This is a genomic window from Clostridioides sp. ZZV15-6383, from assembly GCF_020657735.1.
Classification (GTDB): domain Bacteria; phylum Bacillota; class Clostridia; order Peptostreptococcales; family Peptostreptococcaceae; genus Clostridioides; species Clostridioides difficile_D.
On the sequence record NZ_JAGWCV010000028.1, the window covers coordinates 1 to 49,342 of the forward strand.

At 29.5% G+C, this 49,342-nt stretch carries 35 protein-coding genes and 1 riboswitch; of the genes, 26 read left to right on the top strand and 9 right to left on the bottom strand.

The features are described 5' to 3' along the window. From KGF42_RS20480 to KGF42_RS11435, 3 genes are all read right to left on the bottom strand, one after another. Window positions 1–94: IS3 family transposase (locus tag KGF42_RS20480; RefSeq protein ID WP_227826363.1), on the bottom strand; the 94-nt coding region annotated here is incomplete at its 3' end. A gap of 116 nt (window positions 95–210) precedes the next feature. Next, window positions 211–735: a helix-turn-helix domain-containing protein gene (locus tag KGF42_RS11430; RefSeq protein WP_227826347.1), complete on the bottom strand. Its 525-nt coding sequence runs from the start codon at window positions 733–735 to the stop codon at window positions 211–213. Window positions 736–915: 180 nt separating this feature from the next. Continuing rightward, on the bottom strand, window positions 916–2,028 hold the full coding sequence (locus tag KGF42_RS11435) for an alanine racemase (RefSeq protein ID WP_227821994.1): 1,113 nt from the start codon (window positions 2,026–2,028) through the stop codon (window positions 916–918). A gap of 316 nt (window positions 2,029–2,344) precedes the next feature. Here KGF42_RS11435 and KGF42_RS11440 point away from each other — a divergent pair, with 316 nt between their 5' ends. The 3 genes from KGF42_RS11440 (at window position 2,345) to KGF42_RS11450 (ending at window position 6,652) form a co-directional block, all read left to right on the top strand. Beyond that, entirely contained in the window at window positions 2,345–2,884 is a 540-nt protein-coding gene (locus tag KGF42_RS11440; RefSeq protein WP_227821995.1) for a dihydrofolate reductase family protein, read from the top strand. Window positions 2,885–3,134: 250 nt separating this feature from the next. Next, a complete protein-coding gene (locus tag KGF42_RS11445) occupies window positions 3,135–4,862 on the top strand; it encodes an ABC transporter ATP-binding protein (protein ID WP_227821996.1) in 1,728 nt (575 codons plus the stop codon). Then, window positions 4,862–6,652 carry an ABC transporter ATP-binding protein gene (locus tag KGF42_RS11450; RefSeq protein ID WP_227821997.1) on the top strand — a complete coding sequence of 597 codons (1,791 nt, stop codon included), beginning with the start codon at window positions 4,862–4,864 and terminating at the stop codon, window positions 6,650–6,652. The genes KGF42_RS11445 and KGF42_RS11450 overlap by 1 nt, the downstream gene beginning before the upstream one ends. 165 nt (window positions 6,653–6,817) lie before the next feature. Here the strand turns inward: KGF42_RS11450 and KGF42_RS11455 are convergent, their stop codons facing one another. The 5 genes from KGF42_RS11455 to KGF42_RS11475 form a co-directional block, all read right to left on the bottom strand. Then, entirely contained in the window at window positions 6,818–7,126 is a 309-nt protein-coding gene (locus KGF42_RS11455; RefSeq protein WP_054274787.1) for a hypothetical protein, read from the bottom strand. 261 nt (window positions 7,127–7,387) lie between these two features. Continuing rightward, the gene (locus KGF42_RS11460) at window positions 7,388–7,936 is read right to left on the bottom strand and encodes a hypothetical protein (protein WP_227821998.1); all 549 of its coding nucleotides are present in this window, start codon (window positions 7,934–7,936) and stop codon (window positions 7,388–7,390) included. Window positions 7,937–8,190: 254 nt separating this feature from the next. Next, on the bottom strand, window positions 8,191–8,472 hold the full coding sequence (locus tag KGF42_RS11465; RefSeq protein ID WP_227826364.1) for an FCD domain-containing protein: 282 nt from the start codon (window positions 8,470–8,472) through the stop codon (window positions 8,191–8,193). 72 nt (window positions 8,473–8,544) lie between these two features. Further along, a complete protein-coding gene (locus KGF42_RS11470; protein WP_227826348.1) occupies window positions 8,545–9,399 on the bottom strand; it encodes a putative ABC transporter permease in 855 nt (284 codons plus the stop codon). Window positions 9,400–9,666: 267 nt separating this feature from the next. Beyond that, entirely contained in the window at window positions 9,667–9,990 is a 324-nt protein-coding gene (locus KGF42_RS11475) for a DUF1540 domain-containing protein (RefSeq protein ID WP_054274781.1), read from the bottom strand. 202 nt (window positions 9,991–10,192) lie between these two features. Between KGF42_RS11475 and KGF42_RS11480 the strand changes: the two genes are divergently transcribed. The 21 genes from KGF42_RS11480 to KGF42_RS11580 all read left to right on the top strand — a co-directional run bounded on the left by KGF42_RS11480 (window position 10,193) and on the right by KGF42_RS11580 (window position 44,048). After that, the gene (locus KGF42_RS11480; RefSeq protein ID WP_227826349.1) at window positions 10,193–10,822 is read left to right on the top strand and encodes a hypothetical protein; all 630 of its coding nucleotides are present in this window, start codon (window positions 10,193–10,195) and stop codon (window positions 10,820–10,822) included. A 315-nt stretch (window positions 10,823–11,137) separates the two neighbouring features. Further along, window positions 11,138–11,647: a crossover junction endodeoxyribonuclease RuvC gene (gene ruvC / locus KGF42_RS11485; protein ID WP_107594742.1), complete on the top strand. Its 510-nt coding sequence runs from the start codon at window positions 11,138–11,140 to the stop codon at window positions 11,645–11,647. After that, window positions 11,640–12,242, top strand: coding sequence for a Holliday junction branch migration protein RuvA (gene ruvA, locus KGF42_RS11490; protein WP_227826350.1), 603 nt, complete (start codon window positions 11,640–11,642; stop codon window positions 12,240–12,242). The genes ruvC and ruvA overlap by 8 nt, the downstream gene beginning before the upstream one ends. Before the next feature lie 91 nt (window positions 12,243–12,333). Beyond that, on the top strand, window positions 12,334–13,353 hold the full coding sequence (ruvB, locus tag KGF42_RS11495) for a Holliday junction branch migration DNA helicase RuvB (RefSeq protein WP_054274778.1): 1,020 nt from the start codon (window positions 12,334–12,336) through the stop codon (window positions 13,351–13,353). Window positions 13,354–13,661: 308 nt separating this feature from the next. Further along, the gene (gene queA / locus KGF42_RS11500; RefSeq protein ID WP_054274777.1) at window positions 13,662–14,687 is read left to right on the top strand and encodes a tRNA preQ1(34) S-adenosylmethionine ribosyltransferase-isomerase QueA; all 1,026 of its coding nucleotides are present in this window, start codon (window positions 13,662–13,664) and stop codon (window positions 14,685–14,687) included. Between the two features lie 11 nt (window positions 14,688–14,698). Next, window positions 14,699–15,184 carry a phosphate-starvation-inducible PsiE family protein gene (locus KGF42_RS11505; RefSeq protein WP_054274776.1) on the top strand — a complete coding sequence of 162 codons (486 nt, stop codon included), beginning with the start codon at window positions 14,699–14,701 and terminating at the stop codon, window positions 15,182–15,184. 74 nt (window positions 15,185–15,258) lie between these two features. After that, window positions 15,259–16,380, top strand: coding sequence for a tRNA guanosine(34) transglycosylase Tgt (gene tgt / locus KGF42_RS11510; protein WP_054274775.1), 1,122 nt, complete (start codon window positions 15,259–15,261; stop codon window positions 16,378–16,380). Window positions 16,381–16,513: 133 nt separating this feature from the next. Further along, window positions 16,514–16,807 carry a preprotein translocase subunit YajC gene (gene yajC / locus KGF42_RS11515; protein WP_054274774.1) on the top strand — a complete coding sequence of 98 codons (294 nt, stop codon included), beginning with the start codon at window positions 16,514–16,516 and terminating at the stop codon, window positions 16,805–16,807. 57 nt (window positions 16,808–16,864) lie between these two features. Next, the gene (locus KGF42_RS11520) at window positions 16,865–17,227 is read left to right on the top strand and encodes a TIGR04086 family membrane protein (protein ID WP_003422821.1); all 363 of its coding nucleotides are present in this window, start codon (window positions 16,865–16,867) and stop codon (window positions 17,225–17,227) included. Between the two features lie 65 nt (window positions 17,228–17,292). Then, a complete protein-coding gene (gene scfA, locus KGF42_RS11525) occupies window positions 17,293–17,436 on the top strand; it encodes a six-cysteine ranthipeptide SCIFF (RefSeq protein WP_009891067.1) in 144 nt (47 codons plus the stop codon). 299 nt (window positions 17,437–17,735) lie between these two features. Beyond that, window positions 17,736–19,631: a cell wall-binding protein Cwp8 gene (locus tag KGF42_RS11530; RefSeq protein ID WP_227826351.1), complete on the top strand. Its 1,896-nt coding sequence runs from the start codon at window positions 17,736–17,738 to the stop codon at window positions 19,629–19,631. 463 nt (window positions 19,632–20,094) lie between these two features. Beyond that, entirely contained in the window at window positions 20,095–21,498 is a 1,404-nt protein-coding gene (locus KGF42_RS11535) for a cell wall-binding protein Cwp9 (protein WP_227826352.1), read from the top strand. Window positions 21,499–21,670: 172 nt separating this feature from the next. Then, window positions 21,671–21,756: riboswitch (cyclic di-GMP riboswitch) on the top strand. Between the two features lie 122 nt (window positions 21,757–21,878). Beyond that, window positions 21,879–27,848 (top strand): M60 family metallopeptidase, encoded by a 5,970-nt coding sequence (locus KGF42_RS11540; RefSeq protein ID WP_227826353.1) that lies wholly within the window; start codon window positions 21,879–21,881, stop codon window positions 27,846–27,848. 210 nt (window positions 27,849–28,058) lie between these two features. Beyond that, a complete protein-coding gene (locus KGF42_RS11545; RefSeq protein ID WP_227826354.1) occupies window positions 28,059–29,924 on the top strand; it encodes a cell wall-binding protein Cwp10 in 1,866 nt (621 codons plus the stop codon). A 361-nt stretch (window positions 29,925–30,285) separates the two neighbouring features. Continuing rightward, complete coding sequence (locus KGF42_RS11550) at window positions 30,286–31,887, top strand: cell wall-binding protein Cwp11 (protein WP_227826365.1); 1,602 nt, start codon at window positions 30,286–30,288, stop codon at window positions 31,885–31,887. Between the two features lie 217 nt (window positions 31,888–32,104). Next, window positions 32,105–33,703, top strand: coding sequence for a cell wall-binding repeat-containing protein (locus tag KGF42_RS11555; RefSeq protein WP_227826355.1), 1,599 nt, complete (start codon window positions 32,105–32,107; stop codon window positions 33,701–33,703). A gap of 289 nt (window positions 33,704–33,992) precedes the next feature. After that, window positions 33,993–36,191, top strand: coding sequence for an S-layer protein SlpA (gene slpA / locus KGF42_RS11560; RefSeq protein ID WP_227826356.1), 2,199 nt, complete (start codon window positions 33,993–33,995; stop codon window positions 36,189–36,191). A gap of 246 nt (window positions 36,192–36,437) precedes the next feature. Next, the gene (gene secA / locus KGF42_RS11565) at window positions 36,438–38,780 is read left to right on the top strand and encodes a preprotein translocase subunit SecA (protein WP_227826357.1); all 2,343 of its coding nucleotides are present in this window, start codon (window positions 36,438–36,440) and stop codon (window positions 38,778–38,780) included. A 415-nt stretch (window positions 38,781–39,195) separates the two neighbouring features. Beyond that, on the top strand, window positions 39,196–41,067 hold the full coding sequence (locus KGF42_RS11570) for a cell wall-binding repeat-containing protein (protein ID WP_227826358.1): 1,872 nt from the start codon (window positions 39,196–39,198) through the stop codon (window positions 41,065–41,067). A gap of 102 nt (window positions 41,068–41,169) precedes the next feature. Further along, a complete protein-coding gene (locus tag KGF42_RS11575; protein ID WP_227826359.1) occupies window positions 41,170–41,883 on the top strand; it encodes a PIG-L family deacetylase in 714 nt (237 codons plus the stop codon). 32 nt (window positions 41,884–41,915) lie between these two features. Beyond that, window positions 41,916–44,048 (top strand): cell wall-binding repeat-containing protein, encoded by a 2,133-nt coding sequence (locus KGF42_RS11580; RefSeq protein WP_285891577.1) that lies wholly within the window; start codon window positions 41,916–41,918, stop codon window positions 44,046–44,048. Between the two features lie 52 nt (window positions 44,049–44,100). Here the strand turns inward: KGF42_RS11580 and KGF42_RS11585 are convergent, their stop codons facing one another. After that, window positions 44,101–44,496: a GtrA family protein gene (locus KGF42_RS11585; protein ID WP_227826360.1), complete on the bottom strand. Its 396-nt coding sequence runs from the start codon at window positions 44,494–44,496 to the stop codon at window positions 44,101–44,103. A 227-nt stretch (window positions 44,497–44,723) separates the two neighbouring features. Here KGF42_RS11585 and KGF42_RS11590 point away from each other — a divergent pair, with 227 nt between their 5' ends. Continuing rightward, window positions 44,724–47,135 carry a cell wall-binding cysteine protease Cwp84 gene (locus tag KGF42_RS11590; protein WP_227826361.1) on the top strand — a complete coding sequence of 804 codons (2,412 nt, stop codon included), beginning with the start codon at window positions 44,724–44,726 and terminating at the stop codon, window positions 47,133–47,135. Window positions 47,136–47,437: 302 nt separating this feature from the next. Continuing rightward, on the top strand, window positions 47,438–49,015 hold the full coding sequence (locus KGF42_RS11595; protein ID WP_227826362.1) for a cell wall-binding protein Cwp5: 1,578 nt from the start codon (window positions 47,438–47,440) through the stop codon (window positions 49,013–49,015). Window positions 49,016–49,342: the final 327 nt, after the last annotated feature.

The following is a 49,342-nucleotide window of genomic DNA, read 5'->3' on the forward strand; positions in this document are numbered from 1 at the left end:
TAACGATACCACTATTTTTTAATGTAGCTGTAATTCGGCGATAGCCATATCTACCATTATGATCTTGAAAAATAGACATGATTTTTTCTTCGATATCTTTATCTGGATTTTCACTATGAAATCTCTTCTACCAATACATATATGTTGATTTAGGAAATTTAGTAGCTTCAAGAAGAATAGATAGTTTAAATTCCTTACGAAGATCATAAATTACTTTTGCTTCGTATTGATTTTTAACCTTTCGGGAACATTCATCCCTGAAGCACGCAGCTTTTTTAGAAATGCAAGCTCCGCTTTTAAAAGTTGATTTTCATATTCTAATTCTTGTTCTCTTGTTAATTTATTTTTTTCTTCTTTAGTTTTTTTGCTTTTATTCATTGATAGTCTTCCTTTCGTTTTAGACAAGGCATCGACACCACCATACAAAAGTTTTTGTTTCCATGTTGCTATAAGTGTACTATTGTTCATTCCAAAATGGTTAGCGACTTCTTGTGCACTAGATTTAGTTGTTATCATATAGTTTATAACATCTAGCTTGAACTGTATAGTATATAAAGTATTTTTATTTTTTATTTTTAGACCATCCTCTCCTAATGTATTATATGCATTAACCCATCTTTCAACCTGAGAATGGTTAGCAATTTCATATTGTTTTGCGATTGAAACATATTCTCCTTCTCTATTTAAATAGGATTTAACTACTTTTAATTTGAAATTAAAATCGTATTTAGCCATATAAAAACACCCCAATCATTAGAGTTTTGGTCCAACAATTGGGGTGCAGTACATTATCTATTTTGAGACAGCCCCTTCTGTTAAATTTATATTTCTAGAATTTATGTTTTTTATTTATACAACATTAACATTAATTTTGGGAAAAATATACTTTCTGCCAACATCAAAATAAATGTGTTTCTAAAGCACGATTTGTTTTGAATTTTCACGTATATCTACTTCTATGACTTTTTCTATTGTATCGCCTCTAAAACCTAATAAATTACTCGTCAAGTTTGCAGTGGAACAAGAATGATTAGGTATAATTCTTATTCTATCACCAATTTTTATATCAGTTTCATCATTTACTTTAATTTTTCCAACTTCTTCTGAAAGTGAATCAATAGTAAGTTCTGGATGTCCACAAACTCTACCATAGCCAATAATACTACTATTTCCATGTGCACCTTTATCAAGTCCAAGGCATTTACTTCCACAATCAATTAAATAGTATCCACTGCTATTTTTTGAGATTACAGTGCACACAACTGTAAGAGCACACATATCTTCAGTAGCACAACCTAGACCTATCTGTATAGCATCATAGTATACATAGTTTCCAGGTCTTACAGCAGTTATTGTTTTAGAAGCAGCTTCAGCCTCAACTGTTGGAGTACTACCAGAAGCTACTATTTCTATATTGAATCCATTATCAGTTAGAACTTTGTATGCTTTTTCCATAGAAGAATCTTCTTGAATACAAACATCTGGAACTCCTTCATGGGAACTACAACCATACACTTGACCTGGATGTGAACTTATACCAACAATTTTGATATTTTCCAGTTTTGAAATTTCAGTAGCAAGTTCAACTACTTTTTCTGGCTCAACTCCAAAACGATGTAAGCCACAATCAACAATAATAAGCAATTTACATTCAATTTTAGCTTTAGCAAAAGCTTCACTGTAAGCTTTTGCACATTCTATATTGTCTGTAGCACAGATTAAATTTATTTTTGATGCCATAACCACAATTCTATTTATGTTTACCTCTCCCATGTAAGGATAAGCCAACATAATATCTTCAAAGCCTGCTTTTATCAAAGATTCAGCTTCATCAAGTGTTCCAACTAGAAATCCGTCAGCACCTGCATTTTTTTGAAGTCTTGCGATATATGTACTCTTATGTGTCTTGAGCATAGGCCAAAGTTGTTTATTATTCTTTGTACAAATTTGTTGAACTGTATCGATATTCTTTTCTAACTGGTCTAAATCTAACAAAAAACTTGGAGTAGCAATTTCTGAAATTTTCATGTCATTTACCACCTTTCAACAAAAGTAAAATTAGTTATAAGTATTAAAGTTATTATATTAATAATATCAACTCTATAATATTAATAGCTTATAATTATATTATAAAACCAGTGTGGATTGAGAGCAATGTTTATTTAGATTAATTAGAATTTTCAATAAATTACTGTGATTTTAAATTATTTCTACAATATATTTTTAATTTCATACGAATTTTATTTTAATTAGTTTAAGGATGTATTAATAGGGTATCATTGAATGAGTAAAAAAGTGATGTTTAAATAGAATAATCAGACTATAAATATTGGAGATAGTAAACATGAGAAAAGTAGTACTTTACATTTCAATGAGTTTAGATGGTTATATAGCCGAGGAAAATGGTAGTGTAAGTTTTTTAGATGAAATATCTTCAGATTTTAAAAATGAACAGGAAGAAGATTATAATACTTTTTATGATACAGTTGATACTATTATTATGGGAAACTCTACATATACACAGGTTGTAAATGAATTAAGCCCAAATGAATGGTACTACAAAGGTAAGGAGTGTTATGTATACTCAAATACAGTTAGCGGGATAACTGAAAATGTAAAGTATACGAATTTAGAACCTAAAAAATTAATTGAACAAATTGGAAAAGAGAAGGATAAAAAAGATATTTGGATAGTTGGGGGAGGTGATATAGTAAAATTATTTATGAAAGAGAACCTAATTGATGATTATTATATATATATATTGCCAATAATATTGGGGAGAGGAATTCCACTATTTAAGTCTAGTATAGACAAGACTAATTTGAATTTTAAGAAAACTAGTAATATTGGAGAACTTGTAAAATTGGAATACAGTAAAAAATAAAGAGAGAGTATATGACAATTTGTTGCAACGTTATGAAATAAATCATTTAAAAGGCTTTTGGATATATGAATTGACATTACTTGTCAAATATGTTAACATATAAACGACTTATCGGAGGGTGTATTAAAAAGAATATGCTGGAGAAGAGAGTGCGTTAACTCTTTTCTCCTTTTTTTATAAAATCAAGTATTTATAAATTTGGTATTATTATATAATTACACTATCTAAAAAATTAAGAAAGGAGAAAAATATGAAATTAATTTTAAGTTATTTAAAGAATTACAAGTTATTAATAGTATTAAATATACTGGCTATATTTAGTTTTGCATTAGTTGAGTTGGGTATTCCAACCATAATAGCTAAAATAATTGATAATGGTATTGCAAATCAAAATATAGCTTACATAAAACAAATGGGAATAGTGATTGTTATTATTTCTATTATAGGGGTTGTAGGTAGTATATTGTTGGGTTATTGCTCTGCAAAGGTGTCAACAAGTGTAACTAGGGATATAAGAAATGATATATTTGAAAAATCTCAAGAATTTTCACATACTGAATATAATAAGTTTGGAATTTCTTCAATGATTACAAGAACGACAAATGATGCATTTCAAATTCAGCAATTCGTGAATATACTACTAAGGACTGCTTTATTAACTCCAGTTATGTTTATCGTAAGTATAATAATGACAATTAGAACAAGTGTGGAACTTTCTGTAGTATTGGCTATATCAGTACCTTTTATAATTGTTGGAGTAGCAATAATAGCGAAAGTTTCTCAGGCAATATCTTCAAAACAACAAAAAGGACTAGATAAATTAAACCTTATATCAAGAGAAAATTTAACTGGAATAAGAGTAATTAGAGCTTTTGGAAATGATGATTATGAAACTGAAAGATTTGAAAAAACAAATATATATTATGCTAATGTTTCTAAGAAATTATTTAAGCTTATGTCAATTACTCAACCAGCGTTCTTTTTACTATTGAATATAGCTGTTTTGGCTGTATTTTGGATTTCAAGTGAGAAGATAAATATTGGAGAACTTCAAGTTGGACAGTTGGTTGCATTTTTGGAATATCTTTTCCATGCTATGTTTTCGATTATGCTTTTTTCAATGGTGTTTATTATGTATCCTAGAGCAGAGGTATCTGCAAATAGAATAAAGGAGCTTTTAAATGAAGAACCATTGATAAAAAATCCTGAAAATGGAATTAAAGAGACTGAAAATAAGGGTATCATAGAATTTGATGATGTAACTTTTACTTATCCAGATGGAGAAGCTTCTGTACTTAAGGATATTTCATTTACTGCAAAGACAGGTGAAACAGTTGCCTTTATAGGAAGTACTGGTAGTGGAAAAAGTACTCTGATTAACTTAATACCTAGATTTTATGATGTAACAGAAGGTAGTATTAGGATAAATGGAGTAGATATAAGAGACTATGATTTGAAATCTTTAAGAAAAAAGATAGGATTCATACCTCAAAAATCACTGCTTTTTACTGGTAGCATAGCAAATAATATTAGATTTGGTAAACATAAGGCAGGAGAATCAGAATTAGAATATTCCGCAAAAGTTGCACAAGCATATGAGTTTATATCAAAAAAACCTAGAAAGTTTGATGAGCTAATTAGTGAAGGTGGAGCAAATGTGTCCGGAGGTCAAAAACAAAGACTTTCTATTGCAAGGGCTATTATAAGAAGACCTGAAATATATATTTTTGATGATAGTTTTTCTGCACTTGACTTTAAAACTGATGCAATACTTCGTGCTAAATTGAAAAAAGAAACAAAAGATGCAATTGTATTGATTGTTGCACAGAGAATAAGTTCAATTATTGATGCTGATAAGATTATAGTACTCAATGAAGGACAAGTTGTTGGGATGGGAACTCATAAAGAATTATTGAAAAATTGTGAAATATACTATGAAATTGCAACATCTCAGTTGAAAAAGGAGGAGTTGGAATAATGAAAAAGTCTAAAGGTTTTAAGAGAACAATTGGTAGACTTCTTCCATTTGTAAAGAAATATAAATTTTCCTTTATTATAGCTATTATATGTATAATTTCAGCAGCTACTATGAATGCAATTGCTCCTAAGACAGAGGGATTAATAATAACACAGTTGACTAAAGACGTAATTCGTATAGCAAAAGGAGTACCAGGAGCATCTGTAAATTTTAATTATGTAATAAAAATATTGATGATTTTAGCAGGGATATATGTTGCCAATGCAATTTTTACGTATACTTCAAGTTTTCTACTTACAAATGCTATACAAAATACAATGAGAGATTTGAGAAATGAAGTAGAAAATAAAATAAGAAAACTGCCAATTAGTTATTTTGATAGCAATAGTTTTGGAGATGTATTAAGTCGTATATCAAATGATGTAGATACAATATCAAATGCTATGCAACAGAGTTTTATGCAAATTGTAAATTCAATTTTAGTCATAATTTTGGCACTTTCAATGATGTTTACAATTAACACATATATGGCTATTATAGCTCTTTTTATAATTCCGATTAGTTATTTTGTATCTAAGTTTATAGTTAAAAAATCTCAAAACAGATTTTCATTACAACAAAATGCTCTTGGAAAACTGAATGGAAAAGTACAAGAGATGTATACTGGATTTAATGAGATAAAATTATATGGAAAAGAAGAAGATTCTATAAAAGAGTTTAAAAAGGTAAATCAAGAACTTTGTGAAAATGGATTTAAAGCACAATTTATATCAAGTATGATGAATCCTATGGTTTCATTAGTAACTTATTTTGGAATTGCAGCAGTAGCAGTTGTCGGTTCTATATATGCAGTAAGTGGAGGGATAACAGTTGGAAATTTACAAGCCTTTGTACGTTACATATGGCAAATAAATCAGCCTCTTTCACAAATGACTCAGTTATCTACTGTAATACAATCTTCTTTTGCAGCAATAGAACGTGTATTTGAAATTTTAGATGAAGAAGAGGAAATACCTGATGTTGAAAATCCAGTTAAGATAGAAAATGTAAAAGGTAATGTTACATTTGAGCATGTTAATTTTGGATATGGAGAAAATTCAACTTTAATAGAAGATTTAAATGCAGAAATAAAAAGTGGTCAGATGGTAGCTATTGTTGGACCTACTGGAGCAGGTAAAACAACTTTAATAAACTTATTGATGAGGTTTTATGATGTAAAGAAAGGTGCTATTAAAATTGATGGAGTAGACATAAGGGATATGAAACGTAAAGATTTGCGTTCAATGTTTGGTATGGTACTTCAAGATACATGGCTATTTAATGGTACTATTTTTGATAATATAGAATATGGCAGATTTGGAGCTACTAAGGAAGAAATTGTACAAGCAGCGAAAGTAGCAAATGTTCATCACTTTATAACTACTCTTCCTGATGGATACAATATGTTCTTAAATGAAGAAGCATCTAATATATCTTTAGGGGAAAAACAGCTTTTAACTATAGCTAGAGCTTTTATATCAGACCCTTCAATATTGATACTTGATGAAGCTACTAGTTCTGTTGATACTAGACTAGAGCTTATGCTTCAAAAAGCAATGAGAAATCTTATGAATGGTAGAACTAGCTTTGTTATAGCACATAGACTTTCTACAATTCGTAATGCTGACTTAATTTTAGTTATGAATAATGGAAGTATTATAGAGCAAGGAAATCATGATGAACTGATGGAAAAAGGTGGATTTTATGAGAAGCTTTATAACAGTCAATTTGCAGATACCGAATCTGAATAGATAACATAAACTTTTGTATAAAATTTTGTAGCAAATTCAAATATTAATCATATAATTAAAAAGAGTATCAGTAAGTTGTTTTTTTATATATTTACTGATACTCTTTGATTTTAAGACCAAAGGTACTTATTTATAATTGGTACTTATAATTCGCAACTAGTCTTACTATATCTGATAACCAGAATTACAGTACTTTTCTTTTTTACCTTTTTGTTCTCTAACATATAACAATTCGCTTAACTTATCAATGTAATAACAATCATCGCTTATGCGAATTAAACTAGTCAGATAATATCCATCTTTGCTTCTAGGAATTTTTTTATTTATTGCTAAATCAATAGCTGTCTTTGCTGCTTCAAAATGCTTTAAATGTGTATGACCTTCTTCAAAACTCTTTCTAGTATTATAAACTACATAACCTTTTTTAACTTGAAAAACTATAAATTCTTTCTTTTCATATATTTTATTAAACATTCAATCAGCCCTTCTCAAGATAGTTTTATAGCATAACATTAGAAGCTTCTAAAAAATTTTACAAAGAACATAAATATTTTATAAATTATAAATCTAAAACTATAATTCATAAAGATAACCTTCTGATTACTTACATAATAATTCATATAGATTAAAAGTAAATTATCTTTAGGTTAAACAAAAGTAAAATAAAAGACTAGTTATAATATTTATATGAAAAAGTACAAAATATAGTATAAGAATATAGAAAATTTAAATTATTTATTTACAGTTTTTATTTCCATAAGTGTATTTACCTTCAGATACCTTGTCATCATGAAAGTATATTCTTTCACAGCTTTTATCTCCCCATAGAATGTTTTTTGTTATTTTATGAGATGTGTCTCCTGTAAATACTTCAGCCACAGTAGTATCTGTAACATCACAATAAAGAGAAGCTAATTTTTTAAACCAAGGATTTTCCTCAAATCTTAAAAGCCAAGAAGCTCCATAAGGACAATGTAACTCTTCAAATTCAGGAACCCAGCCTAAGAATGGGACATCAGTTGTGCTAATAATATTGTCTGCAATTAATTCATCTCCATTTTCATGAGCCCTTTCTCTCATAGCAATAGCTTTTTCTTCAGACCTTTCAAATAAAACTTTCTTTAATATTTCGATAGTTTTATCTTCACCAAACTCCTCAAATAACACTTTAGAAAAATAAAAATATAAGTCACCAAAATGCTTGCATGCCATACGAACTTCTTCAATAGCATAATCTTTGTCGACAGTTTCATTAGTTACAACATCTTTGTTCAAAAAAATCACTCCTTAGAATAGTATTAGTTACAATATAATTATAGAATATTTTTTATAAATTAGGAAATTAATTTGAGATAGATATATTTTTAATAAATGAAAGTATAATACTAAAATATTTTATTGTTACAAAAATCTTCTAAATTAATGTATTTAGGAGTTTCCATATGAATTAGAGTAGTTCTGTAAATGTCTTCAACACACCCATTTGCAATGTTATTAAAATATCTGTATGTCCTTTTAATGTTATTTCAAGCCTTCCCTCATGTGACAAGGAATCGAGAGCTAATTTTTTTTATTCTGTACATATAATTGTTAAACATCTTGTCAAATTCAGTATTTTGAGCATATGAAACTATTGTTGTGTGAAATAATGTATCGTATTCTGCAAATGAGTTTAAATTTTTGTCACCTAGTAAAATGTATTTTTGTTTATCTAAAAGATATTTTAGTTTACTTATAGTTTCAACTGCTCTAGTTTCTTTGTATTGACTTGTAATTAAAAAAGTGCAAAACTCTTCTATTGCGGAGCGTATTTGGAATATCTTTTAAAAAATATTCTAAACCTTAATCTTATATATTAGTGTTTTTATTATTGAATTTATGTGATTATTGGGCTATTTATCTTTTTTTATTGATTTAATATTTTCTTTGATTTTATTTAAAATATCTGTATGCTTATTAGAGCTTATATTGGGGAATGCTTTGATTATACGTCTATGAAGTAATTTGTGATTAGACAATAAAGTATTAAGTTTATTTTTAAGCTCGTCAATACGATTTTTAGCATAGCGATAGTTTTCTTTTTCCTTAAGTATTTCAAACCTATCTTCTAAAGTCTCAAGTCTATTTTCAACTAAAGATTCAATTTTGTTTTCGATAGTTTCTTGTGTAATAAGCTTGTAGTACTCTTTCTTATCTTTTAATTCCTTAATTATAAGATTGATTTGTTTTAACTTACCATTCAATTGTAAAATTGTATGTACTGTAACCACTAAATCTAAAACAAAATAAACTTCTATAGATATAGCAAGTATAAATAGTACATTTTTAGGTATAGAGTTTATAAAATCAACTACAATAGGATGTACTATAAGCATTACAATTAATGATAATACACCAAACATAAGTGAGTTTTCTAGACAAACTCTTCCATGAATATTAAATCTATGCTTAGAATAATCCCACCAAGTCATATTAAATATTTTTTCTAAAATAAAGCTCGTAAAATACTCCATTATACTAGTTATAATTATACTAAACAAAAATAGTAATGGAATATTGTGTACAAAAGGAGTCAAGGTAGCAACTATTGCTAATGCTCCAAATCCATATATAGGACAAAATGGACCATTTAAAAAACCTCTATTTACAAATTGTTTTTGTAAAACTGAACAATATGTAGTTTCACAACACCATCCTATAAAACTATAAATTACAAAATAAAGAAATTGAATATAAAATGTACTCATAAGCACCTCATTTCTAGTTAATATAATACTATATACTCGATATTTTATTTTTATGATTAATTTACTTAAAATTCAATTTACATATTGATTATACCAATTTATAGAAATTTATCAAATTCAATTACAGTTATAATATTATATATGATTACAATAATGAAGTTTTATTTAAAATAAATAAGGGTGCCAAGTATAACCAAACTAATAGTTGTAGATACTCTACACTATGTTAGTTTAATTATATTTGACACCCTTATATTTACGTTATGACTATTTACATTCGAAGCTAGAACAACATGTTTCAATGTAAAGATTTACTCTATCAGTTTCAGGAGCAACCAATATATTATCAAGTGTACATAAGCTACCATCTTTATTGTATTTACAATTTTTTACAGTACAAACTAATTCTTCACAATTTCTATGATTAACATTACTAGATAGATTGCTATAAATAGATTCATCTAAAAATGAACTACAACAAGTATGTCTGTCATTATGAGCTTTTTCACCATTTATAAAAATTTTATCTGCATAACATATATGGCTGTTGTTATGTGAACAGTTAATTACATTACAGTTTATTCTTTCCAAAGTTATTACCTCCTAAACGATTATTTATTATAAATTATGTCCATATAGTTACAAGAATATAACTTTTAAGAGAAAACTAACTTTTAGAAAATATCTATTCTTAGAGCAATTTGAAATATAAATATATTTTCTTCTAAAATTTACCTAAATTGTATAAAAACTTACAGCTTGGAGAAAATAATAGAAAAAGGAGGCGTAATCAATGTTTGAAAAGAAGAAAAAAGAATTATTTCCTTGGAAAATATCTGCCTTAATACTAGTTGGAGTATTTGTATTAAGTAGTGGAGTTTATATAGGGACAAGATTAAAAAACAATGGAGTTCAAACTGGTGAAGTTGTAAGCACTAGTGCGAATATGAATGAAAAATCAAAAGAAGCTTTTGGATTAAATAAAAATTGTGAAGTTTGGCTTCAAAGTGAAGGCGAAAATGAAACTAACTATAAGAGAACACTTACAATGGCTGGGATAGTTCCAGAGTCATTATTAGATAAGACAAAATCAGAAATAGTATCATATTTTAAAAAAGAGTATCCAACTAAAGAAATAAAAATCATGGATAAAAATGAAATCATACTTGTAGAATCTAAATATAATGATAATAAAGATGTACAGGCAATGAATGCTACTATAAAAGGTAAGTATACTATTGAAAATGATAATGGAAACATAGCATTATATAAATATGATAATAGTGGAAGTAAAACACTAGTAGAAAAAACAAAAATAAGAGTAGATTCACTTCCTAAAACAGTTCAAGATGAAATCAAAAAAGGTGTAGTTATGGATACTGAAGAAGAAGCATATTCAAGATTAGAAGATTTTGCAAGTTAATATTAAGTAAATTAATACTAGTTCAAGTTAAATACTAAGTAAGTTAATGTTAAATAATTTAATATTAATAAATTAGTATCAAGATTGTAGTCACATTTAATTCCTATAAAAATACAATAATTTATTTGTAAGAAATATAAAAGTTATATTGAAGTAAAAAGCTTGCTTTAATATAACTTTTTTATTTGATTTTATATTTTACATACACCATTTTATGATTTGTTAATATTATTTATGATATAATAATTTAGAACATAAGTTTTTATGAGAAATACATTTTGGTATTTCTTTTATTTTTAGGGGGAATTTTAAAAAATGATAATATTGGGGATTGACCCAGGTATAGCTATAGTTGGATATGGTATAATTGAATATAAAAATAGTAAATTTAAAGCAATAGATTATGGAGCAGTGACAACACCTGCACATATGAATATATCCAAGAGATTAGAACTTGTATATAAAGGAATTGATACAATAGTAAAGAACTACAATATAGATGAAGTTGGAATGGAAGAATTATTCTTTAATAAGAATGTAAAAACAGCTATAACAGTAGCACAAGCTAGAGGTGTTACTATGCTTGCGTGTGCCCATAATGGTAAGCCTGTATATGAATACACTCCACTTCAAGTAAAACAAGGTGTAGTTGGATATGGAAGAGCAGATAAGGCACAAGTTCAGCAGATGGTAACTTCATTTTTAAGTTTAAAAAAAGTTCCAAAGCCAGATGATGTTGCAGATGCTCTAGCTGTGGCTATTTGCCATGCTCATTCAAACAAACTTGAAAAAACTCTAAAGAATATAGGTGGTAAGTATGTATAGTTATATAAAAGGTACAGTAGAAGAGATTTATATAGACAGTATAGTTGTAGAAAATAATGGGGTAGGATATAAAATAAATGTATCATCCAATACAATAATGAATTTACAAGTGGGAGAAGCCACAAAAATATATACTAAATTAATTGTAAGAGAAGATGATATGAGTCTTTGTGGTTTTGTAAGTAGAGAAGAACTTAAGATGTTTGAACTACTAACATCCGTATCTAAAATAGGACCTAAGGTGGCGCTTTCAATACTATCATTTGCATCACCAGCACAGTTAGGGGCATATATTTTAAGTGAAGACATTGGAAAATTATCCAAAGCTCCTGGTGTTGGTAAAAAGACAGCAGAAAGAATTGTCTTAGAACTTAAGGATAAGGTAGACAAAAATAACATAGAGTTTGAACCAACATTATTGTCACAAAAACCTACCTTGATATCTCAAAATGAGTCTGTAGATGCACTTGTAGCTTTAGGCTATACTTTAGCAGAATCAAAAGAGGCAGTTCAAAAATGTAAAAAAGATGGTATGAATACAGAAGCTATTATAAAGAAAGCACTTACATATATAATGAGTAAATCCTTGAAATAATATCTGGATTTTAAAACAATATTTTAAGGATTTTATGTAAATTTGAAAATATATAAAGTAGATTTTCAAAAGTACGAGAGGAGGGGTATAAATGCAAGGTTTTGAAGATGAAAATAGGATAATAACTTCTACAATGAAAGTGGAAGATATAGATATAGAAAACAGTCTAAGACCAAAAACTTTAGAAGATTATTTAGGTCAAGAAAAATCCAAAGAGCAACTTAGTGTATTTATAGAGGCAGCTAAATCGAGAAATGAGCAGTTAGACCATGTGCTTTTATATGGACCACCAGGTCTTGGAAAAACTACATTAGCCAGTATAATAGCCAATGAGATGGGTGTAAATTTAAGAATTACATCAGGCCCTGCAATAGAAAGAGCTGGAGATTTGGCAGCCATACTTACGAATTTAAATGAAAATGATGTTTTATTTATAGACGAGATACACAGAATTAACAGGAGTGTTGAAGAAGTTTTGTATCCAGCAATGGAAGATTTTTGTCTAGATATAATAATAGGAAAAGGACCATCTGCAAGAAGCATAAGACTTGACCTTCCTAAATTTACACTTATAGGAGCTACTACAAGAGCTGGTATGCTTACAAATCCACTTAGAGATAGATTTGGTGTTATTTGTAAATTGGATTATTATACAGTTGATGAGCTTTCAAAAATAGTACTTAGGTCATCAAATATTTTAGATGCAGAAATACAGTCTAGTGGTGCATTAGAACTTGCAAAACGTTCAAGGGGAACTCCAAGGATAGCAAATAGATTACTAAAAAGAGTTAGAGATTTTGCACAAGTAAGAGCTGATGGAAAAATAACTGATGAGGTAGCAAAAGATGCTCTAGAACTCTTAGGAGTTGATAGTTTGGGGCTAGATTTTGTAGATGAGAAGCTTCTCATGACTATAATAGAAAAATTTAGAGGAGGACCAGTGGGTCTAGATACATTAGCAGCTTCTATTGGAGAAGATAGAAATACAATAGAAGATGTATATGAGCCATATCTGCTTCAATTAGGATTTATAAATAGAGGACCTAGAGGAAGAGTAGCCATGCCATTAGCATATGAACACTTAAAAATTCCATATACTAATGAAAAATAAAAATAGATTATATAAGTATTTATAAAATAAAATAGTCATTAAATTAAAATATTTCTGAAATGGCTAAAAATTCAAATATATCCACAAAATGGTAATTATATCTGTAGATACTGTGGATAAATACACTTAAAATTGTGTGTACTGCATCTATATATTGTGGATAAGACGTGTATATCGTGGAAAAATATCTATATATTGTGTATGTTAAAAATAGCGATTTCTTGATAGATTATGGTAATATTGTGGAAAATAAGTTGTTTTTTTGATATTATTGTAGCTGGAGAAATTTTAAGAGAGGAAGTTTAACATTGAAAACAAGTGATTTTAAATTTGATTTACCACAGGAACTTATAGCTCAAGTTCCTATAGAAGATAGAGCTAGCTCAAGACTGATGGTATTAGATAAAGAAACAGGAGAGATTGAGCATAAAGTATTTAGAGATATAATAGAATATTTAAATCCAGGGGATTGTTTAGTCTTAAATAATACTAGAGTTATACCAGCTAGACTAATAGGAGAAAAGCTTGAAACTGGAGGTAAAATTGAATTTTTATTATTAAAAAGAACAGAGGAAGATACTTGGCAAGCTCTAGTAAAACCGGGAAAAAGAGCAAAAGTAGGTACTAAATTTTCTTTTGGAAATGGAAAGCTGATTGGAGAAGTTGTAGCTTTATCAGACGAAGGTTCAAGAATTATAAAATTCCATTATGATGGAATTTTTGAAGAAATCTTGGATGAACTTGGGAATATGCCACTACCTCCATATATCACTGCTAGATTAGATGAAAAAGAAAGATACCAGACTGTTTACTCAAAGCATAACGGTTCAGCAGCAGCACCTACAGCAGGGTTACATTTTACAGAAGAGCTGTTAAGTAAAATAAAGGAAAAAGGTGTAGATATAGCCTTTATAACTTTACATGTTGGTTTAGGAACTTTTAGACCAGTAAAAGTAGATGATGTTTTAAATCATAAGATGCATTCAGAATATTATATGGTAAGCCAAGAAGCAGCTGACAAAATAAATAGAGCAAAAGAGAATGGAAATAATGTAATATGTGTTGGAACTACTAGTTGTAGAACTATAGAATCAGCTTGTAATGAAGATGGAAAGATGAAAGAAACTAGTGGATGGACGGAGATATTTATATATCCAGGTTATAAATTTAAAGTTTTAGATAAGCTTATTACTAATTTTCATTTACCAGAATCTACACTAATAATGCTAGTAAGTGCTATTTGTGGAAAGGATAATGTTTTAAATGCATATAATGAGGCAGTAAAAGAGAGATATAGATTCTTCAGTTTTGGAGATGCTATGATTATAAAGTAGGGAGGTAATTGATGCATAGTTTACAAAAACAAAAAAAGAATAACCCTATATTAAAGATTGCTTTTATATTTGAACGTGTTTTAGCAGTAGTAGTTCTAATAGCTGTATTTCTAGGAACTATAGATGTGTTAAGACTTATGTGGGGAGCATATATTGTTGATTTTCAAAATCCTGTACAGTACAGTCAGCTTAATGATTTTTTAGCACAAATATTACTTTTAGTTATAGGTGTTGAACTTGTAGTAATGCTATCACTTCATATACCAGGAGCATTTATTGAGGCATTACTTTATGCTATAGCTAGAAAAATGTTGTTGCTTCCTAAAAATGAAGGTATGATAGATGTTTTAATAGGAGTTATAGCTATTGCAGGACTGTTTGCTATAAAAAAGTTTTTGGTAACAAAAGACAAGAGTGCTCTTAATATAACGAGTATTCATGATGAAGATGCAATTAAAGAACAGCAGAATAAAGAAGATGAAGATAAATCTGTTTAAACAATATATTGGATAGACCATTATAAATATATCTTAAGAAATAATGAGAAATAAATATTATTAAGGAGAACTTTATGTACGCAGTAAGATACGAATTGATAAAAACTTGCAAGCAGAGTGGTGCAAGGTTAGGAAGATTACACACTCCACATGGAATTATTGAAACACCAATATTTATGCCAGTTGGAACTCAAGCAACTGTAAAATCTATGACACCAGAAGAATTAAAAGAGATTGGTTCACAAATAATACTTAGTAACACATACCATTTATATATGAGACCAGGTCATGAACTTATAAAAAGAGCTGGTGGTCTTCATAAGTTTATGAATTGGGATAAACCAATACTTACAGATAGTGGAGGATTCCAAGTATTTAGCTTAGGACCTTTAAGAAAGATAAAAGAAGAAGGTGTAGAATTTAGGTCACACTTAGATGGTTCAAAACATTTTCTAACTCCAGAAAAAGCTATGGAAATACAAAATGCGTTGGGTTCAGACATAATGATGGCATTTGATGAGTGTGCACCATATCCAGCAGATAGAGAATATGTAAAGAATTCTTTAGAAAGAACAACAAGATGGTTAAAAAGATGTAAAGATGCCCATAATAATACAGACAAGCAAGCTTTATTTGGTATAATACAAGGTGGGATGTATAAAGACTTAAGAGAGCAATCAGCAAAAGAAATAACAAGTATTGATTTACCAGGATATGCTATTGGTGGGCTTAGTGTTGGAGAACCAAAACCACTTATGTATGACGTGCTAGAACATACAACTCCACTTATGCCAAAAGATAAACCGAGATACCTAATGGGAGTTGGTAGCCCAGATGATTTAGTGGAAGGTGTTATAAGAGGAGTAGATATGTTTGATTGTGTCTTACCTACTCGTATAGCTAGAAATGGGACTGCAATGACTAGTCAAGGTAAAGTAGTAGTTAGAAATGCAACTTACGCTGAAGACTTTACTCCACTTGACCCTGAGTGTGATTGTTATGCTTGTAAAAACTATTCAAGAGCTTATATAAGACATCTTATAAAAGCAAATGAAATATTGGGTGCAAGATTGATAACTACTCACAATCTTCACTTTTTATTAAATTTAATGAAGCAAATAAGACAAGCGATAATGGAAGATAGATTACTTGATTTTAGAAATGAATTTTTTGCAAAATATGGATATGAAATATAGGTTTTGCACTATTAATTATAATCATTTTAATATATAATATTCAATAGTACTCAAAGATAGAGAAAGTAAATTATTATACAAATATTTATTATGATTTACAAAAGAGTATAATTTACAAAGGAGTGAAAATTTAATGCCACAGCAACAAATAATGATGAGTGTAGGTCTATGGATAGTAGTAATAGCAATCTTTTATTTCCTAATGATTAGACCTCAAAAGAAAAAAGACAAACAATTAAAAGAAATGAGAAGTAGCCTAGGTGTAGGAGATAAGGTCATTACAATAGGTGGAATAGTAGCTAATGTAGCTAAAGTTGAAGATGATGTTGTAATATTAGAATTAGGACCAAATAGAACTAAAGTTCCATTTGAAAAATGGGCTATAGGAACAGTTAAATCTAAAAAAGAAGAAATAGAAGTAGAGTAAATTAGTAATTTAAAAGCCTTTTCTCGAATATATATTAATTTGAGAGGAGGTTTTTTTATGGGAAAATCTAATTATATTTTTAAAGGTCTTGGATATGCATATATAATAACTTTGGCTGTTTTATTAGTGTATAACTTATTTTTGACATTTACAGATATTGGTGGGGATAATATAACTATGGTTTCATCATTTATAACTACTATTTCTGCAGCTATAGGAGGTTTTTATACTTCAAAACACATGAAAGAAAAAGGACTTATGTATGGGCTTTTAGTAGGACTTTTGTACATAGTATGTATTTTTTTGACTGTGTTTTTAGCACAAGAAAAGTTTGTATTTGAAGTAGGAATGATTTATAAGTTATTGCTAATATCAGCAGCAGGAGGTATTGGAGGCGTATTGGGTGTCAACTTTAAATAGAGTTTATATTAAGGTAGTTTTATGATATAATCAATAGGAAACAATTAGAAATGGAGGCGTTGAAAATGGAAAATAAACATGTAAAAACTTTATCTCAAGCTACTTTAAAGCAAAGTGCTGCAAAAGGTGGATGTGGAGAGTGTCAAACTTCTTGTCAATCAGCTTGTAAAACTTCTTGTACAGTTGCAAATCAAGAGTGTGAAAGATAGAAAATTATTGATTTAGTTGTTTGTAAGAGGGTATCTCAAAGTGATTCTTTTATCATTATGAGGTATCCTCTTTTATTTTTTGTATGATTGTCTAGTAGAAAATTACTATAAAATAGGGATTTCTATCTTTGAACATAATCATAGATAGATAAGTGGTTCAGGAAGATATTAGTAGTGTTTGTGTTAGCAAATTATGTAAACACATAAAATATATTGAAAAATAATATTATATATAATATTATTTATATGTGGGAAATACGAATATAAAAAATCAAAAACAATATTCGGAGGACATAAATATGTTGAGCAACAAAAAGAGAAGTATGGCAATAGTAATGGCAGGAGCTACAGTTATGAGTGCAGCAGCACCAATATTCGCAGATAATACTGTATCAGAAAATGTTGATAAAAATTACACAGTAAGTGCGAAAGATTCCACTAAATTAATCGAAGAGGTTAGAAAAGCATTAGAAGTTAAGTTTGAAGATACAAAAGCAGGAGCAAATGTAAATGATAGAGTTTATGATATAAAAGTAGACAATGTAAACTTAACTAATGCAACTCAATTACAAAATAAAATAAACTCATTAACAGAAGGACAAAGTTTAAAAGTTACTATTCAAGATAAAGGGCATCAAGTTTTAGGTGGAAAAGTAGTTGACTATAAAGTTGAAAACTACAAAACAGCTCAAGAAATAGTAGATGCAGTTAATGCTTACAATGCAACTTTAGCACAAGATTCTGATAGCAAGTTGACAGCAACTATAAAATCTACAAGTACAGTTGAAGTCAAAAGAGCAAAAGACTCAACAAATGTTATTACATTAAATGTAGGAGACCAACATTTAGATTTCTCAAAAGTAATAACATCAGAAGATGGTACTTTTGAAGGTTATGAAAAGAGTTATAGTGACATAGAGTCAAAAGAATTACATACAATAACAGTTAAAAATGCAGATTTACAAGACATAACAGCAGAAGAATTATTTGACGGAATTAGATTAACTACATTAGGAAGGGAACTAGTTAATAAAGTTGAAAATGGATATGCTTTAACATTTGAAAATGAAGCAATCCTTACTCAAGAACAAGAAGATAGTGATGATAAAGATAAGCCAGAAAAATCAAGCTTTGATATAGTTTTAAGTAAGGCAAATGAAAAGCCAGAAACAATAAGCGTTTCAAGTAAAAACCATAAGTTAGCTAGAGATTTACATAAAGTATTAACTGATGTAAAAGACGGAAAAGAATTAAAAGTAGAAGTTTTATCTGGTGATTCAAGATTTACGACAGCAGTAGAAGTTAGTAAAGAGAGATTCAAAGATGGAGAAGCAGAAGCTATAATTTTAGTTGGAGAAGATGCTATAGTTGATGGCTTAGCATCAGCACCGCTTGCATCTCAAAAAAATGCACCAATATTATTATCTAAAAAAGATTCATTACCATCAGAAATAGAAACTGAAATATTAAGAGTACTTGGAAGTAATCTATCTTCTAAGAAAATATATATAGTAGGTGGAGAATCTAAAATATCAAAAGAAACTGAAGAAAAACTTTCTAAATTAGGTGTAAGCAAAGTTGAGAGAGTTTCTGGAGAAGATAGATTTGAAACTTCTTTAGAAATAGCAAAACAATTAAAAGATACATTTAAGACTGCTTTTGTAGTAGGTGGAAATGGAGAAGCAGATGCTATGAGTATATCAGCTAGAGCTGCTCAATTTGGTGCTCCAATAATAGTTACAGGCAACGAATTAGATGCAAATGCTGAAAAACTATTAAAAGGAAAAGAATTAGAAATAGTAGGTGGAGAAAATTCTGTATCAAAAGAAGTTGAAGACAAATTAGTTGATATAGATTTAAATAATAAAGTTGAAAGATTGGCTGGAGAAAATAGAAAAGATACTAATGCTAAAGTAATCAATAAGTACTACGCAGGTGCAACTAAAGCATATGTTGCAAAAGATGGTTATGTAGGTGGAAATGGACAATTAGTTGATGCACTTACAGCAGCACCACTTGCAGCTAGTTCAAAAGCTCCAATAGTGTTAACTACAGAAGAACTTTCTAAATCACAAGAAGAAGTAGTTGAGTTAAGACTTAAGAATGTTACTAAGTTAGTACAAATAGGTGAAGGAATAGCTAAAAATGCTATTGAAAAAATAGCAGAAAAAATAAACTTATTTACTAAGAACTAATAAGGTATAGGAATTAATATTAAAGTTTATTTAGATAATATATAGTTATACAATCTGTCAATATGTAAGACATAGTGTATATATTAGAAAATATATACAAATAATGAAATAAAAATAATAAGGATAAGGTATCTCATTTAGAATTAGATTGAGATATCTTATTTTATTTTTTGATTATAATATTATGGAATTCATATTATAAAAAAATTATTATAAATGATACTGCTTATAATGATTAAATACCTTATTAACATATATTATTTTGAATTTATTGCTTAATTAAATAAATAAGTTATAATGTTTTGAATTTATGGAGAATAAAAACTTTAAGTATATTGTTTGAGTTGTATGGATAACTATGGTATCATATATAAAATATGGTAACAAAACTGTAACTTTTGATTCAAAACGAACAAAAATACTAATAAAAAATGTGAAAAATATATTGGGGGTAGAGAATAATATGAAGAATAGTAAAAAGATATTAGCTATAGGACTTACACTATCTTTAGTAATGCTAAATACTCCTATAGTAAATGCGTTGACATCAGTTGACCAAATAAAAGGTAATGACAGGTATGAAACAGCAGCAAAAATAGCAGACAAGCAAAACTATAATACAGCAATACTAATAAATTCAGATAATAGCTTAGCAGATGGCTTAAGTGCAAGTGGTTTAGCTGGAGCTTTAAATGCACCTATTTTAATGACAAAACAAAATCAGATTCCAAATACAACTATGGAAAGATTAAATAAAGCAAATACTGTATATATAATAGGTTCAGAATCAACAATAAGTAAAAATGTTGAGAATCAGTTACTATCCAAAAAGAAGGTTGTACAAAGAATATTTGGTGAAAATAGATTTGATACAAGCATAAAAATAGCTGAAAAAATCAAAGAAATTAAGCCAATAGATAAAGTAATTATAGCCAATGGATTTACAGGAGAAGCAGATGCTATAAGTGCATCACCAGTAGCTGCTAGAGATGGAGTGCCTATAATACTTACAGATGGAAATAGTGTAGGATTTGACATAACAGGATTAAAGAGTTATGCACTTGGTTCTAGTGAAATAATCAGTGACGAATTAGTTAAGAGCACAAACTCTATTAGATTGGGTGGAACAGATAGATTTGATACCAATAAGAGGGTTATACAAGAATTTTATAAAAATAGTAAAGAATTTTATCTAAGTAAAGGATTGCAATTAACAGACGCATTGGCAGCCTCTACAATAGCAAAAAATGCTCCTTTAGTCTTAGTTGAAAAGGGTAGTAATAAGAGCATTTTAAGTGGTGCAGACAAATTGACTGTACTAGGAGGCATAAATCAGAATGTTATCAAACAATGTATAAATCAAGCTTCACCAAATCAACAAGGGTTATATTACAATCCAAATGATAGAGAATTTAAAGAGAGAATAAAGGGTAAAGTATATGCTCTTACAAAGCAATATAGAAAAGAAAATGGAGTGAGAGCTTTATCTGTAGCAAGTAGATTAGAAGGGCTAGCGAATGACTGGTCTAATTTGATGGCAAATAAGAAGACTTTATCTCATACAATAAATGGGAAAAATTCATATTCTACTTTTTTGAAGTACTTGGATTGGAGTGAGATTAAGCCTGGATATATTGCAGTTCAAGGTGAAAATATAATTAAATATAAAATTCCAGATAAACCTGTGTATACAAATAGAGATGCAGATGATATAGGAAACTTTATTTTTAATGAGTGGAAGACAAATCCAGAAGAAGGTACTAATATGTTACATAAAGGGTATGAAATAATGGGATTTGGTATAGCTATAACAGGGGATAAGAATCTATATGCGACACATGAGTTTTATGGAAGATATAAAGAATAAGGAAAATATACAAAAAGTTATGCTTGTGAGAAAATTATATAAATAATTAAATTATAATGAAAAATAACATTTATATTAATAGATTAATATAAATGTTATTTTTTTATAATTTAATTTGAAAAAATTGTATTAAAAAGTTTAAATATAATATAAAATGGGTAAGAAAGTAGTGAAAATTAAATGGCAAAATTAGGGAAATCTAATGACGCAAAACTATAGGGATTAAAGCTTTTAAAGCCATATCAGCCAGTTGCTAAAAAGAGTAAAGTCTTTTTATTTTATAATTAAGATTCTCTTTGAGTGTCTTTTTTATTGTCTGAAACTTATAGTATTTAAATTCATGAAAAGTTAGATATTTATTAAGGGAGGATTGTTGTTTCATGAAAAAGGCAATATCTTGTGTACTAGCAGTATCGATGTGTAGTGCACCACTAAACGTTTTTGCAGAACCTATATTAGAGGGTAAGATAAGAGCAGTTGAAAAATCAGTTACAGAAAAGTTAAGGGGGAGTCTTGAAGTAGATTTAAATTTTTCACTTCCAATAAAAAATAATGAGTCAGAAAGTATGACTAATATGCAGTTACGATTAGAAGATAATCGTAACAATAGTGGAATAATAAAGCTTGGAGAAAAAGATTCAGGAACAGTAAATGTTGGGACAGATAATATAGAATATACTATAAAGAAACTATCTGCAAGTAGAAGTGAAATAAAAAATAAAGATGAAAATATATCATATTATAATATTGTATTTAATAATTTACCTGTTGGAAAATACAATGTAGAGGTATCTGGAGGTGGCTTTAATAGTAAGGAAATTAAAGACATTGATATATCAAGTTATTCACAAAGAGTTTTATTAAGCAATAGAGCAAGTGTAGATGATAAAAATCAACCTTTAAACTATGAACTATTCTTGATGGGTGATGTAAATAATGATGGAAAAGTGGATAAGAGTGATTATGAGAATGTATTAAAAAATATAAATTCAAATAAAAGTGAATATGATTTAAATAGAGATGGAAAGGTAGATATTGCTGACCTAGATTATGTTCAGAAAAATTTAGGGCAAAGTGAAGACGCAAAAAGCCTAGAGAGTATAGTATCTACTAATCCTATAGTAGATACAAGTAAAATAACATTAGAAAAAAACAGTTATACAAATATTCAGGGTACTGTAGAGGATTTATTCAGTGAAGAGAATAGTGGAGTTAAAATATCTCCAGTAAATGCAGGTGATAAGATATCAGAAGAAAAACCAGCAGTAATGGATATAGCTTTATCAGAAGCACTTGATATGGAAGTCATAAATATAAAAGCACCTGAAGGGAATGCTCCAGCAAAAGGAATAGTTGAAGTTACAGATAAAGATGGTAATGTTCAGCAGGTTCCTTATGAAAATAAAGAATATGTGGAAACTTTAAAAGAGGAACAGAAGCAAGAGGAAGTAAACAATGAACAAGAAGAAACAAATAATAAAGATGAAAATATAGAGCAGTCTGATAATAATAACTTAGACAGTAATCAAGAAGAAAAAAATGATAAAGAAGATTCAACTTCAAATACAACTGATAAAGAAAATAACGATAAAGAAAATAATGATAAAGAAAATAATGATAAAGAAAATTCATCAACAGATAAGTCTGATTCAGACAAAGATACATCAAAACAAGAAGACAATATCAGCAAAGATGATAGTTCTACAATATCTACATACGGTAGGTCAGCAGTAGAAACATATGCAGAAGTTCAAGATAGCGATATAGTAATAAATCTTGGTAAACAAGTAGCAGTAAAAAAGATAACAATAAAAATAACAGCTACAACAGCAAATGATAGAAATCTTGCAGAAATATCTAAGGTTGAGTTTTTAAATAATGTTTATAAAGAAATACCAAAGCCAGATATGAATATACCTAAAATCAATAAAATATCAACTAGTACTGCTGTTGGAAATGAAAAGGTATCTTTTTATTGGAATAATGAAGTAAATGTATCAGCATATGAGCTTATATTAGATACGATTGACAGTAGCGGAAAGGTATTATCAACTAAAAAATTACAAACTAGTAAAAATACTATAGATGTTAGAGATATACAAGCATATGGATTATATAGAGTTAGCATACAGTCTTTAAATGGAGATTGGAGTAGTGGATATAAAGATGCAACAGCAGAAAACTTGGATGGAGTTCCAGAAAATGTAGACTCAAACTATAAGCCTATACAATTTAGTCCTGATAGTATAATAGAATTTCAAGTTGTTCCAGATACAAAACCAGAACCACCAGAAGGTATAAATGTCAAAGGTAAATTTAAATCTCTTGATGTAAGTTGGAAAAATCATAAACAAGCTAAAGACTTTGATTTGTACTATAAAGAAAAAGGCTCTAATGGATCCTGGATAAAATACAATGATAAGCTTATTCGTGGGACAAGTTCAAAGATAGAAGGTCTTAAGGATAATACAACATATGAAGTTAAAATGACAGCTACTAACCACTTGGGAACTAGTGGAATGTCTAAAACATATATAGGTACAACTGAAAGTATGGATGCTCCAACAACACCTAACTATAGACTAATTAATACTACTAAGTTAGATGCAGGCTTTGGAATACCAACAAATCACATTGTAGATGTTGCTTATCCAGATGGATATGACAAAAGTGAATATAATGATAAAAATCCATTTGATAGATTCAATATAGTAGATGGAGACTTTACAACACACTGGACATTCCCAACATATAATGCAGCCGAGGGAACGAATAGAGGGCCAATAATAACTTTTGATAAAGCTTATACTATGGATACTTTTATGGCTACACCTCGCTTTGATGTTTCTGATAAGACAATTAATGATTTTGAAATACAATACTGGGACGAAAATGGGCAAGTACATAATTTAGGTGATGTACCTTTTGAAACAAAGACAGACCCTGTAAATAATAATATATATGTAATGGTCAGATTAAAGGAACCAATAAATGCTACTAAAGTACAAGTAAGTGTTTGTTCTTCTTATTCATATAAAGCGAATATATCAGAACTTAAATTCTATGAGTATGACAGTATAGAAAAAGATGTAAGAAATTTATTTGTAGATGACTTACAAGTTGAATTAAAAGAAGATGTAACTCAAGAAAAAATAACGGAATTAAAAGATAGAATTAGTACTCCTGATAAAGTGAGTGGGGAATATCATCCATATAAGACAGTTATTGATAGAGAATTAAAGCTAGCACAAGACTTGTATAACGATAGAGCTACACTTGCTGATGTAACAACTGTAAATCAAGATATAAATGTTTCAGGAAGATACAAAGATAAGAGTGGGAACTATACTGTTAAGTCTAATAATCTAGGTATGGGAAATGATTGGCAAGCATTGGGTGTAGCTGCTAGAGCTGGAGATGAAATCACAGTATATGTTGGAAGTAAAAGTGGTAGAACTCCTAAGCTGATATATACACAATACTATGGAGAGTCTGGTGCATATAAGAGTGGAGAAATAAATCTTAACACTGGTAAAAATGTAATTCAGTTAAGTAAGCTTCATAGTTTAGATGTAGAGTGTGGAGGAAGCTTGTACATAAGATACCCTTATGATACTCCAAGTGGTGGAGATATAAAGGTACGTGTAGCAGGAGCTACTAAGATACCACATCTTAACTTAAATGGAATGATAAATGATAAGAGTCCTGAAGGAGTTTCTGAATCTAAGAAAAAGATAAGAGCCTATATAGAAGAATTAACTAAATATAAGAATGATATAAATGGAGAACCATATTATCCAGGAACGAATATTGGCAATTCATATGGATATTCAGAAGCAACTGGTGTATTAAACACTACAGATATTGAAAGTGATAAAGTTACATTAAATGTTCCTGCAACAGCTGTATATCAAGGAATATCAAAAGGAAATTCTGATTTAAATACACAAGTAGATAGATTGTACAATAGTATGCTTGCATGGGAACAAATAATGGACTTAATATATTCTGAAAGAGGAGTATTTAAGACACAAGACTTAGATGGTAATGGAACTGTAGATGACAATGAATTTGACATAACTAAAAATGATATGGCTCCTAAATCTCGTATGAATATAAAATATCAAAGAATGTTTATTGGAGCATTTATGTATGCTTCTGGTTTACATGTAGGAGTAGAGTATGGTTCAGTTCCAGGACTTATGAATGGAGTACCTTTCCAAATAGATGCTAGTGGAAAAGCTACAGGAGGAAGTTTATTTGGATGGGGAATAGGTCATGAGATAGGACATGTTACAGACATTGGTAAGATGACATATAGCGAAACTAGTAACAATGTACTTGCTTTACTTGCTCAAACATTTGATGATAAGACACACTCAAGACTTGAAGGTTCAACAATGGATAAGATATATGAACATGTAACTTCAAACAGTTTAGGTATACCAAGTAATGTATTTGAGAGACTTGGAATGTTGTGGCAATTACATTTAGTTTATGACGATGATTTTACTGGTTCAATGCTAAAGAATAACTCGGATGCTGATTTAAGCAATGATACATTCTACGCTAAAATTTCAAGAAAATACAGGGCACTTTCAAGTGGTGACCCAATCAATAATTTACCAAAAGACCAAATGTTAGTTGCAATGGCATCAAGTGTTGTTGAAAAAGATTTAAGAGATTACTTTAAGGCATGGGGAGTAGAAATTACACAAGAGCTAAACAGTATAATGGATAGTAAAAAGTACGCAAAAGAGACTAGAAAGATACAATATATAAATGATGAAGCTAGAAGAAAGATTTTAAATGAAAATATAGCAAGCATGGCAGAGGATACAAAAGTAAGTGCTGGTTTTGCTGATGGGGCACAAAGTGGTTCTCTAGTTAAATCTAATAAAATATCTATAGACCTAGATGTTGATAAAGACAAAGATAAGATATTGGGATATGAGATAATAAGAAGTGATGGAAACTACTTAGATGGTGAAAATGGAACTCAAGTAAAATATAGAACAGTGGGATTTGTAGATGCAAAAGGAAATAGCCAAGCTAAATTTACTGACAATATATCTCCTCTTAATAATAGAGCATTTACATATAAAGTAGTTGCATATGATTATCATCTAAATCCAACAGATGAGTTTGAAGTTGGTACTGTAAAATTATCAGATGAAGGAAAAATAAACAAATCAGCATGGTCATTTATAACAAACACTGTTTCTGATGGTGATGTTAGAACTGAAAATGACTCACATGGACCATTACAAAATCCAGAGATTGATAACATCAAGGATAATGATGCAAGTACTACATATAAAGGAAAGAGAATAAGTAAAGCTGAGTGGAATAAAGACCCACAAAAAGACCCAGATATAAATGTAGAAGAAAATCCATATATAATAGTAGATATGAAGGAAACATTGCCTATAGTAGGGTTAAAATATACAAAGCCAAAAACTGAAGCTAGAAAATTATCATTAAAAGGATTATTTAACTTTAGAAAGGACACTAGTACAACATACAGCCCTTTAACTAATTATAAGATACAAGTAAGTAATGATAAAAAGAATTGGGAAGATGTTAGCCAAGGAACTTTTGAATATGGACAAGATTTAGTTGGTGGAGGAAAAGACCAAGATAATGAAGCTAGAGTTACATTTAATAAAGATGGTAAACTTTGGACATACCAAGCTAGATATGTAAAACTAATATCAAACAATAAGTCTAATATAGAAGTTGCAGAGTTGGATATAATTGGTCCTCCAGGTGACAATATAGAGATTGGAACAGTAAATAGTGTAGACCAAACTCGTACTAATGGAATTGGAAAACTAGCAGAAGATTATGTATATCAAAGTGATGACCCTAATACAAGTGAAAATGAAACAGCTAAGATTCCAGCTGGTTCAATAGTAATTACAGGAGAATACAGTGGAAATCCAGCGTTTAATTTACCATTACTTATAGATAAAAATAATAAAACTATATCTGGAGAAGCACTCTTATTTGCAGAAGTGCCAGAAAAAGGTGGATTAGGTGAAATAAGTAAAGGTACATGGGTTTACTATATGCCAAAAGAAGGCTTTGATTCTTTAAGTGATAAGGTTAAGGCTGAATTATATAGATATAATGACCTTCAAGGAGATACTCCAGTAGGTCAAAGATTTGTAAGTGATACAATGTATGTAACTGTAGGAGCTAAGAATTATGATGAGTTAAAGACAATAAGTCTTACTGATAGTAATAGTAAAGTTAGAAAAGTTACAAGAAATGCTATTGATGTTAGTAATAAGAAGGTTATAGTTGTGAGTAATAAAGTAAAAGGTAATATTATTAGAGATAAATAGTAGGTGGAACTCTAAAAAACCAAAAAATACTAGTACTAACATTGCATATTTAATATGATTAGGTACTAGAATAGTTTAAAAATAGTAGATGTTAAAAGTAAAGTATATAAATGTAACTATAAGTTTAGGGTAATTTATAAATTAAATATAAAAGCTAGGTGGATGAGTAATTTTATCCATCTAGCCAATGATAGATAAGGACGGGTGTTAATGAGTAAAAGAAAATCTTTTATAAGAACCATAGCAATGTCAACTATGGCAGTAGCTGTAACTGGTAGTGTTACATGTGCATATGCAGCTCCAGTTTTGCAAGGAACAAAAACGTATGAGAAAGTAAATACTATAGATATATCTGTGGACTCAGTAGAAAACATAGTATATTCATTTCAAGCTAGTATAAAAGTACAAGGTGAGGTTGAAGTAGTAGGTAATGAGCAGAAAGAAAAAATTAGTTGGTCTGATAATATAAAATCTCAGATAAAAAGTGGAAATGCGAATGCTACTTGTAGAGCAGAATACAACAAATCAACTAATACAACTACATTAGATATATATGTTACATCAAATGAGGATTTACTAGATGGAAATAGATTGAATATAGGAAGAATATCTGTAAAAAAATCTGGTAGTAACTCAAATGCTGGCTATAAAGTTTTAGGAAATGGAACAAGTGATAAACCAGCTTTAAAAATTGTAACATATAACAATAAAACAGTGGATTATGAAAGTATAAACTCTGATGAAGGTTTAATATTTACCCTTATTAATGAGAGTGAAGTAAAACCAATTGGAGGAACTGGTTCTAGTAAAAATGACCCTGAAAAGTATAAGGTAGAGAAAAGTGAAGCACTTGAATATTTATTAAAAAATATTAGGATAAACTATTCTGTTGTTAGTAAAGAAACAGAAGAAAGTGATTCAAATGTAATATTAAAACTTGGCTTATCACAAAAAACAACTAGGGGAAGAAAAGCTACAATAAACAAACATGTTGAAGTTATACTTCCTAAAAGTTTAGAGTACATAGTTGAAAATGAATTATCCAAACCAGATGAATTACCACCAGATAATGGTAGTAGTGGAAATAATGGTGGAGGAAATGATTCAGGTGGTTCATCTAGTGGTGGAAGTTCAAGTGATTCTACATCTAATGTCACAGTCAAAAAATTAAAAGGTGCTGATAGATTTGAGACAGCTGCCAAAATATCTCAAAGTGGTTGGACAAAATCAGATACAGTTGTAATAGTAAATGGAGAAGATAAAAGTATGGTGGATGGACTTACAGCTACACCACTTGCTAGTGTAAAAAATTCACCAATTCTTTTATCATCAAATGAAAAGCTTCCTCAAAGAACTGTAGAAGAATTGAAAAGACTAAATCCATCAAAAGTAATTGTGATAGGTGGAAACAATTCAATGCCAAATTCAGTTGTTGAAGCTATCAAAGCTGTAAATTCAAAAATATCAGTACAAAGAATAGGTGGAGATACAAGATATCAAACTTCTATTAATATAGCAAAAGAAATAGATAAGACGAATAATGTAAGCAAGTTGTATATAGGGGCAGGAAATGGAGAAGCTGATTCATTATCAATAGCATCACTGGCTGGTAAAGAAAAAACTCCAATAGTACTTACACAAAAAGATGGTGTAGATAATGAAGTAGAACAATTTATTAAATCAAACAAGGTGTCAAATATATACTTTATTGGTGGAATAGAAAAAATATCTAATAAGGCTATTGAACAGGTTGGAAAAATAGCAAACAAAGATATATCAAACAATAGAGTGGCAGGTCAAACTAGACAAGATACTAATGCCAAAGTAATAGATAAATTCTATTCTCAATCCAAGCTAGATGGAGTTGTAGTTGCAAATCAAGATAAACTTATAGACGCTTTAGCAGTCGGACCATTAGCAGCTAAAAACAATTCACCAGTTATACTTGCTACAAATACGTTAGATAAATCACAAGAATCGTCATTAAAAGGTAAAAATTCATCAAAGTTGTTTGAAGTAGGTGGAGGAATAGCTTCATCTGTAGTAGATAAGATTAAGAGTTTAATTGAAAAATAAATATTAAGTAAATCGAAAATAAGAATGTATTTAGATATAAATTTATATATCTAAAAGTGCATTCTTATTTTATTTTTATTATCTTAATAATTTAATAATATTGAGGTTAAAATGTATAATAATTTAAGCAGTATATAAGTTTAATTTTAAATAAATCATGTATCTTTCATATATAAATATAAATTAAATTTTGAACATCTTTAAATTGAAGTCAAAAATAATTTTCTAAATTTAATAAAATAAAATATTAATGTATAGACTAGATATATTAATATCATATATACTCTATAATATATGGAAAATAAAGAGAAAATAAATGGAAAATAATTACAATATAAAATATAAAAATCATCAGGGGGATATGAAAATGAACAAAAAAATATTATCATTAGGTCTGGCAGTATCATTAATCTTAGTAAACTTCAAAAGTGTAAATGCATCATCAGTAGTAGAAAAAATATATGGTAAAGATAGATATGAAACAGCAGCAAAGATAGCTGATAGACAGAACTATGAAATAGTAATTTTAGTAAATACAGAAAAATCACTTGCAGATGGATTAAGTGCAAGTGGATTGTCAGGTGCTACAAAAGCACCAATACTATTTACACAACAAAATAAGATACCAGCAGACACAAGTAGATGTTTAAAAAATATCAAAAAAGCATACATAATAGGTACAGAAGATACTATAAGTAAATCAGTAGAAAAAGAACTAGATTCTAAAAATATAGAGGTCAAAAGAATTGGTGGAGAAGATAGACTAAAAACAAGCTATTTAATAGCTAAAGAAATAGCAACTATAAAAAAAGTGGATAAAGTACTATTAACTAATGCATATAGTGGAGAAGCAGATGCAATGAGTGTATCATCAGTAGCTACTAGAGATGGAGCTCCAATCATACTTACAGATGGAAAGAGTGTGCCTTTTGATGTAAAAAATATTCAATCATATTGTATAGGCTCAGAGGAGATAATGAGTAAGCCTCTAGTTAAAAATACAAACTCAGTAAGAATAGAAGGAACTGACCGATTTGAAACTAACAAAAAGGTAATAGACTACTTTTTTAAGAGTGCAGATGGATTCTATGTATCAGATGGATACCAATTAGTAGATGCAATAGCAGCGGCACCACTTACTAAAAACTCTCCAATGGTACTAGTAAATGATGGAAGTGATAAGACTGTATTAGAAGGAACTAAGAATATAACTTCTGTAGGTGAAATAGATGAGAAGGTAGTACAACAATGTATAAATGCTTCAAAGTCAAATGGACAACCCCCAACAATTACAGTTGGAAGTACAGAGATATATAAGGGTGAAAAGTTTGACACTGGCAAGTTAAATATAGTGGCTAAAGATAACACTGGGAAGGTATTGCCAATAGAAGTTGATGGATTTATAGATACAAATAGAGTAGGTACATACATGTTGACATTAAAGGCTACAGATGAATTGGGGAAAAGTACAGAAAAAAGAGTAGAAATAAAAGTGCTAGATGATAAATCTCATGATTACAACAGCCCAGAATTTAAAAGAATGGTGTCTACTGAAATGTATAACTTAATTAATTCCTATAGAAAAGAAAAAGGTAAAGAGCCTTTGGTAGTATCTAGTAAGCTAGAAGGTATGGCAAATGCGTGGTCTAAGTATATGATGGATAAAAAAGTATTTGCACATTATATAGATGGTAAAAATGCTCCACAAGTATTTTCTGAGTTTGGAATGAGAAGTGAGGAAAATATAGCATATATTTATATAGATTCTAAGAACGTTCAAACTACACAAGATGCAAAAGACTTGGCAAAGGCTATATTTGAAGTGTGGAAGAAATCTCCAGAATACAATGCAAACATGCTTAGTGATGAGTTTTATAGTACTGGATTTGGGCTTTATATATTATCTGATGGTCAAGTGCATGCTACTCAAGAGTTTTTAAATGGCAATGAAGGTAGCTTGTAAAAAATTCCATAAATGTTGTTTTTTTGTTAATTTACTGATATTATAAAATCAAAATCACATCTAAAGTACTTTTTGTAATCTGTTTTGTTATTGCTTTATAGGTTATGGTATTTTAGATGTTTTTTGTTTTAGTAGTTTGTAAATTTTGAGGGAATCACTACTGAGGGTGTAATTTATGATTAGCTGAATTATATAAAAAATTAGTAGGAGGAGTTCGATGAAGGTAAATAAGAGAGTATTATCGATAGGATTGACAATATCATTAATAATGGCAGGAGCACCAAATATCAATGCACTTTCAAGTATAGAAAAGATACAAGGGAAAGATAGATATGAGACTTCTGCATTGATAGCAGATAGACAAATATATGATACAGTCATATTAGTAAATACTGATAATTCTATAGTAGATGGATTAAGTGCAAGTGGATTATCTGGAGTTGCAAAAGCTCCTATAATGTTGGTACAAAGAGATAAGATACCAACAGATGTTGAAAAAAGATTAAAGGATGTTAAGAATGCTTATGTTATAGGTACAGAGGATACAATAGGTAAATCTGTAGAAAATCAACTTAAGAATAAGGGGATTGAGGTTAAAAGAATTGGTGGTGATGATAGAATAAAGACTAGCTATCTTATAGCTAAGGAGATTTCATCTATTAAACCAGTAAATGATGGAGATAAGGTTTTTCTTGTAAATGGATATACAGGTGAGGCTGATGCAATGAGTGTATCTTCTGTAGCTGCTAGAGATGGAGTTCCTGTTATACTTACTGATGGAAAGATTATACCATTTAAGGTTGATGGCGTTCAATGCTATTCTCTTGGGTCAGAGGAGATAATGAGTAATGAACTAGTGAATAAGACTAATTCTGTTAGGATTGCTGGTAAGGATAGATTTGAGACTAACAAGAAGGTTATACAACGCTTTTATAAGGGAACAAAGAAGTTTTATGTTTCTCAAGGGTATAAGTTAGTTGATGCTGTGGCTGGTTCTCCGTTGGCTAAGGACAAACCTATAGTACTTGTTAATGATGGAAGTGATAAGAGTGTGCTTAGAGGTGCTGATGAAGTTACTTCTTTAGGAGGAATGGATAAGAAGGTTGGTGACCAATGTATTAGTTCTGCATCTGATAAAAATACAATGCCTACAATCACTGCTAATGATGTAGAGATTTCTGTAGGGGATAAGTTTGATAATAGTATGTTAAATATAGTTGCTACTGATTATTATGGAAATGATTTAAAGACTAATGTTGAAGGAAATGTAGATATTAACAAGGCTGGAATATATGTTTTAAATATAAGTGTAGTGGATAATTTAGGTCAGAAGAGTGAGATTAGTGTAAATGTTAAGGTAGTTGTAAATACAAGTACAAAAGACCCTAATAGTTATGAGTTTAAGGCTATGGTATCTAATGAGATGTACGATTTAGTTAATTCATATAGAAAAGAAAAAGGTAAGAAGAGTTTAAGAGAATTAGATTCTTTAGCTGGAATGGCAAATGCATGGTCTAAATATATGGATGATAAGAAGGTGTTTGCCCATGAGATTGATGGTAAAAATGCAGCTGAAGTATTTTTTGGATTTGGAGCAAGAAGTGGTGAAAATATTGCATATCTACCAATGAATGTTAAATCTGTTTATGCCTCTAAAGATGCAAAGGATATTGCTAAGTCTATTTTTGATTTATGGAAGAAGTCTTCTAAGTATAATGAGAATATGTTGAAAGAAGAATTTTATAGTTTTGGGTTTGGTATGCATGTTTCTGGTAAAGGAGAAGTGAATGCAACAATGGAATTTTTAAATAGTTAGATTTTATATTAATTTATATTGGAAAAGATATAACAAATTTGTAAAAATAGATATATAAAATTAAAATAAGTGAGGAAATTATAAAAAATAATTTAAAAAATATAAAAATGGTGAAAAAACAATTAATTTGTTGGAAAAAACTTCAATTAATTTTGCATAAATTATTGAAATTATATTTTATATAGTCTATCATAAGAGTGTGAGAAATATTTGGATTATATGAACATGGAAATTTAATGTACATAATTAAAGAGATGTAATTAATATAATGTTGGGAGGAATTTAAGAAATGAAGAAGAAAAATTTAGCAATGGCAATGGCAGCTGTTACTGTTGTAGGTTCTGCTGCTCCAATATTTGCTGATACTACTGTTAAAGAAGAAGGATATACGGTAGTACAAGACAAATATGAAAAATTACTTAAAGAATTAAAGGCAAAGATAAAAGATGGAACTATTACATCAGTTGGTGTTGAATTTGATGGAAAACCAATTACTACATTAGCACCAAAGGCAGATGGTAGTGATAAAGATGCAATAGCAGAACAGTTAGAAACTCTTACTAAAAACCAACTTAAAGGTTTAGGTGATGGAAAATATGTAGATTTTAAAATTACTTATGGTGCTAATGCAGAAGTTCCAGCTGCTTCATTAAGTGCAGATGATATACAAAAATATGCAGATCAAATAAATGCTTCTGAGAAAACATTAGTTGAAGTAGCAGCAGGATCTGAAGCAGGTATAGCAAAATTTGATTCTGCTAACAATAAAGTTATAGCAGGAGATGCTCCTCTTAAAGTTAAAGATGCAGTGAAAGCGACTGTTACTACTAATGGTAGTGGTAAAAAAGTTCTTACAATATCAGCTGCAACTGGATTATCAGGATTCTCATATGGGGTAATTAAAGATTCAAATGCAGTTCAAGGTGATGTTAGTGTAATAACTCTTGACACTACAAATGCAACAATAACAGAAGGTGATACTAAAGTATTAGATTTTGATAATTCATTTAAATTTGATGCAAATACTAAAAAAGTTGGTAGTTTAGTTACAACAAATACAGAAAAAACTCCAGCAGATCCTGGTGCTACAACTACTGTTAGAGTAATAAAAGCTATAGAAAAAACAATAGATGTAAGTTCAAGTTCAACTACAAAAGCTAAAGATTTAGCTAAACAATACGTATTCACAGATGTTAGCGATACTGATCCAGAAAGTTTAAGTTATATGCTTAAAAATATAAATGATGGAAAAGTAGCTGTGAAAAATACTGATGGAGATTATGAAGTAACTATATTCCCAGAAGGAAAAAGATTAAATACTTTAGCTGCTTCTTCAACAAAAACTATTTTAGGAGATAAAGATACTCCAGCAAAAATAGTTTTAAAAGCTTCAACAACAAAAAAATTAGCAGACTATATAGATGATTTAATAACTTATAACAATAGTTATTCAAATGTACAAACTGTAGCAGGTAGTGATAGAATAGAAACTGCTATAGAATTAAGCCGTAAATACTATAATTCTACTGATAAAAATGCTTTATATGGAAATCCTGTAAATAATGTTGTATTAGTAGGTTCTCAAGCTATAGTTGATGGATTAGTAGCATCTCCTTTAGCAGCAGAAAAAGATGCTCCTTTATTATTAAGTTCTAAAGATAAATTAGACTCATCAACAAGAGCTGAAATAAAAAGAGTTATGGACTTAAATTCTTCAACAGGAATAAAAAATAATAAAGAAGTTTTTATAGCAGGTGGTGTAAATTCTATATCTAAAGACGTTGAAAATGAACTAAAAGATATGGGACTTAAAGTAACTAGATTATCAGGTGATGATAGATATGAAACTTCATTAGCTATAGCTGATGAAATAGATATAAATGATAAAGCTTATGTAGTAGGTGGAACAGGGTTAGCAGATGCTATGAGTATTGCTCCAGTTGCATCTCAGATAAAAGATGGTGAAGCTACTCCAATAGTAGTTGTAGATGGAAAAGCTGATAAATTATCTAAAGAAGCTGAAGATTTCTTAGATGATGCACAAGTAGATATAATCGGTGGAGAAAATAGTGTTTCTGCTAAAATGGAAGATTATATAGATGATGCTACTGGAAAATCTCCAGAAAGAATTAGTGGTGCAGATAGACAAGCAACTAATGCTGAAGTTATAAAAGAATATTTTGATAAAGATGGAGTTTCAAATTACTTCTTAGCAAAAGATGGTTCAACTAAAGAAGATCAATTAGTTGATGCTTTAGCAGCAGCAGCAGTAGCTGGAAACTATGGTTCTACACATAATGAAGATGGAGACATAACTAAAGATGCTTCTCCTGCTCCAATTATTTTAGCAACTGATAATTTATCAGCTGAACAACATGTAGCTGTAAGCAAAACTGCTACTACTAATGGTGCTAAGAACTTAGTACAAGTAGGTCAAGGAATAGCTGACTCAGTTGTTAGTAAATTAAAAGATTTATTAGATATGTAATATAAATTTTATATATTGAATAAAAAGGTTTCTCTTTTGAGGAACCTTTTTTAGTTTGAATATAAATTTTTATAAATAAAAAAGAGGCTAAATTAGCCTCTTTTTAATGTGAGAAACACTTAAAAAATAAGATGTAATTATTTATTTAAGTATCATTATTATACTATACCTTAAAATAAATGTCTACTATTCCATCATTTTAAGGTATAATAGTAAGTGGAAAACAATTTAGGAGGTAAATTAAATATGTCAGTTTTAGATGTAATACTAGACAAAACAGATGAATTAGAAATTAAAAAATTAAATAATATAGTAGATAAAATAGATGCTTTAGAAGATAGTGTACAAATATTAGATGATGAAGCATTAAAAAATATGACACATGTATTTAAGGATAGATTAAGTAAAGGAGAAACCTTAGATGACATCTTGCCAGAAGCCTTTGCTGTTGTAAGAGAAGTATCAAAAAGAATATTAGGTATGCGTCAATATAGAGTTCAATTAATTGGTGGGATTGTATTACATCAAGGGAAAATAGCAGAGATGAGAACTGGAGAAGGAAAGACTCTAGTAGGAGTAGCTCCAGTTTATTTAAATGCATTGACAGGTAAGGGTGTACATGTCATAACGGTTAATGATTACTTAGCTCAACGTGATAAAGAACTTATGCAGCCAGTATATGAATTCTTGGGACTAACAGTAGGAGTAATTATTAATGGGCAAGAACCAGCAGAACGAAAATTACAATATCAATGTGACATTACTTATGGTACAAACAATGAGTATGGATTCGATTATCTAAGAGATAATATGGTAACCAAAAAATTAGACAAAGTTCAAAGAGAACTAAACTTTGCTATAGTTGATGAGGTTGATTCAATACTTATAGATGAAGCTAGAACTCCACTTATAATTGCTGGTGAAGGGGATGAAGGTACTAAGTTATATGAACTTGCAAATGCGTTTATAAAAACTATAAAAGATGAAGATTTTGAAATGGATAGAAAAGATAAAACTATAGCACTTACTGCAAGTGGTCTTAGTAAAGCTGAGAAATTTTTTGGAATAGAAAATATCACTCATATAGATAATATAGAAATTTTTCACCATGTAAATCAATCTCTAAGAGCACATAAATTAATGGACATAGATGTTGAATATGTTGTTAGAGATAATGAGATACTAATTGTAGATGAATTTACGGGAAGAATAATGGATGGAAGAAGGTTTACTGATGGTCTTCATCAAGCTATTGAAGCTAAAGAAGGCGTAAAGATAAATGATGAATCAAAGACCATGGCAACTGTAACATTTCAAAATTTCTTCAGATTATATTCTAAATTATCAGGAATGACAGGTACAGCAAAGACAGAGGAAAGTGAGTTTGAAGCTACATATAAGATTAATGTTGTTCAGATACCAACTAATAAACCTGTTATAAGAGCTGATTTGCATGATAAAGTATTTAAAACAGAACGTGCAAAGTACAATGCTGTTGTGGAGGAAATAATAAGGATAAATAAAACTAAACAACCAGTGCTTGTAGGAACCGTTTCAATTGAGAAATCTGAGAAATTATCTAAACTACTTAAAAAGAAGGGTGTAAAGCACGAGGTATTAAATGCTAAACAACATGATAAGGAAGCTGAAATAATATCCAAAGCTGGTAAATTAGGTTCTGTTACAATTGCTACTAATATGGCAGGTAGAGGAACTGATATATCACTTGGAGCTGGAGATAAAGAAGAAGAAGAAAAGGTGAAAGAGTTAGGTGGCTTGTATGTTATAGGTACTGAAAGACATGAGACAAGAAGAATTGATAATCAGCTTAGAGGGCGTTCGGGAAGACAAGGTGACCCTGGAACTTCTAGATTCTTTGTAAGTTTAGAGGATGAAGTAATAAAATTGTATGGTGGAAAAAGTATAGAAAAAATATTAAAGAGAATGAATGCCAATGAAGATGAAGCATTAGAAAGTAAGGCTTTAAATAGAGCAATAGAAAGAGCACAAAAAGGCATTGAAGGTAAAAACTTTGAACAAAGAAAAAATGTTCTTAAATACGATGATACTATTAATGAGCAAAGAAAAGTAATATATGATGAAAGAAATAAGGTGCTGGATGGTTCTGATATTGAAGAAGAGATACAAAAAATGGTTATGGATATTATTACAGAGGCAGCTGAAAAGTACTTAAAAAAAGTTAGAGACTATCATGGATATTTTAAGTATTTATATAATACTTTTATGCCAGCTGATACTTTATTAATTCCAGATTTAGATAAAAAAAGTGTTGAAGAAATAGTAAATCAAACATATCAGATTTCAAAGCGTGTTTATGATCTTAAGAAGATGATGATTGGAATTGAAGAATTGGCTCAATTAGAGAAACGAGTATTACTTCAAGTTGTGGATACTTATTGGGTTGACCATATAGATGCAATGGATCAACTAAGACAATATATAGGTCTTAAATCTTATGCACAAAAAGATCCATTTAAAGAGTATGCTATAGAGGGTTATGAGATGTTTGAAGCTTTAAATAAGAATATAAGAATAACAACAGTGCAATATCTATATAAATTTAACTAAAAAAGTGACCCATTGGGTCACTTTTTATATATTAAGATTAAAGTAAAATTTATTTTACAGTACACACTCATATAGATAAATATTTATAATAATGAAAAAGAGGCTGAACGTCAGCCTCTTTTCCTGTGTGAGAAATACGGAAAAAAGAGATGCTTGAAATTTCTTTCTTCCATTTAATATTATACTATAAAGATAGTAAAAAGTCTATGAGTTATCTCTATGATTAAAAAAAAAAATTACAATTTTGTTACTTTTTAGTATACAATAATAAATTTAAATTACTCTTGTTAATTTTTGTTAATAAAATATCCAAATATTACAATATCTACAGTTTATTGAAATAATATGTAAATTATATTATAATTGGTAAATAAGGAAAAAATGGTGAAAAACTGAATTTTGTAGGGGGAAATATATGAATAGAAAAAGTATTTATGTAATTATGGCAGCTGCAATGGTAAGTACGTCAGTAGCTCCAATTTTTGCTGCAGAAACTACACAAGTAAAGAAACAAACAATAACTAAAAAGGAAGCAACAGAATTAGTTTCAAAAGTTAGAGAACTAATGGCTCAGAGATATACAGGAGGCTCTCAAGTTGGACAGCCAATATATGAAATAAAAGTTGGCGAGAATTCATCAAAATTAAAAGTAATAACTAATATAGATGAATTAGAGAAATTAGTAAATGCTTTAGGAGAAAATAAAGACCTTCTTGTTACTATATCAGATAAAGGGCATGTAACAAATAGTGCAAATGAAGTGGTTGCTGAGGCAATTGAAAAATATGAAAATTCAGCAGACCTTTCAGCTGAAGCTAATGCTATAACAGAGAAGGCTAAAACTGAAACTAATGGAATTTATAAAGTTGCAGAGGTAAAAGCATCATATGATAGTGCTAAAGACAAGTTAGTTATAACTTTAAGCGACAAAACAGAAACAGTAACTTCTAGAACTATAGATGTAGGTATTGGTGATGAAAAAATTGATTTAACAGTAAATCCAGTTGATTCAACTGGAACAAACTTAGACCCTTCAGCAGAAGGATTTAGAGTAAATAAAATAAATAAATTAGGTGTAGCAGGAGCTAAAAATATTGAGGATATTCAATTAGCTGAGATAACTATAAAAAATAGTGATTTAAATACAGTTTCACCACAAGATTTATATGATGGATATAGATTAACTATTCAAGGTAATACAATAGCAAATAGTGCAGGAAAATCAATTAATGATATTTCAGCAAAAGATTCAGAAACAGGAAAGTATAAATTCACTGTTAAATATACCGATACATCTGGAAAAGCGATAGAACTTACTGTAGAAAGTACTAATGAAAAAGAGTTAAAAGATGTTAAAGCTGCATTAGATGGAAATACAAAAGTTAATTTGATAGCTGGAGAAGATAGATATACAACTGCTGTAGCTATAGCAAAACAAACAGAATACACTGACAATATAGTTATAGTTAATTCAAATAAATTAGTTGATGGATTAGCAGCAACACCACTAGCTCAATCTAAAAAAGCACCTATATTGTTGGCATCTGATAATGAAATACCTAAAGTAACTTTAGATTATATAAAAGAAATAATTAAGAAAACTCCATCAGCTAAAATATATATAGTAGGTGGAGAATCAGCAGTATCAAACACAGCTAAGAAGCAATTAGAATCAGTAACTAAGAATGTTGAAAGATTGGTTGGAGAGGATAGACATACAACTTCAGTAGCAGTAGCAAAAGCTATGGGTTCTTTTAAAGAAGCATTTGTAGTAGGTGCAAAAGGAGAAGCTGATGCTATGAGTATAGCTGCTAAAGCTGCTGAACTTAAGGCTCCTATAATAGTAAATGGTTGGAATGATCTCTCAGCAGAAGCTATTAAGTTGATTGATGGAAAAGAGATTGGAATAGTTGGTGGTTCTAATAATGTATCTAGTCAAATTGAAAATCAACTTGTTGATATTGATAAAGATAGAAAAGTTCAAAGAGTTGAAGGAGAAACAAGACATGATACCAACGCTAAAGTTATAGAAACATATTATGACAAATTAGATAAACTATATATAGCAAAAGATGGATATGGAAATAATGGTATGCTAGTAGACGCATTAGCAGCAGGTCCTTTAGCAGCAGGGAAAGGTCCAATACTTCTAGCTAAAACTGATATAACAGACTCACAAAAGAGTGCTCTTGATAAAAAATTAAATCTTGGTGCAGAAGTAACTCAAATAGGTAATGGGGTAGAATTGACTGTAGTTCAAAAAATAGGCAAAATACTGGGATGGTAATAATCAACAATATAGAAAAGGATTCCTTATTATTTATAGGAATCTTTTTCTATCGACATAATATCCATTAAAGTATAACTTGCTCTTGACAGATAGGAGGATATGATAGTGATAGAAGAAACATTGTTTTTTTCCCCACACCAAGATGATGAAACATTAAGTATGGGTAGTGCAATAATTGAACATGTAGAAAAAAGTGATACACATGTTATATTATGTACTGATGGCAGTAAGTCAATAATAAGAAAAGTATTAGATGATGGAGGGTCATGTTCTTATCATATTAAAGATGTACATAAATATTCTTTATCAGAAAGTGATTTTTCAAAAAATAGAGATGAAGAATTTAAAGATAGTTGCAAAGCAATGGGAGTTAAAGAAAATAATATACATATAGAAAATAACAGAGCTCATGATGGAGAACTGAGTAAAGACAAAGCAAGAGAGATAATACTAAAATATTTAGAAAAACATCCTGATGCTAAAGTGAAGACAGTTACACCATATAAAGCTCTTGGAATACATGAAGACCATAGAGCATTAGGTGAAGCTGCATTGGAATTGTATAAAGAAGGAAAAATAAAAGATTTAAGATTTTATGTAGAGCCATACGATTATAATGATTTCAAAAAAGTTAATCCAAATGTTAGAGTATGGAAGGTTTTGAGTAGTCAAGAAGAGAAATTATTAAATGCTATGGATGCGTACAAGAAATGGAACCCTGAAAATGGGAACTATGCAATTGGATATCATTCTGTGAAATCTCACTTTGATGAACTAAAATCTAATAAAATCCAATATGTACATGCTCCATAAACATTAATATAAAAACTAGGAGGATATAGTTAATGAAAATATCAAAGAGAATAATGTCATTGTTGACAGCAACTTTTTTTATCTTTGCATTATCTGTCAATATAGCTGATGCTTCATCAAAAGAGAGTCTAGTAGGTTCTGGTAGATGGGAAACTGCAATAAAAATTAGTCAAAATGGATGGAAAGAAGCTACTAATGCTATACTAGTAAATGATAATTCTATAGCTGATGCACTATCTGCAACTCCATTTGCTAAGTTAAAAGATGCACCTATTCTATTGACTCAAAGTGATAAATTGGATAGTAGAACTAAAGCGGAGTTAAAAAGACTAGGTGTAAAAAATGTATACTTAATTGGAGGCATGAATACTTTAAGCACTAATATTGAAAAAGAATTAAAATCAGAAAATATGACTTTTGAGAGGATTTCAGGTAATAGTAGATATGAAACATCTTTAAAATTAGCTGAAAGATTAGATAAAGAGAAGAGTATTTCTAATATAGTTGTAGTTAATGGAGAGAAAGGGTTAGCAGATGCAGTAAGTGTGGGTTCTGCTGCAGCACAAGAAAATATGCCAATTATACTTTCAGATCCTAATAATGGAATAAAAGTTGCAAATAGCTTTATTAGTAGTAAAAATATAAAGAAATCTTATATAATTGGTGGTACATATTCTGTATCTAGTTCTATTGAACAGAGTTTACCTAATGTAAAAAGATTATCTGGAAATAATAGAAATGAAACTAATGCAAAGGTTCTAGAAGAATTTTATAAAAATACAGACTTAAAAAATGCTTATATAACTAAAGATGGTATGAAAAAACAGGGGGATTTGATAGATTCTCTAGCTGTAGGTGTATTAGCAGCTAAAAATAGCTCACCAGTTGTATTAGTAGGAAATGCACTTGACTCAAGTCAATATGATGTGTTAAATACTAAAAGTTTTGATAATATTGTACAAGTTGGTGGAAATGGAAATGAAGATGCAGTAAAAGATATCATTGATTTACAAGAGGAAACTATATATAGAGTTAAGACAGCAGATGAATTGGATGTTGCTCTAAGAAAAGCAGATGCTAATGATATTATAACATTTAAACCTGATGATAATAAAAAAATTACTAGTTCATTTAGTATAGAAACAAAGAAAGCTATAACTGTAGAGCTTGAAGGATTGTATACACAAACAATAACTGTAAATATGCCAAATGGAGAATTAACTAATAAGGGTACATTAGATGGAACTGTAAAAATAATGGATATAAAAAATGGTACATTTATCAATGAAGGTGAGATAAATGATATTGACCTTTATGATTCAAATGGATGTAAAATAGAGAATACAAGTAGTGGAGATATATGGGTTTTGACTATATCTAGTAGTGCTAAAGATGTAAATATAGAAAATAAAGGTGATATAAGTAAGGTTACAAATAATTCTACTAGCGTTATAATAAGAAATTCAGGAAATATTGATACTTTAGGTGGGATTAGTACACCATCAATAAGTGGAAATAAACCTAGAGTTGATGACACTGATAAGGATGAAAAAAGAGCAAGTGGAATATATCCTGCTTCAGAGCCTTTGTCACCTCCAAGACCAGGTTATATAGACGTAAAAATATTTACTAAACCTGAAGATTCAAATTATAAAATTTACTATAGGATAGTAAGCCGTAGACCATCTGCATTATATATTGGGGATAGAATAAACACAGATAATTGGACTGTTGTACCATCTTCTGTTTTACCATTTACTATTAAAGCAGAAAATGGGTATTATATAGAAGCTGTTGAGATAAATTCTGATACTAAGAAAGTATCTAGATGGGGAAAATCTGACTATATAGATGATGGATTTTATTTAAAGTCAGAAACTGCAAAAGGATTAAGTGCAGATATAGATTTTGATGGAGACTATGTTAAACTAACAGCAACAGGTGCTGATTCTGGATGTACAGTTTATTATAGAATAGTATCAAAAAAACCAACATCAATGAATGTTGGAGATAAAGTAACTATATCTGATTGGGATGAAATTACTACTAATAGAGTGAGGATAGCAGCAAATGATGTAAAAGAGAAATATATAGAGCTAGTCGAATTAGATGACTCAACTAATAAAGTAACTAGATGGGGATCAAGTGATAAGGTAGTAGAATAGGTATCTAATGTGAAAAATAAAAACAGACTGATTAATAATTGACAGTCTGTTTTTATTTTCTAAAAATTATCATCTTACTAAATAAATAATTAAAAACTATAACAACTATATTAGTAAATACTTTTACAATAATATCATTTACAAAAAGTAAATCAATCATTATATACATAATAACCATTTCTATAACACCAGAAAGTAGCCTAAAACTAACAAAAGAAAAAAATTCCTTAAACAAAAATCTTAGTTCGATTCTTTTACTATCAAACACAAAAAACTTATTAGTAACATAAGCAAATAAAACAGCAAGTATCCATGCCAAAGCATTTGCAACCATAAAATTAAATGAAATAATCCTAGTAAAAAATAAATACGAAACTATATTTACAAGAGTAGTAAATGCTCCAAAAAATAAATATAATATTGTCTCTTTATGTTTTTTTAAAATCAAATATAATCCTCCTAAGCTAATTTAATATAAATATACTTAAAGATACTAACAAATATTAGTATAACATATCAATTAATAAATCAATATATCTTAAAATATTATAAAAAATAAAACTATAACATTCTATAATTAATATGTACTCATAATCCATATTTTATCAAAATAAAATATGACCTTAATTTAGAAATCTGATATAATAAAAATTAAATACATATAAGGGGGTAAACATGAGAAAGTACAAATCAAAAAAATTGTCAAAGCTACTGGCATTGTTGACAGTTTGCTTTTTAATAGTGTCAACAATACCTGTCTCAGCAGAAAACAATAAAACTCTAGATGGAGTAGAAACTGCAGAGTATTCTGAAAGCTATCTTCAATACCTAGAAGATGTCAAAAATGGAGACACAGCAAAATATAATGGAGTAATACCTGTTCCACATGAAATGGAAGGTACAATACTTCAAAATAAGGGAAGAAGCACTCTTCCATCATCATACAAATCAAGTGCATCATACAATCCAATAAACTTAGGATTAACTACACCAGCAAAAAAACAAGGAGATCTTAATACATGTTGGGCATTTTCTAGTATGTCAACTTTAGAGTCATACCTAAAGCTAAAAGGCTATGGAACATATGACCTTTCAGAAGAGCACTTTAGATGGTGGTCAACTGGTGGAACACATGGATGGAACTTAGATGATATGTCAGGTAGTTCAAATGTAACAGCTATAGGATATTTGACTGGATGGGCAGGTCCTAAGTTAGAAAAGGACATACCATACAACCTTAAATCTGAGGCGCAAGGTGCAACTAGACCTTCAAATATGGATACTGCACCTACACAATTTAATGTAACAGATGTTGTTCGTCTTAATAAAGATAAAGAAACTGTAAAAAATGCTATAATGCAATATGGTTCAGTGACATCAGGTTATGCACATTATTCAACATATTTTAATAAGGATGAAACAGCATATAACTGTACAAATAAGAGAGCTCCATTGAATCACTCTGTAGCGATAGTAGGATGGGATGATAACTATTCAAAGGATAACTTTGCATCTGATGTAAAACCAGAATCAAATGGAGCATGGTTAGTAAAAAGTAGTTGGGGAGAGTTCAATTCTATGAAAGGATTCTTCTGGATTTCTTATGAAGATAAAACTCTATTAACAGACACTGATAACTATGCAATGAAATCTGTATCAAAACCAGATAGTGACAAAAAGATGTACCAACTTGAATATGCTGGTCTTAGCAAGATAATGTCAAATAAAATAACAGCAGCAAATGTATTTGATTTCAGTAGAGATTCTGAAAAACTTGACTCTGTTATGTTTGAAACAGACTCTGTAGGAGCAAAATATGAAGTATACTATGCACCAGTAGTAAATGGAGTTCCTCAAAATAACTCAATGACAAAACTTGCAAATGGAACAGTATCATACTCTGGATACATAAATGTACCTACTAACTCTTACAGCTTGCCAAAAGGTAAAGGAGCAATAGTAGTAGTTATAGACAACACAGCAAATCCTAATAGGGAAAAATCAACTTTAGCATATGAAACTAATATAGATGCATATTATCTATATGAAGCTAAAGCAAACTTAGGTGAAAGCTACATACTTCAAAATAATAAATTTGAAGATATAAATACATATAGTGAATTTTCTCCTTGTAACTTTGTTATAAAAGCTATAACAAAAACATCTTCTGGACAAGCTACTTCAGGAGAATCTTTAACTGGAGCAGATAGATATGAAACAGCAGTTAAAGTTAGCAAAAAAGGATGGGCTTCTTCACAATATGCAGTATTAGTAAATGGAGACGCAATAGTAGATGCTTTAACAGCTACACCATTTACAGCAGCAATTGACTCTCCGATTCTTTTAACAGGAAAAGATAACTTAGATTCAAAAACTAAGTCAGAGTTACAAAGATTAGGAACTAAAAAAGTTTATCTAATAGGTGGAGAAGATTCTTTAAGCAAGAATGTACAAGCTCAACTTAGCAATATGGGTATATCAGTAGAAAGAATTTCAGGTAGTGATAGATATAAGACTAGTATATCTCTAGCTCAAAAGCTAAATAGTATAAAATCTGTTTCACAAGTTGCAGTGGCAAATGGTGTAAATGGACTTGCAGATGCAATAAGTGTTGGTGCAGCAGCTGCTGATAACAATATGCCAATAATACTTACTAATAAAAAGAGTGAGTTGCAAGGTGCTGATGAGTTTTTAAATTCATCAAAAATAACTAAGTCTTATATAATTGGTGGCACAGCTACTTTATCATCAAATTTAGAAAGTAAGCTTTCAAATCCAACAAGACTTGCAGGAAGTAATAGAAATGAAACTAATGCTAAGATAATAGATAAGTTCTATACTAATTCAGATTTAAAATATGCTTTTGTTGTTAAAGATGGTTCAAAGCGTCAAGGAGATTTGATAGATGGACTAGCAGTAGGAGCATTAGGTGCTAAAACTGATTCACCAGTAGTTCTAGTTGGAAATAAGTTAGATGAAAGTCAAAAAACTGTACTTAAGTCTAAGAAAATAGAAACTCCTATTAGAGTTGGTGGAAATGGAAATGAAAATGCTTTTAATGAACTAAATACTCTTTTAGGAAAATAGTGAATAGAAAGATAATAAATCTATATGCTTTATTATTAAAAAATATTTAATAGAAGTTTATAAATATAAAATAACAAAAAGGGGTGTCTCAAAATGAGCTTTTTAGTTCATGAGGCACTCTTTTTTGCATGAAATCAAATATATTTTCATCATTTCAACAATGGAAAATAGGATTGTCTATATTTTGAGATAGACTCTTTATTATTGATGAAAAATGTAATAATTTTAAACTGTAAAATAGTGTAAAGTTATTTTATAATATAAATATAGTAAGATTTTAAACAAAATAAGGGGGAATAATAATGAAAGCACCAAAAACTATTTTAACAATATTGACAATAGCGCTTACTTTAAGTAGCATTTCTATAATACCATCATATGCACTTACAGAGGAAAAATTAATAGGTAATGGTAGATATGAAACTGCTGTAAAGATAAGTCAAAAGGCATACAGTTCTAGTTCTAATGTAGTGTTAGTTAATGATAATTCATTAGCTGATGCACTTTCAGCTACACCATTTGCAAAGGCTAAAGGAGCACCAATACTTTTGACAGAAAGTGATAAACTAGATGATAGAACTGAAAAAGAGATAAAACGTCTAGGAGCTAAAGATATTTATTTGATAGGAGGTACTGCTGTACTTAATAAAGATATAGAGAACAAATTAAAAGGTAATGGACTTAATGTAGAAAGAATTAATGGTAAGGATAGATATGAAACTTCACTGATTTTGGCTAATAAGCTTAAGGATATAAAAGATATTAAGGATGTTGCTGTAGTAAATGGTGAAAAAGGATTGAGTGATGCTGTTAGTGTTGGAGCACCAGCAGCTCAAAATAAGATGCCTATAATTTTGTCTAGTCCTAAGGATGGAGTAGAAGCATTTGATAAATTTATAAGAGATGAGAAAGTTATAAAAGCATATGTAATTGGAGGGACAAATTCTGTTTCAAGAGCTGTAGAAAAGAGTCTTCCTAATGCAGAAAGATTAAGTGGAAAAGATAGAAATGAGACTAATGCTAAAGTTATAGAAAAGTTTTATTCTGATACAAATTTAAGTAATCTATATGTAACTAAGGATGGTAGTAAAAATGAGAATCAGCTAATAGATTCATTAGCTGTTGGAGTTTTGGCTGCCAAAAATGAGTCTCCTGTTGTTTTGGTTGGCAATAAATTAAACACAAAACAAAGGGATATACTTAGTACTAAAAAATTAAGTACGATAACACAGGTAGGTGGAAATGGAAATGAAGAAGCTTTTGATGAGATTAAAAGTTTACAAGAAAAAACTGTGTTTGAAGCAAAAACTGTTGAGGAATTAACTGATATGATAAATATAGCAAGTCCTAATGACATTATAAACTTTAAACCAAAAGAAGATACTGTAAATGAAGCTTTTAGAATGGTGACAAATAAACCAATAACTTTGAATATAAAAGGAGATTGTTCAAAAACTCTTACAGTAGATATGCCTAATGGTGAAGTGAATAACTATGCTACTTTGGTAAATGTTATAGTTAGAAATATTGGAGAAGGTGGATTTAATAATCATGACACAATCACCATATTGTCAGTTCGTGACAAAAATGGTAGAGTTATAGAAAATACTAGAAATTCAGATATAGATACGTTGATGATATTAGCTTCTGCTAATGATACAAAATTGATTAATGATGGATATATAGGAAAGCTTATAGATAATTCATCTAATAGTGATATAACTAATAATGGTACTATAGATAAAAAAGTTAATCAGGTTGAGGATTTAGAGGCTAAGGTTGATTCAATTGAAAAAGCTATAGATTCTATAAGTCAGAAAATCAATAAAATACAAGATATACTAGATAAGCTTGGATTTCTAAAGAAATTTCTTAACTAAAAATATGTATATTTAAGTGAACTGTGTGTTGGAATTATATCTGAAAATATATAGTTAAATGGGTTTATAGATAAATAGCCTTATAGCTAAATATATAGTTAAATAAATCTTGGGGAGGTAACATGGGGAGTGTAGTTGAATGTAGCAAAAGAATACATAAAAGTATTGACAAAACTAGAATAAAGAAAAATAATCTAAATAGCAATAGCAATAGCAATAGCAATAGCAATAGCAATAGCAATAGCAATAGCAATAGCAATAGCAATAGCAATAGCAATAGCAATAGCAATAGCAATAGCAATAGCAATAGCAATAGCAATAGCAATA

What these genes read in the sequence shown, in the direction of transcription:
- KGF42_RS11430 (WP_227826347.1), bottom strand. Translation starts at nt 735, where the DNA reads ATGGCTAAATACGATTTTAATTTCAAATTAAAAGTAGTTAAATCCTAT.
- KGF42_RS11435 (WP_227821994.1), bottom strand. Translation starts at nt 2,028, where the DNA reads ATGAAAATTTCAGAAATTGCTACTCCAAGTTTTTTGTTAGATTTAGAC.
- KGF42_RS11440 (WP_227821995.1), top strand. Translation starts at nt 2,345, where the DNA reads ATGAGAAAAGTAGTACTTTACATTTCAATGAGTTTAGATGGTTATATA.
- KGF42_RS11445 (WP_227821996.1), top strand. Translation starts at nt 3,135, where the DNA reads ATGAAATTAATTTTAAGTTATTTAAAGAATTACAAGTTATTAATAGTA.
- KGF42_RS11450 (WP_227821997.1), top strand. Translation starts at nt 4,862, where the DNA reads ATGAAAAAGTCTAAAGGTTTTAAGAGAACAATTGGTAGACTTCTTCCA.
- KGF42_RS11455 (WP_054274787.1), bottom strand. Translation starts at nt 7,126, where the DNA reads ATGTTTAATAAAATATATGAAAAGAAAGAATTTATAGTTTTTCAAGTT.
- KGF42_RS11470 (WP_227826348.1), bottom strand. Translation starts at nt 9,399, where the DNA reads ATGAGTACATTTTATATTCAATTTCTTTATTTTGTAATTTATAGTTTT.
- KGF42_RS11480 (WP_227826349.1), top strand. Translation starts at nt 10,193, where the DNA reads ATGTTTGAAAAGAAGAAAAAAGAATTATTTCCTTGGAAAATATCTGCC.
- ruvC (WP_107594742.1), top strand. Translation starts at nt 11,138, where the DNA reads ATGATAATATTGGGGATTGACCCAGGTATAGCTATAGTTGGATATGGT.
- ruvA (WP_227826350.1), top strand. Translation starts at nt 11,640, where the DNA reads ATGTATAGTTATATAAAAGGTACAGTAGAAGAGATTTATATAGACAGT.
- ruvB (WP_054274778.1), top strand. Translation starts at nt 12,334, where the DNA reads ATGCAAGGTTTTGAAGATGAAAATAGGATAATAACTTCTACAATGAAA.
- KGF42_RS11505 (WP_054274776.1), top strand. Translation starts at nt 14,699, where the DNA reads ATGCATAGTTTACAAAAACAAAAAAAGAATAACCCTATATTAAAGATT.
- tgt (WP_054274775.1), top strand. Translation starts at nt 15,259, where the DNA reads ATGTACGCAGTAAGATACGAATTGATAAAAACTTGCAAGCAGAGTGGT.
- yajC (WP_054274774.1), top strand. Translation starts at nt 16,514, where the DNA reads ATGCCACAGCAACAAATAATGATGAGTGTAGGTCTATGGATAGTAGTA.
- KGF42_RS11520 (WP_003422821.1), top strand. Translation starts at nt 16,865, where the DNA reads ATGGGAAAATCTAATTATATTTTTAAAGGTCTTGGATATGCATATATA.
- scfA (WP_009891067.1), top strand. Translation starts at nt 17,293, where the DNA reads ATGGAAAATAAACATGTAAAAACTTTATCTCAAGCTACTTTAAAGCAA.
- KGF42_RS11530 (WP_227826351.1), top strand. Translation starts at nt 17,736, where the DNA reads ATGTTGAGCAACAAAAAGAGAAGTATGGCAATAGTAATGGCAGGAGCT.
- KGF42_RS11535 (WP_227826352.1), top strand. Translation starts at nt 20,095, where the DNA reads ATGAAGAATAGTAAAAAGATATTAGCTATAGGACTTACACTATCTTTA.
- KGF42_RS11540 (WP_227826353.1), top strand. Translation starts at nt 21,879, where the DNA reads ATGAAAAAGGCAATATCTTGTGTACTAGCAGTATCGATGTGTAGTGCA.
- KGF42_RS11545 (WP_227826354.1), top strand. Translation starts at nt 28,059, where the DNA reads ATGAGTAAAAGAAAATCTTTTATAAGAACCATAGCAATGTCAACTATG.
- KGF42_RS11550 (WP_227826365.1), top strand. Translation starts at nt 30,286, where the DNA reads ATGAAAATGAACAAAAAAATATTATCATTAGGTCTGGCAGTATCATTA.
- KGF42_RS11555 (WP_227826355.1), top strand. Translation starts at nt 32,105, where the DNA reads ATGAAGGTAAATAAGAGAGTATTATCGATAGGATTGACAATATCATTA.
- slpA (WP_227826356.1), top strand. Translation starts at nt 33,993, where the DNA reads ATGAAGAAGAAAAATTTAGCAATGGCAATGGCAGCTGTTACTGTTGTA.
- secA (WP_227826357.1), top strand. Translation starts at nt 36,438, where the DNA reads ATGTCAGTTTTAGATGTAATACTAGACAAAACAGATGAATTAGAAATT.
- KGF42_RS11570 (WP_227826358.1), top strand. Translation starts at nt 39,196, where the DNA reads ATGAATAGAAAAAGTATTTATGTAATTATGGCAGCTGCAATGGTAAGT.
- KGF42_RS11575 (WP_227826359.1), top strand. Translation starts at nt 41,170, where the DNA reads ATGATAGTGATAGAAGAAACATTGTTTTTTTCCCCACACCAAGATGAT.
- KGF42_RS11580 (WP_285891577.1), top strand. Translation starts at nt 41,916, where the DNA reads ATGAAAATATCAAAGAGAATAATGTCATTGTTGACAGCAACTTTTTTT.
- KGF42_RS11590 (WP_227826361.1), top strand. Translation starts at nt 44,724, where the DNA reads ATGAGAAAGTACAAATCAAAAAAATTGTCAAAGCTACTGGCATTGTTG.
- KGF42_RS11595 (WP_227826362.1), top strand. Translation starts at nt 47,438, where the DNA reads ATGAAAGCACCAAAAACTATTTTAACAATATTGACAATAGCGCTTACT.